At 67.8% G+C, this 56,400-nt stretch carries 59 protein-coding genes (1 of these 59 only partly in view); 34 read left to right on the top strand and 25 right to left on the bottom strand.

What is annotated here, in order from left to right; all coding sequences use genetic code 11:
• The 6 genes from ACT86A_RS25275 to ACT86A_RS25250 all read right to left on the bottom strand — a co-directional run.
• Positions 1 to 280: the 5' portion of a DUF4185 domain-containing protein gene (locus tag ACT86A_RS25275; protein WP_445094707.1), read on the bottom strand. Its footprint begins 716 nt before the window's first position; the window shows 280 of its 996 coding nt (coding positions 1-280); the start codon lies at positions 278 to 280; the stop codon falls past the left edge of the window.
• 417 nt (positions 281 to 697) lie between these two features.
• On the bottom strand, positions 698 to 1,300 hold the full coding sequence (locus ACT86A_RS25270) for an energy-coupling factor transporter transmembrane component T family protein (RefSeq protein ID WP_445094706.1): 603 nt from the start codon (positions 1,298 to 1,300) through the stop codon (positions 698 to 700).
• Positions 1,297 to 1,977: an energy-coupling factor ABC transporter ATP-binding protein gene (locus ACT86A_RS25265; protein ID WP_445094705.1), complete on the bottom strand. Its 681-nt coding sequence runs from the start codon at positions 1,975 to 1,977 to the stop codon at positions 1,297 to 1,299. Before ACT86A_RS25265 ends, ACT86A_RS25270 begins: the two co-directional genes overlap by 4 nt.
• A complete protein-coding gene (locus tag ACT86A_RS25260; RefSeq protein WP_445094704.1) occupies positions 1,974 to 3,101 on the bottom strand; it encodes a thiolase family protein in 1,128 nt (375 codons plus the stop codon). The genes ACT86A_RS25265 and ACT86A_RS25260 overlap by 4 nt, the downstream gene beginning before the upstream one ends.
• Complete coding sequence (locus tag ACT86A_RS25255; protein ID WP_445094703.1) at positions 3,098 to 4,219, bottom strand: class I adenylate-forming enzyme family protein; 1,122 nt, start codon at positions 4,217 to 4,219, stop codon at positions 3,098 to 3,100. Before ACT86A_RS25255 ends, ACT86A_RS25260 begins: the two co-directional genes overlap by 4 nt.
• Positions 4,212 to 4,796, bottom strand: coding sequence for a biotin transporter BioY (locus ACT86A_RS25250; protein ID WP_508104371.1), 585 nt, complete (start codon positions 4,794 to 4,796; stop codon positions 4,212 to 4,214). The genes ACT86A_RS25255 and ACT86A_RS25250 overlap by 8 nt, the downstream gene beginning before the upstream one ends.
• 214 nt (positions 4,797 to 5,010) lie before the next feature.
• Between ACT86A_RS25250 and ACT86A_RS25245 the strand changes: the two genes are divergently transcribed.
• From ACT86A_RS25245 to ACT86A_RS25235, 3 genes are all read left to right on the top strand, one after another.
• A complete protein-coding gene (locus ACT86A_RS25245; protein WP_445094701.1) occupies positions 5,011 to 5,463 on the top strand; it encodes a CBS domain-containing protein in 453 nt (150 codons plus the stop codon).
• A gap of 187 nt (positions 5,464 to 5,650) precedes the next feature.
• Positions 5,651 to 6,250: a hypothetical protein gene (locus ACT86A_RS25240; RefSeq protein WP_445094700.1), complete on the top strand. Its 600-nt coding sequence runs from the start codon at positions 5,651 to 5,653 to the stop codon at positions 6,248 to 6,250.
• Entirely contained in the window at positions 6,231 to 7,175 is a 945-nt protein-coding gene (locus ACT86A_RS25235; RefSeq protein ID WP_445094699.1) for a hypothetical protein, read from the top strand. Before ACT86A_RS25240 ends, ACT86A_RS25235 begins: the two co-directional genes overlap by 20 nt.
• Positions 7,176 to 7,386: 211 nt before the next feature.
• On the opposite strand, the gene ACT86A_RS25230 is transcribed toward ACT86A_RS25235, so the two are convergent.
• The 4 genes from ACT86A_RS25230 to ACT86A_RS25215 form a co-directional block, all read right to left on the bottom strand.
• On the bottom strand, positions 7,387 to 7,968 hold the full coding sequence (locus ACT86A_RS25230) for an Rv1733c family protein (RefSeq protein WP_445094698.1): 582 nt from the start codon (positions 7,966 to 7,968) through the stop codon (positions 7,387 to 7,389).
• A complete protein-coding gene (locus tag ACT86A_RS25225; protein ID WP_445094697.1) occupies positions 7,950 to 8,609 on the bottom strand; it encodes a TetR/AcrR family transcriptional regulator in 660 nt (219 codons plus the stop codon). Before ACT86A_RS25225 ends, ACT86A_RS25230 begins: the two co-directional genes overlap by 19 nt.
• Positions 8,610 to 8,775: 166 nt before the next feature.
• Positions 8,776 to 10,179 carry a lipase family protein gene (locus ACT86A_RS25220; RefSeq protein ID WP_445094696.1) on the bottom strand — a complete coding sequence of 468 codons (1,404 nt, stop codon included), beginning with the start codon at positions 10,177 to 10,179 and terminating at the stop codon, positions 8,776 to 8,778.
• A 229-nt stretch (positions 10,180 to 10,408) separates the two neighbouring features.
• Positions 10,409 to 11,584, bottom strand: coding sequence for a lipase family protein (locus ACT86A_RS25215; RefSeq protein WP_445094716.1), 1,176 nt, complete (start codon positions 11,582 to 11,584; stop codon positions 10,409 to 10,411).
• A gap of 706 nt (positions 11,585 to 12,290) precedes the next feature.
• Between ACT86A_RS25215 and ACT86A_RS25210 the strand changes: the two genes are divergently transcribed.
• The 4 genes from ACT86A_RS25210 to ACT86A_RS25195 all read left to right on the top strand — a co-directional run bounded on the left by ACT86A_RS25210 (position 12,291) and on the right by ACT86A_RS25195 (position 14,387).
• Positions 12,291 to 12,809: a DUF2599 domain-containing protein gene (locus tag ACT86A_RS25210; RefSeq protein WP_445094695.1), complete on the top strand. Its 519-nt coding sequence runs from the start codon at positions 12,291 to 12,293 to the stop codon at positions 12,807 to 12,809.
• 32 nt (positions 12,810 to 12,841) lie between these two features.
• The gene (locus ACT86A_RS25205; protein WP_445094694.1) at positions 12,842 to 13,522 is read left to right on the top strand and encodes an SDR family oxidoreductase; all 681 of its coding nucleotides are present in this window, start codon (positions 12,842 to 12,844) and stop codon (positions 13,520 to 13,522) included.
• Positions 13,523 to 13,586: 64 nt separating this feature from the next.
• Positions 13,587 to 13,868 (top strand): putative quinol monooxygenase, encoded by a 282-nt coding sequence (locus tag ACT86A_RS25200; RefSeq protein ID WP_445094693.1) that lies wholly within the window; start codon positions 13,587 to 13,589, stop codon positions 13,866 to 13,868.
• Between the two features lie 291 nt (positions 13,869 to 14,159).
• On the top strand, positions 14,160 to 14,387 hold the full coding sequence (locus ACT86A_RS25195; protein WP_445094692.1) for a hypothetical protein: 228 nt from the start codon (positions 14,160 to 14,162) through the stop codon (positions 14,385 to 14,387).
• A gap of 330 nt (positions 14,388 to 14,717) precedes the next feature.
• Here ACT86A_RS25195 and ACT86A_RS25190 read toward each other — a convergent pair whose 3' ends face one another.
• Both ACT86A_RS25190 and ACT86A_RS25185 read right to left on the bottom strand, forming a co-directional pair.
• Entirely contained in the window at positions 14,718 to 14,990 is a 273-nt protein-coding gene (locus ACT86A_RS25190) for a Scr1 family TA system antitoxin-like transcriptional regulator (RefSeq protein ID WP_445094691.1), read from the bottom strand.
• 321 nt (positions 14,991 to 15,311) lie between these two features.
• Complete coding sequence (locus ACT86A_RS25185) at positions 15,312 to 15,533, bottom strand: DUF397 domain-containing protein (RefSeq protein WP_445094690.1); 222 nt, start codon at positions 15,531 to 15,533, stop codon at positions 15,312 to 15,314.
• Positions 15,534 to 16,247: 714 nt separating this feature from the next.
• Between ACT86A_RS25185 and ACT86A_RS25180 the strand changes: the two genes are divergently transcribed.
• Positions 16,248 to 16,478 carry a hypothetical protein gene (locus ACT86A_RS25180; protein WP_445094689.1) on the top strand — a complete coding sequence of 77 codons (231 nt, stop codon included), beginning with the start codon at positions 16,248 to 16,250 and terminating at the stop codon, positions 16,476 to 16,478.
• A 377-nt stretch (positions 16,479 to 16,855) separates the two neighbouring features.
• Positions 16,856 to 17,290: a CBS domain-containing protein gene (locus ACT86A_RS25175; RefSeq protein ID WP_445094688.1), complete on the top strand. Its 435-nt coding sequence runs from the start codon at positions 16,856 to 16,858 to the stop codon at positions 17,288 to 17,290.
• A gap of 61 nt (positions 17,291 to 17,351) precedes the next feature.
• Here ACT86A_RS25175 and ACT86A_RS25170 read toward each other — a convergent pair whose 3' ends face one another.
• Positions 17,352 to 18,869 carry a condensation domain-containing protein gene (locus ACT86A_RS25170; protein WP_445094687.1) on the bottom strand — a complete coding sequence of 506 codons (1,518 nt, stop codon included), beginning with the start codon at positions 18,867 to 18,869 and terminating at the stop codon, positions 17,352 to 17,354.
• 171 nt (positions 18,870 to 19,040) lie between these two features.
• Here ACT86A_RS25170 and ACT86A_RS25165 point away from each other — a divergent pair, with 171 nt between their 5' ends.
• From ACT86A_RS25165 to ligD, 6 genes are all read left to right on the top strand, one after another.
• Positions 19,041 to 19,670: a TetR/AcrR family transcriptional regulator gene (locus tag ACT86A_RS25165; RefSeq protein WP_445094686.1), complete on the top strand. Its 630-nt coding sequence runs from the start codon at positions 19,041 to 19,043 to the stop codon at positions 19,668 to 19,670.
• Positions 19,671 to 19,777: 107 nt separating this feature from the next.
• A complete protein-coding gene (locus ACT86A_RS25160; protein ID WP_445094685.1) occupies positions 19,778 to 20,017 on the top strand; it encodes an NfeD C-terminal domain-containing protein in 240 nt (79 codons plus the stop codon).
• 10 nt (positions 20,018 to 20,027) lie between these two features.
• The gene (locus ACT86A_RS25155; RefSeq protein ID WP_445094684.1) at positions 20,028 to 21,140 is read left to right on the top strand and encodes an SPFH domain-containing protein; all 1,113 of its coding nucleotides are present in this window, start codon (positions 20,028 to 20,030) and stop codon (positions 21,138 to 21,140) included.
• 25 nt (positions 21,141 to 21,165) lie between these two features.
• Positions 21,166 to 21,561 (top strand): cold-shock protein, encoded by a 396-nt coding sequence (locus ACT86A_RS25150; protein ID WP_445094683.1) that lies wholly within the window; start codon positions 21,166 to 21,168, stop codon positions 21,559 to 21,561.
• A 128-nt stretch (positions 21,562 to 21,689) separates the two neighbouring features.
• Positions 21,690 to 22,841, top strand: coding sequence for an ATP-dependent DNA ligase (locus tag ACT86A_RS25145; protein ID WP_445094682.1), 1,152 nt, complete (start codon positions 21,690 to 21,692; stop codon positions 22,839 to 22,841).
• Complete coding sequence (gene ligD / locus ACT86A_RS25140) at positions 22,838 to 23,839, top strand: non-homologous end-joining DNA ligase (RefSeq protein WP_445094681.1); 1,002 nt, start codon at positions 22,838 to 22,840, stop codon at positions 23,837 to 23,839. Before ACT86A_RS25145 ends, ligD begins: the two co-directional genes overlap by 4 nt.
• A gap of 9 nt (positions 23,840 to 23,848) precedes the next feature.
• On the opposite strand, the gene ACT86A_RS25135 is transcribed toward ligD, so the two are convergent.
• Entirely contained in the window at positions 23,849 to 24,610 is a 762-nt protein-coding gene (locus ACT86A_RS25135; protein WP_445094680.1) for a hypothetical protein, read from the bottom strand.
• Positions 24,611 to 24,844: 234 nt separating this feature from the next.
• Here ACT86A_RS25135 and ACT86A_RS25130 point away from each other — a divergent pair, with 234 nt between their 5' ends.
• On the top strand, positions 24,845 to 25,180 hold the full coding sequence (locus tag ACT86A_RS25130; protein WP_445094679.1) for a hypothetical protein: 336 nt from the start codon (positions 24,845 to 24,847) through the stop codon (positions 25,178 to 25,180).
• Positions 25,181 to 25,196: 16 nt separating this feature from the next.
• Here the strand turns inward: ACT86A_RS25130 and ACT86A_RS25125 are convergent, their stop codons facing one another.
• Both ACT86A_RS25125 and ACT86A_RS25120 read right to left on the bottom strand, forming a co-directional pair.
• The gene (locus ACT86A_RS25125) at positions 25,197 to 25,859 is read right to left on the bottom strand and encodes a TetR/AcrR family transcriptional regulator (RefSeq protein ID WP_445094678.1); all 663 of its coding nucleotides are present in this window, start codon (positions 25,857 to 25,859) and stop codon (positions 25,197 to 25,199) included.
• Positions 25,843 to 26,010, bottom strand: a complete 168-nt coding sequence (locus ACT86A_RS25120; RefSeq protein ID WP_445094677.1) for an acyl-CoA dehydrogenase family protein — start codon at positions 26,008 to 26,010, stop codon at positions 25,843 to 25,845. The genes ACT86A_RS25125 and ACT86A_RS25120 overlap by 17 nt, the downstream gene beginning before the upstream one ends.
• Before the next feature lie 443 nt (positions 26,011 to 26,453).
• Between ACT86A_RS25120 and ACT86A_RS25115 the strand changes: the two genes are divergently transcribed.
• Positions 26,454 to 27,884: an SDR family NAD(P)-dependent oxidoreductase gene (locus tag ACT86A_RS25115; RefSeq protein ID WP_445094676.1), complete on the top strand. Its 1,431-nt coding sequence runs from the start codon at positions 26,454 to 26,456 to the stop codon at positions 27,882 to 27,884.
• A gap of 534 nt (positions 27,885 to 28,418) precedes the next feature.
• Positions 28,419 to 29,759 carry a CoA transferase gene (locus tag ACT86A_RS25110; protein ID WP_445094675.1) on the top strand — a complete coding sequence of 447 codons (1,341 nt, stop codon included), beginning with the start codon at positions 28,419 to 28,421 and terminating at the stop codon, positions 29,757 to 29,759.
• Between the two features lie 121 nt (positions 29,760 to 29,880).
• Here the strand turns inward: ACT86A_RS25110 and ACT86A_RS25105 are convergent, their stop codons facing one another.
• The gene (locus ACT86A_RS25105) at positions 29,881 to 30,453 is read right to left on the bottom strand and encodes a TetR/AcrR family transcriptional regulator (protein WP_445094674.1); all 573 of its coding nucleotides are present in this window, start codon (positions 30,451 to 30,453) and stop codon (positions 29,881 to 29,883) included.
• 135 nt (positions 30,454 to 30,588) lie between these two features.
• Between ACT86A_RS25105 and ACT86A_RS25100 the strand changes: the two genes are divergently transcribed.
• Positions 30,589 to 31,641 carry a nucleoside hydrolase gene (locus tag ACT86A_RS25100; protein WP_445094673.1) on the top strand — a complete coding sequence of 351 codons (1,053 nt, stop codon included), beginning with the start codon at positions 30,589 to 30,591 and terminating at the stop codon, positions 31,639 to 31,641.
• A gap of 195 nt (positions 31,642 to 31,836) precedes the next feature.
• On the opposite strand, the gene ACT86A_RS25095 is transcribed toward ACT86A_RS25100, so the two are convergent.
• Complete coding sequence (locus ACT86A_RS25095) at positions 31,837 to 32,625, bottom strand: IclR family transcriptional regulator (RefSeq protein ID WP_445094672.1); 789 nt, start codon at positions 32,623 to 32,625, stop codon at positions 31,837 to 31,839.
• Between the two features lie 173 nt (positions 32,626 to 32,798).
• On the opposite strand from ACT86A_RS25095, the gene ACT86A_RS25090 reads away from it, so the two are divergent.
• From ACT86A_RS25090 to ACT86A_RS25075, 4 genes are read left to right on the top strand one after another with little or no spacing between them, the layout of a single operon-like run.
• On the top strand, positions 32,799 to 34,088 hold the full coding sequence (locus ACT86A_RS25090) for a lyase family protein (RefSeq protein ID WP_445094671.1): 1,290 nt from the start codon (positions 32,799 to 32,801) through the stop codon (positions 34,086 to 34,088).
• A complete protein-coding gene (locus tag ACT86A_RS25085) occupies positions 34,081 to 35,442 on the top strand; it encodes an MFS transporter (RefSeq protein ID WP_445094670.1) in 1,362 nt (453 codons plus the stop codon). The genes ACT86A_RS25090 and ACT86A_RS25085 overlap by 8 nt, the downstream gene beginning before the upstream one ends.
• A complete protein-coding gene (locus tag ACT86A_RS25080) occupies positions 35,423 to 35,686 on the top strand; it encodes a hypothetical protein (RefSeq protein ID WP_445094669.1) in 264 nt (87 codons plus the stop codon). Before ACT86A_RS25085 ends, ACT86A_RS25080 begins: the two co-directional genes overlap by 20 nt.
• Entirely contained in the window at positions 35,683 to 36,675 is a 993-nt protein-coding gene (locus ACT86A_RS25075; RefSeq protein ID WP_445094668.1) for an asparaginase, read from the top strand. Before ACT86A_RS25080 ends, ACT86A_RS25075 begins: the two co-directional genes overlap by 4 nt.
• Positions 36,676 to 36,771: 96 nt before the next feature.
• Here ACT86A_RS25075 and meaB read toward each other — a convergent pair whose 3' ends face one another.
• The 3 genes from meaB to ACT86A_RS25060 are packed head-to-tail and all read right to left on the bottom strand — an operon-like array spanning position 36,772 to position 41,986.
• On the bottom strand, positions 36,772 to 37,821 hold the full coding sequence (meaB, locus tag ACT86A_RS25070) for a methylmalonyl Co-A mutase-associated GTPase MeaB (protein WP_445094667.1): 1,050 nt from the start codon (positions 37,819 to 37,821) through the stop codon (positions 36,772 to 36,774).
• Entirely contained in the window at positions 37,818 to 40,130 is a 2,313-nt protein-coding gene (gene scpA / locus ACT86A_RS25065) for a methylmalonyl-CoA mutase (protein WP_445094666.1), read from the bottom strand. The genes meaB and scpA overlap by 4 nt, the downstream gene beginning before the upstream one ends.
• Positions 40,130 to 41,986 carry a methylmalonyl-CoA mutase family protein gene (locus tag ACT86A_RS25060; protein WP_445094665.1) on the bottom strand — a complete coding sequence of 619 codons (1,857 nt, stop codon included), beginning with the start codon at positions 41,984 to 41,986 and terminating at the stop codon, positions 40,130 to 40,132. Before ACT86A_RS25060 ends, scpA begins: the two co-directional genes overlap by 1 nt.
• A gap of 255 nt (positions 41,987 to 42,241) precedes the next feature.
• Between ACT86A_RS25060 and ACT86A_RS25055 the strand changes: the two genes are divergently transcribed.
• Positions 42,242 to 42,919, top strand: a complete 678-nt coding sequence (locus tag ACT86A_RS25055) for a TVP38/TMEM64 family protein (protein WP_445094664.1) — start codon at positions 42,242 to 42,244, stop codon at positions 42,917 to 42,919.
• 7 nt (positions 42,920 to 42,926) lie between these two features.
• Here the strand turns inward: ACT86A_RS25055 and ACT86A_RS25050 are convergent, their stop codons facing one another.
• Both ACT86A_RS25050 and ACT86A_RS25045 read right to left on the bottom strand, forming a co-directional pair.
• Positions 42,927 to 43,829, bottom strand: coding sequence for a S1C family serine protease (locus ACT86A_RS25050; RefSeq protein WP_445094715.1), 903 nt, complete (start codon positions 43,827 to 43,829; stop codon positions 42,927 to 42,929).
• Between the two features lie 264 nt (positions 43,830 to 44,093).
• Positions 44,094 to 45,074: a magnesium transporter CorA family protein gene (locus tag ACT86A_RS25045; RefSeq protein ID WP_445094663.1), complete on the bottom strand. Its 981-nt coding sequence runs from the start codon at positions 45,072 to 45,074 to the stop codon at positions 44,094 to 44,096.
• Positions 45,075 to 45,866: 792 nt separating this feature from the next.
• On the opposite strand from ACT86A_RS25045, the gene ACT86A_RS25040 reads away from it, so the two are divergent.
• From ACT86A_RS25040 to ACT86A_RS25025, 4 genes are all read left to right on the top strand, one after another.
• The gene (locus ACT86A_RS25040) at positions 45,867 to 47,426 is read left to right on the top strand and encodes a bifunctional phosphatase PAP2/diacylglycerol kinase family protein (protein ID WP_445094662.1); all 1,560 of its coding nucleotides are present in this window, start codon (positions 45,867 to 45,869) and stop codon (positions 47,424 to 47,426) included.
• A gap of 306 nt (positions 47,427 to 47,732) precedes the next feature.
• A complete protein-coding gene (locus ACT86A_RS25035) occupies positions 47,733 to 47,879 on the top strand; it encodes a DUF1059 domain-containing protein (RefSeq protein WP_445094661.1) in 147 nt (48 codons plus the stop codon).
• 173 nt (positions 47,880 to 48,052) lie between these two features.
• On the top strand, positions 48,053 to 48,478 hold the full coding sequence (locus ACT86A_RS25030; protein WP_445094660.1) for a VOC family protein: 426 nt from the start codon (positions 48,053 to 48,055) through the stop codon (positions 48,476 to 48,478).
• Between the two features lie 2 nt (positions 48,479 to 48,480).
• Entirely contained in the window at positions 48,481 to 48,849 is a 369-nt protein-coding gene (locus ACT86A_RS25025) for a VOC family protein (RefSeq protein WP_445094714.1), read from the top strand.
• Positions 48,850 to 48,925: 76 nt separating this feature from the next.
• Here ACT86A_RS25025 and ACT86A_RS25020 read toward each other — a convergent pair whose 3' ends face one another.
• Positions 48,926 to 49,315 (bottom strand): PaaI family thioesterase, encoded by a 390-nt coding sequence (locus tag ACT86A_RS25020; RefSeq protein WP_445094713.1) that lies wholly within the window; start codon positions 49,313 to 49,315, stop codon positions 48,926 to 48,928.
• A 234-nt stretch (positions 49,316 to 49,549) separates the two neighbouring features.
• Entirely contained in the window at positions 49,550 to 50,257 is a 708-nt protein-coding gene (locus ACT86A_RS25015; RefSeq protein ID WP_445094659.1) for a hypothetical protein, read from the bottom strand.
• 131 nt (positions 50,258 to 50,388) lie between these two features.
• On the opposite strand from ACT86A_RS25015, the gene ACT86A_RS25010 reads away from it, so the two are divergent.
• The 6 genes from ACT86A_RS25010 to ACT86A_RS24985 form a co-directional block, all read left to right on the top strand.
• Positions 50,389 to 51,432 carry a FecCD family ABC transporter permease gene (locus ACT86A_RS25010; RefSeq protein WP_445094658.1) on the top strand — a complete coding sequence of 348 codons (1,044 nt, stop codon included), beginning with the start codon at positions 50,389 to 50,391 and terminating at the stop codon, positions 51,430 to 51,432.
• Positions 51,429 to 52,577 (top strand): FecCD family ABC transporter permease, encoded by a 1,149-nt coding sequence (locus ACT86A_RS25005; RefSeq protein ID WP_445094657.1) that lies wholly within the window; start codon positions 51,429 to 51,431, stop codon positions 52,575 to 52,577. The genes ACT86A_RS25010 and ACT86A_RS25005 overlap by 4 nt, the downstream gene beginning before the upstream one ends.
• 26 nt (positions 52,578 to 52,603) lie before the next feature.
• On the top strand, positions 52,604 to 53,488 hold the full coding sequence (locus ACT86A_RS25000; RefSeq protein ID WP_445094712.1) for an ABC transporter ATP-binding protein: 885 nt from the start codon (positions 52,604 to 52,606) through the stop codon (positions 53,486 to 53,488).
• Positions 53,489 to 53,539: 51 nt separating this feature from the next.
• Positions 53,540 to 53,932 (top strand): BlaI/MecI/CopY family transcriptional regulator, encoded by a 393-nt coding sequence (locus ACT86A_RS24995; RefSeq protein ID WP_445094656.1) that lies wholly within the window; start codon positions 53,540 to 53,542, stop codon positions 53,930 to 53,932.
• 43 nt (positions 53,933 to 53,975) lie between these two features.
• Positions 53,976 to 54,914 (top strand): M56 family metallopeptidase, encoded by a 939-nt coding sequence (locus tag ACT86A_RS24990; protein WP_445094655.1) that lies wholly within the window; start codon positions 53,976 to 53,978, stop codon positions 54,912 to 54,914.
• Positions 54,915 to 55,093: 179 nt separating this feature from the next.
• Positions 55,094 to 56,400: DEAD/DEAH box helicase (locus ACT86A_RS24985; protein ID WP_445094654.1), on the top strand; the 1,307-nt coding region annotated here is incomplete at its 3' end.

The following is a 56,400-nucleotide window of genomic DNA, read 5'->3' as shown; positions in this document are numbered from 1 at the left end:
GCAGAACCGTGGAGAACTGCGGGTTGTCGTGGACGTAATCCCACAACTGTCGTGCACCTCGCGCGGCCGACTGGAACTCGATCGGTCTGGACATATCGTGCGTGTCGCTGCGCAGGAGCATGGGCGAACGCCAGTTCGGCCCACCAACTCTCGGCTCGGCGCCGGAGAACGAGTCACCGGGGACGAAGCCGATGTCACCACTGGGCATTCGAAACGGGATGAACAAATCGGAGCCGCCGATGTCGGCCATCGGGAGCGGATTCAGATTCTTGATCTTCATAGCCGGATCCTGTCGATTCTCGGTGTCTCGCTGCCCAGATCGGCTCGTAGGGGCAGCAATCCAGCAAACCCACTCCATCCAGTATCAGGGCTGGTGACCGCGCTGTCGACGGTTCAGGCGGATGTCTTCGGCGAGCCGTGGCGACGCGCCCACCACGGGCATTGTCGGCCGATCGAGGCGATTCGCTGGCCGGCGAACTCACGAACCAGCCGCACGCGGCCCGACCACACGGACGTCACTGGTGGGTATCGGCAGCCCCACCGCGATGGGCAGCGAGCGCACCGCACGTTCTTGTCGACCGAGTTCGCCCCGCGGCGTTCGCGGCGAACGGTCCACCGCCAGAATCTGCACCGGCATACCGGGACTCGGCGGCGTGGCGCACAGCCACCGCCACGGGCGATCCGCGCGGCCAGTCGATCAGGCGTCGTCCACTCCCCGCGCCGCGAGAGCCTCGCCCATCGCGTCGGCGGTCCGCAGCGCCCGCACCAGCGTCGGCGTGACCAGCGCCGTCATCGACCAGTGCAGTCCGCGGGCCCGCCGCGCCTCGGCGACCTCCTGCACGATCCCGGCCAGCAGCGGAACACACCGAATGGCCAGAGCCAGGAGCAGACCGATACGCTCGGGATCGACGCCGAACCTCCGCAGCGGCCCGAGGCCGTGCGTGACGGCGTCGAGCAGGTCCGTCACGCGCGTGGTGAGCGTGACCAGCGCCGCGAGCGCCACCGAAAACACCAGTACACCGCACACCACCAGAGCCCGCGCCGGGGAGGTGATCAGCACCTGGAACACGGCGATGAGCACCACCATCCACACCAGCGGCCGCAGTTGTAGCACGACGACTCGCCAGGGAATCCGGGCCACCGCGAACAGGCCCGCCACGATCGCAGCGGCGATCAGGACCTGAAGCGGGCTACGCACGAACACCGTAGCCGCCGCCATCGAAACAAGCAGCAGCACCAGTTTCGCCCCGGCGGGCATCCGGTGCAGTGGCGAATCACCCGGATGGTAGACCCCGATCATCCGACCGACGCCCGATACGCCGGGACGGCGTCGCCGGGAGCGCCGTCGAACGCCACCGCGCCGTTGTCGATTACGAGGACGCGGTCGAAATCCGCCAGCAGCGACAACTGATGCGTCACCACGATCACCTGCTGGTCCACGGCATCGAGCGCTTCGGCGATCAGCCTGGCGTTGCGCAGATCCAGCAGCGTGGTCGGCTCGTCGGCCACGATCACCTCCGGCCGGCGGATGAGGACGGCGCCGAGGGCGAGCAACTGCTTCTGCCCGCCGGACAACAGGTGTGCGGGGTGCTCGGCGTGGTCGGCGAGCCCGAATCGCTCCAGGATCTGCTGAACACGTTCCGCCACTTCCTGTTTGCTCAGGCCCGTCCGCCGCAGCGAGAAAGCGAGATCCTCCGCGACCGTGGGCATCACGATCTGGGTGTCCGGGTCGGTGAACACGAACCCCACCTTCCGCCGCACCTGCGGGCCCTTGCGTGCGGCGTCCACACCGTCCACCGTGACGGTGCCCGCGGTCGGTGTCAGCAGGCCGTTGATCATGCGCGCTAGGGTGGACTTGCCGGAACCGTTGGCGCCGATGATGCCGACGCGGCGCTCGCTGATCCGCACGTTGATATCGCGCAGTACTTTTCGGGCGCCGAAGTGGTGCGAAACCGAGTCGAAGACGATCGAACTCACGACACCCGCTCCACCAGCACGGCAATGCCCTGCCCGCCGCCGATGGCGCAGGCCGCGAGCCCGAGGGCGGGTCCGTCCGCACGCAGCATCTGAGCGGCCAGCCGCACCAGCAAGATGGCACCGGACGCGCCCCACGGATGACCCATCGCGATGGCGCCGCCCTGTGGGCAGATCTTGGCTTCGTCCAGGCCCAATTCGTCGGCTATCGCCAGCACCACCGACGCGAACGCCTCCGTGATCTCGATGACGCCGAGGTCGAGCAGGTCTGCTCCGGTGCGCCGCAGCAGTTTCCGGATCGCGGCCACGGGACCGAGTCCGGGCGAGGCCGGATCCGATCCGGCGACTGCGCAGCCCCGGATACGCAAGGCAGGCAATCCCGCGGCCATCGCCTCGCTGGTGACGGCCAGCACCGCGGCTCCGTCGGAGATTCCGCACGAATTGCCCGCGGTCGCGGTGCCCTCGACGCCGAAACTGGGCCGCAGCCGCGCCAGCCGCGCCTCGGTCATGCCCGCACGGATGCGCTCATCCCGGTGCACGTCACCGATCGGCACGATCTCCGCGGAGAAGTCGGCGGCTGCGGCGAGAGTGTGCGAGCGCGCCGCGTAGGCGTCCTGCCGCGCACGGCTGATGCCGAGCGCTCGCGCGAGATCGTCGGCGGCGACCCCCATATCGGGATCGGGAAAACCTGCTGGCGCAAAAGGAGCGCGGGTGTAGCGCACGGGATCGGCGTCCGCGACGGGCGGCCAGAAACGCCACGGCGCCGTGCTCGCCGATTCGACGCCGCCGGCCAGTATGAGTTGGTCCACGCCGCTGCGCACCCGCAATGCCGCCTGCATCACGGCATCGAGCCCGGAGCCACACTGCCGGTCGACGGTGACGCCCGGAACGTGCACGCCCAGACCTGCTCGCAACGCGGCGATGCGCGCCGGGTCGCCGCCGGGTCCCAGACAATTGCCGAGGACGACATCGTCGACCTCGGCATCGATGCCCGCCGCGCGCACGGCCGCCAACACCTCACGCAACACCGGCGCGGCCAGATCGGTGGTGGTCAGCTCCGCGAATCCGTGCCCGGCAGTGCCGATCGGTGTGCGACGCGGCGCCACCAGGACGGGGGCAGGGTTCATGTCAGCAAGTCTTTCAGCTGTCCCCTGGCGACTTTTCCCGCGGCAGTCCGCGGCAGTGCGGGAAGTGGCACCCACCGACGCGGCATCGCCTCTTTCGTCAGCACCCGGCGAGCTCGCGAACGGATCTCGTCGAGACCGACACTACCGTCCAGTTGTACTGCGACCGTGACGGTTTCGCCGAAAACGGCGTGCGGCGATCCGAGCACGGCCGCGGCGGCGATTCCGTCGAGCGCTTCCAGGATGCGCTCGACATCCTCGGCGACCACTGTGGTGCCACCGACATTGATCGCGCACTCGCCCCTACCGCGCACCGTCAGCGTGCGGTCGTCTCCGAGTTCGGCGAGGTCACCGACCCTGAACCAGTCCGGCGCGCCGAGCACGGTGTACGGGGATCGAACGTAGAGCTCGCCGCCGCGGACCTCGGCCTCGACGTCATCGAGCAGCCGCATCGGCTCCGGAACGCGCCGAGCCGCCACCAGGGAGACTTCCGAAGACCCGTAGTACTCGACGACTTCGATGTGGCCGGCCGCCGCCAGCGCACCACGGTCCAGAGCGATGCCCGCGACGATCGCGGTACGCAGCAGCGGGCAGGTGCGCGCCACCTCGCGCAGCACCGCGGGAACCGCATGCACGACGGTGGCGCGCGACGGGTCGTCGGTGACGCACGCACCGCGCCAGAGCGCGTGCAGTGCGCCGAACAGGTGCATCGTCGCGTGCAACGGGCCGGTGATCAGCACGCGGTCGGTCGGCGTGACGCCGGTGATCGCGGTGAACGCCGGGAAGCTGTCGTACCAGGAGGCGGCCGTCCGGGCGAGCGGTCGCGGCTGTCCGGTCGACCCCGACGTCGCCACCAGCAGGAACGCCGAGGGTGGAGTGCTCGGGCGGTGCGGACGCGCGGCCGGATTCTCGACCAGTACCGGGATGCCACGCCGAGCCGCCGCGCACACACAGATCAACGCGTCCGGAACCGAGAGGGGCGACGCGTCATAAACTGTCGCGTCGCCCTGCTGCCGGATCCACTGCTCGATCGCCTGGTCGAGGTCACGGTAAGTCCATCTGCGGCCGTCGAAGTCGAGCGCGGGTCGATCGTCCGCGCCGCCGAGTTCGGGACTAGCCACGGATCAGACCGGGGTACGCACGGTGCACACCTTTGGCCACCACCGTCGCGACGACGACCTTCATCAGGTCGCCGGGAATGAACGCGACATTAGTGGAGATCGCGGCCGCGACCCCCAGATCGGTACGCAGCAGCAGTCCGGCGATCCCGCACACGTAGACGACCAGCATCCCGCCCACAGCATTGATCAGTAGACCCAGCACGATCGGGTATTTCGGCAGGATCCGCGCGGTGAGCAGACCGATGAGCAATGTCGCGGGAACCCAGCCGATCAGGTATCCCGCACTGGGCCCCGCCAGGGCCGTCAAACCGGTACGGCCACCGGACAGCAGCGGCAGTCCGATCATCGTCAGCGCGAGGAAAACCAGCACCGCGGCCGTGCCCTTGCGCGCCCCGAGGACCGCGCCGGCCAGGATCACACCGAGAGTCTGCACGGTGATCGGCACGCCGCTGAAACCCACCGTGATGGCCCCCGGCAAACCCAGCGCCGCGATCAACGCCGCGAAAACAGCGATTTGCGCCATATCGCGCGCTGAAACGCGAACGCTCGACTCCCGAGAGTCCTCGATACCCTCCACGACAACCCTCCGCGACAACTTGAACGACGTTCAAGATAGCAGGCCGCCAGGTAACGCCACGCGCGGGAAGCTGCCGACGTGGTCATTGCCGAGTCCCTGGGTGACGGGCCCCACCGAGAATCCCGCGACACGGTGACCTTGTCCCCTACCGGCGGCGCGGGAATCCGGGTGATGGTCGAGCGGCAACCGACGGTTCGTATCGAGGAGGCTCAGCATGATCACTGCGGAGACCGTCATGCGCCCGGATGTCGAGTGCATCAGCGTACGCGACACTATGGATTTCGCCGCCCAGCGGATGCGCCAGCTCGACATCGGAGCGCTCCCCGTCTGCGATGGCGAAGGTCATCCGGTCGGGATCGTGACCGATCGTGACATCGTCGTGAAGGTTATCGGCGTCGGATTGAATCCCCGAACGACCACGGCGGGAGAACTCGCCCAGGGCCAGGATGAGCTGCATACCGTCGACGTCGGCGTGGACATCGGTGACGTTCTGGCGCGCATGACCGAGTTCCGTATCCGCCGGATTCCGGTAACCGCTCATGGTCGACTCGCAGGCATCATCACCGAGGCGGATCTAGCGCGCCAGTTGCCTGAAGAACAGGTCGGCGAATTCGTCGAAGCCATTTGCGCCGCACATCTTCCGACTCCGGACCAGACCGCGTCCTGACCCAGTCCAGTACACAACCCGTCACTCCGGTCGAGACCGCGGCAAACCCGCGAAAAGAGGAGAGATACAGCGAATTCCCCGCTGCCGGATCGCGTCTCGAGAGATGATCAGTGGCGCAAGACGTGGTCACGTACAGTATCGGCCACGCTCGTCATGATCGGCGGCCCGAAATGCGGGGAGGGGAGACATGTTCGCTCGGCGAATAGTGTTCCTGGCGGCAGTGGCGGTAGCGACGTCGGCTTGCGCCACCTCGATACCCGACCGGGCAGCGGGCAGTGCGACGACGCAGCAGCCCCCTTCGTCCGGTGCCCCGCCGAGCCTGGGAGTACCCGGGCTGCCGGGGAAAACCGATGCCGGTAAGGCGGCGGGCGCGCCCTTCCGGATCCCGGCCTTCACCGAACTCCAAGGCGTCCCGATTGTGGCGGTCCGGGACATCGCGGTGCAAGCGATAGCCGAGCACTGCGGCCACTGCGTCGAGGTCGACATTGCGAAAGACAAGACGGACACCCTGCGCAGCACTTGCCAATACTCCAGTTACCGGGGCGCGGAAGCGGATTCGAAGCCGACCGAGAAGTCTCCCAACGGGTCGCTCATTCTGATACCCGGCTCGACACTGACATTGCTCACCGGGACGCTGGCCCCGCAGAAACTTCCCTGCGGCAATGAAGGCTTCCAACCGAAGGAGACCTCGGAGACCGGCTCGCCAACCGAAACCGGCTCGCCGTCCAGGACCGTCTCCCCCACAGCGACACCGACGAGCAAGCCCCGTGTCACAACCACCGGGTGAGCAAGCATCGCCCCCTGCGACGGGGTCGGCGTTCGACGGGTTCACCCATGTCGCGAAATCCATCGGACAGCTGGTGGCGCCGACGACGCTGTTGACCGCCGTGCTGTTCTACTTCGGCTGGGCGCACGTCTACTGGTACTTCAATTACTTCGGTGTCGACTCGACGACGCTGAATCCGAGCATCCGCGAGTATCTGATGCGCACTGTCGACACGCTGTTCGTGCCGCTGACCCTCGTCGGTCTCATCGGCATGACTCTGCTCTGGGGGTATATCGCGCTTCCGGATTCGGTCCGTGCCCGGCAGCCCCCGCGATGGGCCACCGCGGTGATCGCAGTGATCGCCGGGGCGGTCCTCGTCAATGGCCTGTCGCGGATATACGTGGTGACTCCGCTCAACAAAGGGCTGTGCGTGGCGCCGGTGTCGATCATCGCCGGTGTGCTGGTGTTGTGGCTGCTGGTCGTGCTGCGCCGCCAGCGTTTGCGGGAACGCCTGCCCGCAACCGCGACACTGCCGTCCGCGGCGGCCGGAGTGGCGGAATGGGTGATCCTGTTCACCATGGTCGGTATCAACTTGTTCTGGATCGCTACCGACTACTCCGTCGCGGTGGGCCAGACCCGGGCGCGGGAGTGGGCCGCGCAACTGTCAACCAGTTCCCACGTCATCATCTACAGCGAAAAACAGCTGCATCTGTCCCGATCGGACGTCCGCACAACGGTCTGTGGCACAGATTCCGATGCCGGTTCCGCCTACCGGTTCCGCTACGACGGGCTGGTGCCACTGAGTCGCATCGGTGACCACTACGTCCTGGTTCCCCGGACCTGGACACCCGGCCACGGCGCCGCCATCGTCCTGCCTGCCCAAAGCCCAGGTGCTATCCGATTCGAGTTCCGGCTGGCGGGCGACTCGGCCCCCGACACCTGCTGAGCCCTGCGCATCGATTATGTTGTGTCACAACGTAACCGGGCAGCAGTCGGAAAATCTCCGATGATCCGCGCCGAAGCGGGCGACCGGCTCGCCGATGCTCTTACAGTCGCAGCAGTGCCGGTCCCCTCGTTCGTCGCGCTGCGGCTCGGCGGGTGACGTGCCCGCTGCGCGGGCTCGCTACCCGCGCCCGGCGGGCAGGCCGCACCAGGGTTCAGCCGTGCCCCCAGGTGAGGTCGGCGGCCACCCACTCGGTTTCCCACTGGCGCAGGCGCCGACGGTCCAGCCGGCGGCGCACCAGCCAATAGCTACCCCCGTGCACGACCGCGACACCGACCAGGGCCGCCGAGGTGAGCAGTACTGCCTTACTGACAGCCCTGGTCGAGGACGGCGGCTCCACGATGCTTCCGCCGTCGTTCAACCAAATAGACACGGTGGAACCAGGTTGGACCACTGTGGTCGACTGATAGTCGCCTGTGTGTGTCCCGCCTGCGGCGTCCTTCCAGGACACCCGTGCGGGTATGACCGGCGCATAGAGCGGCGCTCTACCGGCCTCGATCACGGTGGCGTCGACCCGGTGCAGGCGCGCTGTTTCAGCTTGCACCGCGGCCGTTTCCATGCGGTATACTCCGCCGCCGACGATCACCGCCAGCACCGGGACGATGATCAAGAACACCAGGGCGAGCAAGGCGGCCACTCCGGTCTGCACACGGTCTGCCCTGCGGCGCAGCGGATTTCGGTCCAGCCCGACCCGTCGGCACGTCCTGCGGTAGATGCTCACCGACCCGGTAGACATGACGGTGACTCCTCGTAACGGAATTCGGCAGTGAGGGCGACGAGGGTGGCGAAGAACGCGTCGACGAGTTCGGGCAGGCCCAGCGGATCCGGGCCCGCCGCCCAGCTCTGCAATGCCGCGAGCAGCATGCTCGCACCGGCGCCGACGGCGGCGGCCGGACGTGGATCGGTCAGCGGATCCACGCCCAGCCTCGCCGCGATGATCCGGACCGATTCGCGCTGCCCGTCGATCCGGATGCGCTGGTATCCGGCGAACAGCTCGGGCTCGTCCGCGAAACGCTGGAACAGCGCCCAACGTCGAGCCAGCAGCGCGGCGCGGACGCCACCGTACTCGGTGGCGATCCAGTCGTGGACGGCGTTTCGGTAGGCGACCAGCGGCGACTCCGATGCGGGACGGCGGCACAGTGCCTCGTTGAACAGGTGCACGTCCTGATCGACGTCGCCGAGTATGGCTTCCTCGATAGAGGCGAAATGCCGGCTGAAGGTACGCCGGGTGACGCCGGCCCGGATGGCGATGTCCTCGACGGCGACGGCGTCGAGGCCCCGTTCGGTGAGCAGATCGAACGCCGCGCGGGAGAGCGCCTCGCGGCTGCGCCGAGTGCGCAGCCGGCGACCGTCCAGACCGACTCCCGCGTCGCCCATACGCACAGCTTACCTCGTATTGTCCCACTGGGACAATACTTGATCACTCGGTCACGCGGCCCGCTGGTTAGTCGATGGTCGGCGGCGTACCGAGGAACACTCGGTGCCGAGCATGTCGCCTACCGGCCTGGCGCTTCGCCGGATGCCGCTCGGGGCCGTTGCACGGTCAGCACTCGTCGGCAGCCGGAATCCCGCGCAGCCGAGCATCCAGCCAGAGCATGGCCTCCGGATAGCCGAGTGCCCCGGCGATGATGTGCTCGCCGAGCACACTGCGGTACACCGCGGGCACGCCAAGGCGGCATTGTTCCTGGTAGAGGTTGCGCGCGCCGTCCGCCGGTATCCAGAACTCCTGCTCGCCGTTGTAGATATACAGTGGCGCCGCCGACTTCACACCTTCCATTCTGGTCGCCCGGTAGATCTCCATGGCCAGCGTCGAGTGCAGCGGATCGGGGTAGTTGGCCGCGATATCGATCGGCAGCATCAGAACGCCCGCCAGCCCATAACTGCTGCCGCACATGTCCTTCACCGGCGATGTCGCCACCCACTGCGCGAGATTGTTCATCCGGGCGAGGATTTCCGGCCGCTCCCGGCCGATGCCCAACACCGCGCCCATGAACACCCCCGACGCGAGATTCCCGTTCATACTGCGCGCCAGGATCTCGTAGTCGGCGGGCACTCCGCCCAACGCCGCGCCGGCAACCACCTGCGCCAATTCCGGTGCGTAACTGGCGATCAGCTTCACCGCTCCATGAGTCGCGATGGCTCCGCCGGAATAGCCCACGATGCCGAACCTACTGGCGCCGAACTCATCCGGCAGCAATCCACGCACCGCCCTGATCGAGTCGAGCACCGCGTGTCCGGCCACGATCGGCTCGGCGTAGGCCATCGACGGCCCCTCATGGTCCGGGATCAGCACGGCGTATCCGCGCAGCGCCGCGATATGCGTTGTGGGCGGAACGAAGTCGGTCGTGCTGGTATCCGGATGAAGCCCGTGGGCGAGAGTGTATCCCGGGGTACAGATGCGGCCGAGCGCGTCGATCGGCAAATTGTTCACGACCACCGGTCGCGGGCCCGGGCCCGGCCAGTCCGCTGCCGGAACGATCAGCGTTGCGGTGGCGTATGACGCCCCACCGTGGGCATCGGTCGTGCGGTACTTCACGAGCAGGGCACGCGCGATCGGCAGCAGCATCAGCGGCGCGGCCGTCGCGCGCACGTCACGGACATCGATGACCTGCCCCTCGAGCAGGTCATCCAGGCCCGCAGGACGCAGGTCGAACATCGGATCACCGACGGCTGACGGCAGAGTGGCCAGGCGCAGCGCCGCCAGCGACGGCGGGAGTGGGGCCACCTGCCGCGCAGGCCCGGTCGGCTCCGGCGCCGGCGCGATCGGGGGCGGCGGAATCACCTGATCGATGAGCTGTTGCAATCCGGGCAGCAACCCACTGGGCGCCGGGAATTCACCGGACACGTCGGGCAGCGGGGGTGCGGGTATCGGCTCCGCGGCGGCCGGACCGGCCAGAACCGTGCCGCCGACGAGCAATGCGACGGCAATTGCAGGCAAATATCTCATGGCGTACGCCCTTGGGTGCGACGGCTGATGCTTCTGGCACCCGGGGCGTTTCGGCCTTCGACCCAAATCTCCCCTGCCGGACCGGGAGCCAGGACGTCAGGCTACGTCAGTACGCGCAACTCGCGGCTGGAAATACTCGAGTGGCGTTGTCGCGTATCGAGATCGCAACCACCGGCCGAGACCCGCACGCAGCGAACAGGTCCGGCGCGGTGGTCGCGTTGTGGTCGATTCAGCAGTTGCTCGGTGCGGGCTCTCCCCGGAATCGGGCGTCCAGCCAGTCCAGTGCCGCCGGAATGCCGAGGACCGCTGCCGTCAGGTGATCGGGCACCGGGATCTGTTCGGACTGCACCCTGGCACCGGCGGCACACCACCGCTTATCGGTGTTGACCACCGCGTCGATGGGGATGAGTCCGTCGATCGGCGAATGCCATTCGAACACAGGCGTCTCGGGCACACCGTCGTAGAGCTCGAGGCTGTTCTCCGCTACGACCGCGCGCGCGGTGTTGTCGTTCATCATGGAGGTCGTCTTGGCGAAGTCCAGCGCACCGCGACCCGCACCCGCGGCCAGGATGTCGTTGGTGCAGCTGTTGCCGATCTGGGCGCGGGCAGCCAGACCTCGTTCGTTCAGCTGGTCGCTGAGCGGGAAGCGCTGCGGGTATTCGCGTTCCAGCCCGAAGCCCGCGGCCAGCGCGAGACCGAACGCCGGGTGTGCGTTCAACCCCAGCCCCTCGAGCATCTTCACCAGGTTCATCGGCACACCCCCCATGGCCGCACCGGCGATGTCCAGCTCCGGCGCGTACTTCGGCTGCAGCGCGGCCGCCCACGCGGTGGCCATGCCACCGCCCGAATATCCGACCATGGCCACGGGGCTGCGCCGCACGGCCAGCTCATCGACCTGCTTCGCGGCGCGAATACCGTCGAGGGTGATCTGCCCGCCGAGCTTGGCTGCGCCGTAGGCGAAGTTGGGGCCGAGATGGTCGGGCAGCGCCACGCTCCAACCGCGGGAGAGCAGCACGTTCCAGCCCGGCGCTTCCCGCACGATCAGATTCGGGTCACCGGTATAGAGCACCCGCGAGACCGAGCACTCCGAACCCAGCCCGTTGATGATGTGCTGGAACGACAGCAACGGCCCATCGGGGCGGTGTGCCTTGGGTGTGAGCACCGTGGTGGTCGCCGCGATCGGCTTCTCCTCCGAATTGGTCGACCGGAACCGCACCAGGGTCACGGTGGTGTCCGGGAAGATCGTCAGCGGCGGCATCACCCGGGTCGCGATCACATCGCCCGGTTTGCGATCGGCGATGTCCGCAGGTGTCTGGTAGAAGGGATCGGGATCCGGCTGCGGGTACAAAGGCGTGCTGGTCGCGGCACCGGCCGTGCTCACGACAAGCACCAGGCCCGCGGCCATGGCGCCGATCGCATATGCCAGGCGTCGCAGCCCCACTCCCCTACCCGGCGTACGGGGGTCCTGACTCATCGAACGTGTTCCTCCTGAATCGTCCAACGCTGTAATCATCCTCGACAACATCGCCCACGCACGGTCCCTGCCAAACGTGAACATGTTGACAATCCATAAGTTCGGGATGGCCGGACGATGGCCGAGGCAGGCGCCGGCCCGTGACCGTACCCCACATGCCGAGTGCCCGATCTGCGACATTTCCAGACGATAAGCTGGAACATGTTCTCAGCATTGGCGGCCCGCTGCCGTCATCCGTACGGCGCGGCCGCGCCGTACGGATGGAGACGGTGGCATGGACGGCAGTCCACCTCGGCCGCCGTACACGCCGGGCTCACCGTCTCCGTTGACGGCGAGGTTCGACCCGACCCGCGCAGGCTACCCCGCCGCTCGCTGTGGCGCTGAGTACGCGAGCCAAGCGCTGTTCCGCCAGACCCGTCACGGTGCCCGGGTTCGCCGGGGCCACAAGGGCTCGTGCGGCTGCGTCAGCTTTCGCTTGCCGCACAGATTACGGACGGATCTTGCCCGGCGGCGCCCGTGATGCCACCACCCCAGCCTTCGCTGCGCCGGCGCGGACTGGACGGGCATCGTCCCGCTCCGCCCATTAGGCTCGGGAGATCAATACGAGGATGTCGAGGCGAACGCAGGAGGTGGGACCGTGGCGCAGCGGTACCCGCATCACCTCGTCCGCCGGCGCCGGGCCGTCGCGCTGCTGTCGGTCGGCCTGCTGCCGCTCGCGGCGGCTTGTGGTCCCCGTGAGTCCTCGTCCATGACCGGCACGACAACGACCGTCACCACCACGTCCCTCCCAGCCGTATCCCCGGTCGCACCCCCGCTGGGCGCCGTGCCGCCCGCCGATCCCTACGCGGGACAGCCGCTGGTTGCGAACGTCGCCTGGACCGAAACGATCGACGGCGCCCGGCTGCTCGTCTTCCCCACCCAGGCCGGGCGGCAGACCACCTTTCCCGGCTCGGACGATCGAGCATGGCAGGAAGTCGTGGCCCTGTCGGCGGACGCCGACACTCCGGGCATGCGTGACCAGTTCCGCTGCCACTGGGCGTGGGCACGGCTGGTCCAACCGGACAAACCGAGCTGGAATTTGGAACCCTGGCGTCCGGCGGTCGGGTACCAAGCCACTGTCGAAGCCCGCTGCAATCCCGGCGGACCCGAGCGCTAGCGCGGCGACGCCTCGACCGAAAGGAGCAGTCCATGAGCGTCGTCATCGCAGGCGGACATGGGAAGATCGCGTTGCTGCTCGCCCCGCTGCTCACCAGGGGCGGCCATGAGGTCGCCGCACTCATCCGCAATCCTGCTCATGCCGCCGAGGTGCGCGCAGCCGGGGCCGACCCAGTGGTGTGCGACCTGGAGAAGGTCGGTGGCGAAGACCTGGCGGACGTCGTAAAAGGTGGCGACGCAGTGATTTTTGCCGCCGGCGCCGGTCCCGGCAGCGGTGCGCAACGCAAGTACACCGTGGATCTGGGCGGGTCCCTCCGGCTGGCCGAGACCGCCGAGCGTGCCGGAGTGCGCCGCTTTCTGCAGATCTCCGCGATGGGCGCCGGTCGGCCTCCCGCCCCCGGCACCGACGAGGTGTGGGCGGCATATGTCGATGCCAAGACCCAGGCGGAAAACGATCTGCGGGAGCGGGATCTGGACTGGACGATCCTACGGCCCGGTGTGCTGACCGATTCCTTCGGCACCGGACTCGTGACACTCGCGCCACCGCCGGTCGGGCGCGGCGACATCCCCCGCGCCGATGTGGCGGCCGTTCTGTCCGGATTACTGTCTGCCGCGCACACCTTCGGGAGCACTCTCGAACTCGTTTCGGGCGGGACCCCGATTAGCCGGGCGATTGCGCAACTGGCCGACCGAGCCGGACGAACCCAGCTGTAGCCCTTGCCGATCGACCTACAACGGTCACGATGGGAGAAGAACCGTGTTCAGTCGTATCGTCTCGATGAGGATCCGTCCAGGCTCGCGCGCCGAGTTCCTCGCCGCCATATCCCGCAGCGCCGACGCCTCCGTGCGGACCGAGCCCGGCTGTCTGCGCTTCGACATCTGCGCAGATCGGGTGGACCCGCACCGCTTCTTTCTCTACCAGCTCTACACCGATGACGAGGCTGCGGAGGCACACCGTTTCACCGAACATTTCCTCGCCTGGCGGGAGGCCGCCGATCAATTCGTCGAGCCCGGTACGCAGATCGATTACAGCACGGACGTCCTGTTCGGCCGCGCGTGAATTTCGGTCGCGAGCACCGAGTCCGCAAACTCGCGTCGGCGGAATAGGCCGCGCGCACGTACAGTCGATCATGCAGATGTGCTTGCATTTGAAAGCCGCAGCGGCATAAACTCAGTGCCGCAACGCTTTACAGGGGACCGTCAGGGGAGGTCGTGTTGGTGAGCCGAAGGCTGCAGTCGCCGCGGGTTTGCCACGCCGAACATCAGGGGCATTTGAATGGAACAATCACTCACCAGCAGGCTCCGATCAGCTGATGCCGCATCGGCCGACCAGCCTGCGAACGATAGGCATATGAGCACATCGTCGGCCCGAAGCGCCCGCGCGAAAACCGCGTTCTCCCGAGAATCCGCCCTGGCATACGTCATCGATGCCGTCGAATCCACTGGTGCTGCGACGCGGAACGACTTCGATATAGAACGAATCGTCACCACCGCGCACGCTATGGCTGACGATTGGGACCTCGAGGCATTACAGCCCGCGACATTCTGGCGAATCGCCTCCAGTTTCATCAGGCAGTAATAACCGGGTCCGTCGGCCGACGCTTAGCGGATATCCAATCATTCTGCGCCAGGAGAACTCCCGTGGAACTTTCGCCCGCCGCCCCGCGCCGGGCGATTCCACCCGCCTGTCCAAGGGTGGATGTCTTGGTTTGTTCGGCCGTTCGACCAACGCAACGTGGCCTCGGTGGCCGGGACCGCACTTGTCGATGATCTTGATGGACTATTCCGGGCAATTGGCCTGGACGCTGAGCCGGTCGATGACCGACAGATAGAGCGCCAGGTCTTGCCGTCGCGCCAGATACCGCGCGCGGTCAGGTGTTCGAGATAGACTACGTCGGGAATTTCCGATTCAAAGATTCCGCAGGATGCTGAAGGGACTTCCCGGAGCGTGCTCGCCCGCGACATACCGCAGCAGTTGAATCGTTCCGCTCGGCAGGTTGGCCAGTTCGATCAGATTTCGGATCAGATGCGGCATCCGTTCCCGGTGTACCCGCACCCCACCGTTCGGGCGGTGCGACGCCGCCTCGTCGATCACCGCCCAAACCCACTGGCGGGTCCGGGTGGAACAGAATCTCCTGCCCGCGTTGCCGCACCGCAACCCGCCGATCCGGATCGGCGTCATCGTGACCCAGCACCACGGCCGCCCTGGCGTATTCAAGGGGTTGCAGCAGGCCAGGAACAAGAGGCGCCTTGTGGTGCGAATCTTGCTCGCGGCCTGCACCGAAACGATATAAGGGCCGAACCACGGTGGCAGCAGATCGTTGTAGCGATGCCACCAACCGGGCTCGTTGGCCTATTCAGCCAATTCGATAAAGAATTGTCGGGTTCAGCGATCACCGGGTTCAGCGATCATCGAGTTCGTCGCCGAGACTCCGGGATTGCTCGCAGTGTGTCACAACTACCGGGCGCGAAGACACACCGCGCCGAACGCTGATATCACCGCTCAGCTGGTCAAATAGTCGAACTCTCCGGCTTTGGCGCCACGGACGAACGCATCGATCTCCGGACGGGTGTAGAAAAGAACACCGCCTTCCGGGTCCCGCGAGTTACGTACCGCCACCTGGCCGTTGGATGCTTCGGCCAGCTCGACGCAGTTGCCGCTGGGATTGCTGAAGGAACTCTTGCGCCAAGTTCCGAGAACGTTGTTGGTGGATGTATCGGACATTGTGGCCCACTCCTCGCTTACTACAGTTCGGCGAATCGGTTCGTGCATATGCACATTCAAACGTTCTTGCATCTGCACCAACACCGGACGATAGCACGAAGTTCGCCCTTGTGGGCTTACTGGATACGGAACCTCTCGCCGGGAATGTGAAACATGATCGTGGAGGCATGCAGCGACATCCATGATCGGCCAGCCGACCTCGTTTGCTGGCAGAACGCGAATCTCGCACTGTCACACCGCATATCGGATGCGTGCGCCGTTCGCGCCACCGCGCATCGTTCCAATCACACGGCAATGCCAGCAGACAGGTTTGCGAGTAGTCCAACCCACGTCCGGCGACCACAGCCGGCTTATCCGGGGCACTCCACGCGGATCTGAAACTCCTGGATACGACAGGGAAGGACGGCTACGAGATCGCCCGCATCGCCGGTGACGCCAGTCGGTGAGATCGCCCCCATCTCCGCCTCCGGCGCAATTGCCCGGATTCGACAAGGCCCCTGGATATCAAAAGGCAAGCGGGACATCGATACTCACCTGCTTGCGGCCGATGGCCGGCGCCCCGATTTGCCTCACCGATCGTGCAGATGTACTTGCATTTGTAAGCAACGGAGACGTAGACTCATACTCGAAATTTGGGAGGTGCGCAAGGGGCTCGAGCTGGCGTCATGATCCCGTCAGCCTTCCACCGCATGCCGGACACAAGAGGCCAGTCGAATGAGCCAGCCATTCCGAACTCCCCACCCGGTTGCTGTCATCACCGGAGCCGAACTCTCGCGCCAATACCCGACACCGGATTTGCCCGGGTCCGACTGCGTGGTGGAGCCGCGCGGTCTCACCTACCGCCAAGCCCGCGACATCCTCACTGCCCATGAGGTACACGGTCCGCAATGCAGGCAGTGGCTGGCTGCTGCCGCCTATCTATCCGCCGGGCTGGACGACGAATAACCTCTGAATACGACTGGTATACAATGCTATTCGTCGAACTGGGCGGTTCCTCTCCGCTAGCTGCGTCGGCACCGGGCGAATCGCTCCACATCGCACGTCGAGCCGCCGATACCGCATCGCACAATTCGTCGGGCCGGTAGCCGCAGTGAGACGCTCGACTCGGGCATGATTTCATGCACGCCTGCCTTGGTATTTGGAGCACACCCGTCATGACCTACGGCGCGTTCGATCTGTCCTGTGCGACGACCTCGATCGCAGCCCGGCCCGAAGGCTCTGACGTCCGCGCCGTGACCAAATCGTGGCTTGTAACGGATCTGTGCTGGTCACCGCGCCGCGAACTTGCGATCCTGATAGTGCCGCGACATCAGGAGTGAAATATGCAGATTTCGGAGATCCTGCGCAGGAAGGGCAGCGACGTAGCAACGGTTGCCCCTGACATGACGGTGCGCATGCTGCTCGCCGTGCTGGCCGAGCGGAATATCGGCGCGGTGGTCGTCTCACCGGACGGCAACGCGATCGCGGGCATCGTCTCCGAGCGCGACGTCGTCCGCAGCCTGCACGCCCACGGCGCCGACCTGCTGGACACGCCCGTCTCGCAGATCATGACCTCCGACGTCCACACCTGCGCGCTCGATGACCGGGTCGACGGCCTGCGCCGCATCATGACCGAGCACCGCATCCGGCACCTACCCGTCGTGCACGAGGGCAGGCTGGTCGGCATCGTCAGTATCGGCGACGTGGTGAAGAGCGCGATCTCCGAACTGGCCACCGAACGTGAGCACCTCGTCGACTATCTCCAAGGGCGGTACTAGCTGCGCGGTCCCGCTCGCGGATCAGAAGTAGATCAGAAGTACGTGCCGTGCCCGAAGAAGATCATCGGCATGATCGCTGTGGGGCGCGGTGGTTACCCAGCAACGGCGCGAGCGGGCCGCGGTAACCGGTGGCGAACAGTTCGACGGTGACCGTGAACAATTCGACGAATGCCACCGCGGTACTGCGCTCGAACAACGCGGTCGGATAGATGAACACGCCGTCGATGCCCGCGGGCGCGCCCATCCGGTCGTAGCGGTCCACCAGGCCGAACTCGAGATCGTGCTTGGCGCGGATCACCCCGGTGTCGAGTTCGGCGACAGTCAGTTCCCCGCCGCCGGCGGCGGCATCGGCGAGCTGAGCGGCCGCACCCCGCTGGAGGATGAGCGTCGCCTGGAACAGCGGACAGGCCGCGTCTTGCAGCAAGCAGCGCTTGAGCCGCTGGTTCGGCGTGTCCGGGTGGGCGAAGGCGGCCAGCGCGACCCGGCGCACCTGCTCGAGCAGTTCGTCCATATCGGCGGCGCGATCCAGACGTACCCGCAGCAGCACGTCGTCGGCGAAGTTGCCGACCAGTTCGTCCAGCAGGCGATGATCGCGACCGGCCACCGCGGTGGCCACCGTGACGTCGCCGCTGCCGGAGAACGCCCCGACCGCAACCGCGAATGCCGCCTGCAGCACCATGAACAAGCTGGTCTGCGTCGCGCAAGCGCGCTCGAGCAACGCGCGATGCGCACCGGGTTCGATCACGACCGGCACGGTTGCCCCGACGCAGGCAGCTCCCGTCCGCGGGGCCGGACGCGGGCGATCGCACGGGAACTCGAGCATCGGCGGCCGGCCGGCCAGCGCATTGGCCCAGTAGCGCAACTGCTGGGTGGCGCGACTCCATTCGTCGGAGTAATCGCCGAGCTGGGCGTGCTTCCACAGGGTGTAGTCGACGTAGTCGATCGGCAGCGGCGTCCAGGCCGGTGCGGCGCCGGCCTGTCTGGCGAGATACGCGGTGACCAGGTCACGCAGTAGTGGGGCCACCGACCGGCCATCGATCGAGATGTGGTGCACGACGAGAACCAGCACGATCTCGCACGGACCGAGTACGCACAACCGTGCCCGCAGCGGAATTCCGGCGGCCAGATCGAATTCGCGGGCGGCGAATTCCGCGACGCGTTCCGGCAATTCGGCTTCCGTGACCTCGATGACTTCGGCCCGTGCCAACTCCTCGCTCGCCGGGACGACCACCTGGGCTGGACCGACGGTGGTGTCCGGATAGCGGGTGCGCAGCGGTTCGTGCCGGGCGACGACGTCACCTATCGCCGCCACCAGCGCCTCGGGTCGCAACGCCGGACCGGACAGGCGCACCGCGCGAGCCACATTCCAGTCACTCGAGTTTCCGGCCCGCGCGGCATGCCACATCCGTTCCTGGGCGGGCGCGAGCGGCACGTGCGCCGGACGCGGACCGCGAGCGAGCAGCACAGGGCTGCGCGGCGGCGGAACAAGCCGAACCGCTGGGTGTGCAGCGGGTACCGTGGCGCGACGGAGACCATCGCCGATCGGGTCGGACAGCATCCCCGCAGTGGAGTTGTACACGTGCCGTCATCCTCCACCGCAGAACCACTGATAGATCGAGGGAAGCTAACCGACTCGAGTAAACTCACAGTTACCGGCCCGTGATCGCCCGGGGTACGTTACCGCAAACCCTCGGCGTATGGGCGGTGAGCGCTGCGTCCGGGCCCACCACCAGCGCACTATCGTTGGGCCGTGCAGACAGCTACGGAATCGGACGGCGACGCGGGCCCACGAATCTGGGGTGGAACGACGCTCAGCGAGCGCAGACAGGCGCGTCGGGCAGCGTTGCTGGAGGCCGCGCTCGATCTGATCGGCGATTCGGGCGCGAGCGGGGTAACCATGCGCGCGGTGTGCCGTAAGGCGGGCCTCACCGACCGCTACTTCTATGAGAGTTTCGCCGGCCGCGACGAACTGCTCGACGTGCTCTACCGCCAGGTTGCCGACGAGTTCCTGGAGCCGATTACGGCCTTCGCGGCCGCCGAAGACCCGTCCCGTGCGCGCGTGCCGGCGGAGATCCTGGTGGACAAGGTGCTCGCCGACCCGCGCAAGTCCCGATTGCTTCTGGTCGAGCCCTACTCGGGCACCGGCTTCGGCCGGACCACCCTCGCGCTGCTGCCGGAGTTCACCCGGATCATGCAGGACCATCTGCTCGGCCACATCGACGACCCGACCAAGCGCAGGCTGGCGGCGGTGACGATGGCCAGCGGCAATGCCGGCATGTTCGCGGCGTGGCTGGACGGGTCGTTATGCGCCGGCCGGGAACAGATCATCGAGCACTGCGTCGCGACGCTCACCGCATACCGCTCGCTGTACCGCTGCTGACGGCAGGCGTTCGGGGTCACTACCCCACGCTGATAGCCACACGATATCGAAAGGTGCTGCGCGAGAATTAGGGTGACGGTTCGGGCGGCAGCAGAGGAGATCATCGGATGACCGACCCTGTGGTGGGTTTGACGGGTACGCTCACATCGCCGATCCGGGGCGCCGGGACGCTGGGTGAGGTTCTGGTCGCGATTCGAGGGGGAACCGAGCTGTACCTCGCACAGGCCACCGAGCCCATCTCGGCTGGTTCGACTGTGCTCGTCATCTCGAGCCATCCGGGGCGCATCGTCGATGTCGTCCCGTGGATTGCGCTGCCCGGATCCGGCGGACGGAACCTGAAACAGTAAGGGAGACAACGTGCTGGGCTACCATGTACCGGACCCGGACGAGGCGATGCTGGTCAGCGGCGGCAGGAGCCGGGACAACACGCCGTTCACAGTAATCATCGGACGCGGCGCCTGGGTGATTCCGCTGTTTCGCAAAGTGCGGTATCTGTCGCTGGCGATGTTCGAATCCGAGATCAAAGAGCGCTGCGTCACCAAGCAGGCGATCCAGCTTGATGTCCGTGCGGTGATCGCGTTCAAGGTCGCCAACGACACCCAGTCGATCGTCAACGCGGCGCAGCGGTTCCTCTCCGAGCAGGAGCGGGAGATGTCGGTGCTGACCGGACGGATCTTCTCCGGGCACCTGCGCTCGATCGTGGGGTCGATGACGGTCGAGGAGATCATCCGGGAGCGCCAGAAGCTGGCCGACGAAGTGCTCGTCGCCTCGAAAGTGGAGATGAGCAATATCGGCCTGTGGGTCGATTCCTTCCAGATCCAGTCCATCGATGACGGCAACCTCGGCTATATCGCGGCGCTGGCCGCGCCGCACAATGCCGCGGTGCAGCGGGACGCGCAGATCGCGCAGTCGCAGGCCGCGCAGGCGGCGGCGCAGGCCGACCAGGAATCCCAGCGCAAGCAGGCGGAGTACCAGCGCGAGACGGCGATCCTGCGCGCGCAGTACCAGCGCGATATCGACCGGGCCAACGCCGAAGCGGCGCAGGCCGGCCCGCTCGCCGAGGCGATGGCGCTGCAAGAAGTGCTCACCGCCCAGGCCGAACAGGCACGCAAGGAGGCGGAGCTGCGCGAACAGCAGTTGCAGGCCGAGGTCGTGAAACCCGCTCGCGCCGAAGCGGACCGAGTGCGCATCCTGGCCGAGGCGGAGGCCGACCGCACCCGGATCCAGGCCGCCGCGGCCGCGTCGAACAACCGGATCGCGCTGGACCAGTTGTTGATCGAACAACTTCCGGAAATCGTCAAGCAGGCATCGAACGGATTGGCGAACGCGAATCTGACCGTGCTCAACGGCCCCGATGGCGTCGGCGAACTGGTGAACGGAATGGTCGGTCAGGGACTGACCGTTTTCAATTCGTTGCAAAAGGCGCTTTCTTCCAACGATGGCGACACGCGGGCTACAGTGGCCGAGTAGCGACGGCGACGAGGAGCAGGTGTTGGTGTCCATCGGGAAATTGGTGTCGTTCGACGGGTCTCGGGGATTCGGATTCATTCGGCCGGAAGACGGCGGACCGGACGTGTTCGTCCATGTCAACGACATCGGTCTGGACGAGGACGAGTTGCGTCAGGGGCGGGTGTTCGAATTCGAAGTGACCGAAGGCGACCGCGGGCCGAAGGCGGTCAATCTCAACGCGGTCGGCGGATCGTCCCCCCCAACTCCCCGGCACAAGGGAAAAGACCGACCGGGCTCGGGGCAGCTCACCGTCACCGAGCACAAACGTCTGATCACCGAGTTGCTGCTGGATGCCAGCCCCGCGCTCACCGCGGGCGAGATCCTCACCATCCGCGACCGGCTGACCGCGTTCGCCGACGAGCACGGGTGGCTGGAGAACTGAGCGGCGACCTCCACGTAGGTGTCGGCACCGGCACCTACGATCGAGCCGAGGCCCCGGCCACATACCGATGAGTTCGTCCCGGGCGCGACGTCGGTATGGGTGCGGATCGAACCCGAGGAGGAGCGCGCGTGGACCTACCGGTGTTGCCACCCGTCCGGCCGATGCTGGCCAAATCCGTGTCGGCGGTGCCGCGCGAGCCGGGCCTGAGCTACGAACCCAAATGGGACGGCTTCCGCTGCATCGTGTTCCGTGACGGTGCCGAGGTCGAACTCGGCTCCCGTAACGATCGCCCCCTGACCAGGTACTTTCCCGAAGTGGCCGAGCTGCTGCGACAGGCCCTGCCGGATCGGTGCGTGGTGGACGGCGAGATCGTCGTGGTCACCGACCACGGTCTGGACTTCGATACGCTGCAGAACCGTCTGCACCCCGCCGCATCCCGGGTCGCCAAACTCGCGCAGGAGACGCCCGCCAGTTTCGTCGCATTCGACCTGCTCGCGCTCGGTGACGACGACCTCACCGGTGCGCCGTTCGCCGAACGCAGGCGGCTGCTGGAGACGATTCTCGACACCGCACTCGCCCGCGTGCATCTGACCCCGATCACGCACGACCCCGATGTCGCCGAGGATTGGTTCACCCGGTTCGAGGGCGCCGGGTTCGATGGCGTCATGGTCAAGTCCGACGACCTGGCCTACCTGCAGGACAAACGGGTGATGCTCAAGGTCAAGCACGAGCGGACCGCCGATTGTGTGGTGGCGGGCTTCCGCTGGCACAAGGACGGTGCGGGGGTCGGCTCGCTGCTGCTCGGGCTCTTCGACGACGAGGGCAACCTGCACCACGTCGGCGTGGCCAGCAGCTTCACCGCGGCACGGCGCAGCGAACTCGTCGAGGAGTTGGCTGCGCTGCGGGAGAACGCATTGCAGAACCATCCGTGGCGGGCCTGGGCCGACGCGGCGGCGCAGGCCGCGGCCGAAGGCAAGATGCCCGGCGGGGTGAGTCGCTGGACCGGCGGCAAGGATCTGTCCTGGGAAGCGCTGCGACCGGAACTGGTCGCCGAGGTCCGCTACGAGCACATCCAATCGGGCCGGCTGCGCCATGGCGGCAGGCTGGTGCGTTTCCGCACCGACCGCACCCCCGAATCGTGCACCTACGCGCAGCTGGACGAAGTCGCGCCGGCGGAATTGAGCGCCCTGTTCGGCGAAAGCGCACTGAGCACGCGAACACCGGGCAAAGCCGAGCGTTCGCTGATGACGGAGCCGAGCGCGGGCGAGGCGCGGTCATGAGTGAGTCGGTCGATATCGAGGTCGACGGTGGAACCGTCACGATCAGCAATCCGGGCAAGGTGTATTTCACCAAGCGCGGCGAAACAAAACTCGACCTGGTGCGGTACTACCAGGCGGTCGCCGAACCGTTGCTGAACGTGGTCGGCGGACGGCCGTTGCTGCTGGAGCGTTATCCGGACGGGGCCTCGGGCAAATCCTGGTTCCAGAAGCGGGTACCGAAATCCGCGCCGGAGTGGCTGCGCACCGTGGAAGTGTCCACGCCCAACGGCACCACCAGCGACGCGCTCGTCGCCCACGATCTCGCCCATATTCTCTGGGCGGTCAATCAGGGCTGTCTCGGATTCCATGTGTGGCCCAACCACGCCGACAATCTGGAGATCGCCGACGAGTTGCGTATCGACCTCGATCCCTCTCCCGGCAGCGCATTCGCCGATCTCAAACGTGCCGCGGCGCGGACGAGGGACCTGTTCGCCGAACTCGGCATCGAATCTCGGATCAAAACCTCCGGTTCGCGCGGATTGCACATCTACGTGGTGCTGGAACCGAAGTGGGACGGCTATCAGGTGCGGGCCGCGGCGGTCGCGCTGGCGCGCGAATTGGAGCGCCGATACCCCGAAGATATCACCGCGCAGTGGTGGAAAGAGGAACGCGGTGCTCGAGTATTCATCGATTTCAATCAAAACGCGCCGCACAAAACGGTTTTCGGCGCCTGGTGTGTACGCCCCAAGGTGGGGGCCCAGGTATCGACGCCGATCAGCTGGTCCGATCTGGATTCGGTAGTGCCCGACGATCTGACCATCGCCACCGTGCCCGCCCGCTACGCCGAATTCGGTGATCCATGGGCCGACCGGGCGCCGCAGTCGATCGCACCATTACTGGCGATGTCCGAGCGGGATATGGCAGCGGGACTCATGGACGCTCCCTGGCCCCCGCAGTATCCGAAGATGCCCAACGAACCGCCCCGGGTGCAGCCGAGCCGCGCGAGGAAGCCCGAATAGCGGCGTCCGCTATTCGGTCCACAGCACCCAGGTGCCGCCGCGGCCGCTGACCTCACACACCAGGGCGCGGCCATCAGCGGTGCGCCCGGTCTTCACCCCGGACGCGTCGCATTTCGCGCCGGCCTGCTGCACTGCGGTCGCCACGGCGTGCGGGCCGGACCACTGGTTACCGCCGGCGGTGGTCAGGCAGATCAGCGTGCTGCCGTCGGTGGCGGTGCCGATCTGACCGAGCTGGCCGTCGGTGCACGCAGCGCTCTTCCGGACCGGTCCCTGACCCGCGGTCGGCGGTGTGGTAGCCGAAGCGGCGGTCGTCGGGGCGGTCGGCAGGGCGGCCGCGGAAGGCTCGATGGTCGCGGGCGCCGCGGCCATGGTGGTCGGTGCAACGGCAGCTGTGCGGTCGATCACATTCGGCAGCACATTGGTCGACAGCAGGACGAATCCGGCCACCGCCGTCATCTCAGCGGCGCCGAGTAGCAGCGCGAACAGCGCCATGACGCGACCGCGGGGATGACTGAAGGCGATGAACCCGAACACCAGGGCGACCGGGAACAGTCCGAGCAACGCGGCGATCAGCGCGATGATCGCGTACGGATTGATGATCGGCGGAACCTCCACCCGGAGCCTTCCGGTGCGGCGGCGGGCCTGCGGCTGTTCGGGCCTGCGTTCGTCCTCGTCCTGCGGCCAGCGCCGGTCGGACTCCGGCTCCGGCCAGCTCTTCTCCGGCTGCGCTACAGGCCAGCGATCGGTCTCACGCCGTTCCGCTCGTGTCATCCAGGTCCCTCTCCACACCGACACACACCACGCAGGAACCTCGGACTACCCGGACCCGCCCCGATATACCGACACAGAATAGGGCGGGAAATGCGAAATGTTGAGCCGAAGTGTCCCATCTCCGTGATCGAGCCGTAATAACAAACCCACCATAACGCTCGCGGATCTGTTGGTCCGGGTGCATGCTGGTCGACAAGGAGCCAGTGCGGCGACGGCTCTTCGCCAGGAGGATCCATGTCGGATAAGAGGATGTCCGCGGGTCAGGACAAGCAGAACTGGCATGCCAGGGCCGGGGATCTGCTCGGCGACGACTTCAACCTGCCGGGCATCGTGCTGTGCGCGCTCGCGGTCGCGGCGATGGCTTGCACGTTGACCGCCGCCGGCTACGGCTTCGGCGGGTGGGCCGGCGTCGGCGCGGCGGTCACCGCGGCCCTGTGGATCGCGGGCGTCGGCGCCCTGCTGCTCGAACACCACCGGGAGCAGGTGATCGAGCTGAAGTACGGTCGTCACGGGCATGCTCCCGGGGGTCTGCGGCCCGTTCGCTATAGCCGCGAGCCGCGTCGGCGGTGACTTCCGGACCGCGGGCTCACCGTCTGCGATCCACGTTCGGCAGCGTCCGGGTGACCAGCGTCAGCAACATGTCGCACAGCAGTTCGTGCACCTGCTCACGGGTGAGCGTGCCCCGGGTGATCCATTCCCGGCCGGCGACCTTGACCATGCCGCCGTAGGCGCGGACAAACGTGCGCAGTTCGGCATCGTGTGCCCACTCGGCGAGCCCCACTATCAGCAGCAGACGTTCGGCCACCGCGTCATCGGCGGCGTCCAGGATCTGCTGCACCTCGGGATCGGCGCCGACAACCTCATGGCTGGTCACCTTCACCCAGATGCGGCCGTGCTCGGCGATGATATCCAGCAGCCAGCGCACGCCGGCGTCCACGCGTTGTTGCGCAGTACCGGTGGGCACGATCATGGTGCCGAGCTCGGGCAGCGTCACCATCCGCCGCACGACCGCCAGATAGAGGTCACGCTTGTTGCCGAAATAATGGTTGATCAGCCCGCGGGCCACACCGGCCCGCTGCGCCAGCTCGGCGGTGGAGACGGCCGCATAGGGCCGCTCGCCGAACAGGTCGACGGCACAGGCGAGAATCTGCGCGCGCCGCTCGTCGGCTTCCAGTCTGCGGCGGCGCGGCAGCGCCGAAAAGCCGCGCTCGTCTGCCGTGGCACTGCTGGTTTCAGAGCGCGCGGGCAATGAGATCCTTCATCACCTCGTTGCTGCCTGCGCCGATGCGCAATACGCGGGCGCTGGTGTAGAGCTGCGAAATCGGATACTCCGTCAGGTAGCTGTAGCCGCCGAACGGTTGCAGGCAGCGGCCAACCACGATACCGAGTTGGTCGGTCAACCAGTACTTTCGACATGGTGGCGATGGGCACATCGACCCCGTCACGCAGGTGCGTGCTGACGCAGTGGTCGCGGAAGGTGCGTGCGACCTCGGCGATGGTCGCGCACTCGGCGAGTTCGAACCTGGTGTTCTGCATCGCGGACAACGGTTTGCCGGACGCCACCGGACCATTGCCGGCCGCCGAAGCGATCGGCGACTTCCCCGACGACCCACGCGGCGATCAGTCCACGACACGGCAGCTGATCGCACCGAACGCGGGTTGCGCAGTAGCGGAGCCTACGACACCGGCACAACCCAGCGCCGGCAGAATCTGGCGCCGCCCAATACGCTGCCGCCCCGGGCGTCGGGGCGGGATGCGGGCAACCGGAGGGCTTCCCGGCAGGCGGGTTTGCGACAATGGGCCGGTCGCTTGCCCAGCTCAGTGAAGGATGTCTCCCGCCGCGATGGCCGAAAGCATGATCGATCCCGAGGACCTCGCGACCTGTCTGCGGGTTCTGCAGCAGGCCGCAACGCTGGACAAGGATCATCCCGACTCGATGACGGTGCAGCGCGCGGTCGGGCACATGTTCAAGAAGCTCAAGCAGCGACGCAGGTCCGCGGCGCGCGAGGCGGTCTCGACCGCTGACCGGGCGGTGGTCGCGGCCACCGCGACCGGCTCGCCGAACCGGATCGACGACGAGACCGCGGGCATCCCGATCAGCTCGACCACGAACGGTGCGAGCGCGGGTACGCTACTGCGTCCGCGTCCCTGCTATATCTGCAAGCAGCGCTACACCCGGGTCGACGCGTTCTATCACCAGTTGTGCCCTGATTGCGCGGCGAACAGCCGCGGCAAGCGCGACGCGCGCACCGACCTGACCGGGCGCCGGGCCCTGCTCACCGGCGGCCGCGCCAAGATCGGCATGTATATCGCCCTGCGCCTGCTGCGCGACGGCGCGCACACCACGATCACCACCCGTTTCCCCAACGACGCCATCCGGCGTTTCACCGCGATGGACGACAGCGCGGACTGGCTGCATCGCCTGCGCATCGTCGGCATCGATCTGCGCGACCCGGCCCAGGTGGTCGCCCTCGCCGACGATGTCGCCGCGCAGGGGCCGTTGGACATCCTGATCAACAACGCCGCGCAGACGGTACGCCGCTCGCCGGGTGCCTACAGTGCCCTGGTCGACGCCGAGTCGGGACCGCTGCCCGCGGGCATGCTGCCGGACGTGGTGAGTTTCGGCACGACCATGCAGGCCCACCCCACCGCGCTGACCGCCTCACTGACCCCGGCATTGTCCGCCGCCGAGGTCGCCGAACTGGCGCTGGTCGCGGGGTCGGCCACGCCGGAACGCATTTCGCGCGGCGTAGCGATCGACGCGGGCGGCCTGGTGCCGGACCTCGCGCACACCAACAGTTGGGTGCAGACCGTCGCCGAAGTCGATCCGACGGAGCTGCTCGAGGTCCAACTGTGCAACTCGGTCGCCCCTTTCGTCCTGGTTTCCCGCCTGCGACCGGCGATGGCCGCCGCGCGGGCGCGGCGCAAGTACGTCGTCAACGTCTCGGCCATGGAGGGGCAGTTCGCCCGCGCCTACAAAGGTCCGGGGCACCCGCACACCAATATGGCCAAGGCCGCGCTGAACATGTTGACCCGCACCAGCGCTCGCGAAATGTTCGAGCAGGACGGCATCCTGATGACCGCCGTCGACACCGGCTGGATCACCGACGAGCGCCCGCACTACACGAAAATCCGCCTGGCCGAGGAGGGTTTCCACGCGCCGCTGGACCTGGTCGACGGCGCGGCGCGGGTCTACGACCCGATCGTGCAGGGTGAGAACGGCATCGACCTGTTCGGCTGTTTCCTCAAGGACTACCAGCCCGCTGCCTGGTAGCCGGTGGGGACAGCGGTCGTGGGGTCCCGGCTCCTGGCGAGAACTGCCCGCCGGGGAAGGTCGCCCGATCGAAGCCACCCCAGGTATGCGCTCGCCATTCCCGGACTGCTCGGGCCGCGTCATCGGGTCCTCGGTGCCGGCCAGCGCCGCGATGTCGACACAGCGGATCGCCCGGCTGGTACCGATGGGTCTACCGCCTGGTAGTCAGCACGTACCGCGGGCAGGACCACTTCGGCGAGACTCGTTCAGCGCGCGCACGCCCCCGCGCTCGATGACTCGAACTTGCGCAGAACGGAGTTCCGATCACGGCGGTGGTGAACTACGGAGGCCGACAACGCGGAAATCCGAGCGGCCAGGGCTGTACGGCAACGTGATGTGGCACACGGGTACACCGGCGAAGATTCCCGTTCGATCCCGATCACCGCAGGTGACACGAAGACCAGCGGCACAATCACCGGGGCGCGAACGTTCCGAGCCCTGCGCGGGCCGATCACGGCACACGAGTTCTCCAGCGCAGCAAGTACTCTGAATCGAGTGAACACGCACGCACGGCTCGTCCACGACTACGAGGCCGGTATCGGTGTCACCGCCTCGCCCATCTCCCCCGCGCCCGATCCGGGGAACAATCTCGCCGCGACGCTACCGGTGTGGGCACTGGCCGCCGGTTCGGTCGCGACGCTGACCGCCGCGGCGAACCGCATGCGCGAGACGCGTGGTCTCGAACCGGTGGCGCACCGCATCGACCCCGTGCGCATCACCGCCGCCTTCTCCAGCGAGAGGCTGCTGCGCGTCGGCGGCCGAGAACCGACGCTTTTCACCGACCTGTCCGGCTTCTTCCCCACCTTCGACGGCTGGGTTCGCACGCACGCCAATTATCCGCACCATCGCGCTCGCCTGCTCGCCGCGCTCGACCTGCCCGCGTCCGCGCCCGTCGATCTGGCCGTCGCCCGGATGGCGATGAGCCGCGCCGGCGATCTGGAGGACCGAGCGGCGGCACACGGCGCGGTCGTGGTCCGCGTCCGCACCGAGGAAGAGTGGGCCGCGAGCCCGCAAGGACAGGCCGCGGGCACGGGGCCCCTGGTGGCGATCGCACCGCGCGCCGACCGCGGGGAGCCCGGGTTGCCGTCGGGAGCAGCTCCGCTGCAGCCGCTGCGAGGCGTGCGGGTGCTCGATCTGACCCGGGTGATCGCGGGACCGGTCGCGACTCGGGCACTGGCATTGCTCGGCGCCGAGGTCCTGCGGGTGGATCCGCCGCAGCTGCCCGAGATCCCGTGGCAGTACGCGGACACCTGCCAGGGCAAGCGCTCCACGGTGGTGGATCTGCGCACGAGCCGGATCGACGACCTGCTGGCGTCCGCGGACGTGCTGATCACCGGCTACCGGCCGGGCGCGTTGGAGCGCGCCGGCGTGCATGCCGCAAGCCGTCCCGGCCTCGTCCACGGACGAGTCTCGGCGTGGGGTGAGACCGGCCCGTGGGGCACACACCGCGGTTTCGACAGCATCGTGCAGGCCGCGTCGGGCATCTCGATCATCGAAGGCGCGCCCGCCCTGCCCGGGGCGTTGCCCGCGCAGGCGCTGGATCACGCGTCGGGCTATCTGCTCGCCGCCGGCGTGATCGATGCACTGATAGCCCGCGGCGAGGACGGCGTCGGCCGGGACGTGCGGGTCGCGCTGGCGCGCACCGCGTCCTGGTTGCTCACCGCGCCGGAGCGCACGCCGAGTCACCCCAAGGCCGCCGTGCCGAACCCCGCACACGTTGTCCGGCACGGACAGGTCGTCACCGCGACACCCGCCCTCGCCGAATACCCGGATTACGCCTGGCCCGCGCCTACCTATGGCGCGGATCGTCCCGTCTGGCCGCTGCCGACGCGGTGAGCGTCCGCCCGGGCGCCGCGAAATCCCGTTGCGGCGCCCGGGTTATTCAGCCCTTCGTGTCATTGCCGGATCGGTCAGCCGAATTCGCCGAGACAGCTTCCTCGTGCGGAATCGCCACCGCCTACTGATCGGCCACGAACAGCCACTGATCGGCCCCGGCCAGGCTGGCCACCGCTTCAGCCAGCCGGTCCCCGTCCGGAAGCTTTGCCTCCGGAGCGATTGTCTGCAGCACACCGAGTCCCTGCACGAGCACGAAATACAGCTCCGCGACGGCGTTGGCCTGGTCCTCGCCGAGCTGCGGGTGTGCCGCTCGCAAGGCCTCCGCCATGTCCCGATAAGCGCCGGGAAGGCTTTCGGCGAAGAATTTCTGCGATTCCGGCGAACGGGCGACGCGCACGAGGTTTTCCACGCTCGCCAGCATGCTGTCCCGATTGTCGGTGAATACCGCGGGCATCGAATTCCACAGTGCGGCGAACGCGGCCAGCGGCGTGCTGCCCGCACCCTGGCGAATCAGCGCCTCGATGCTATCGCCGATCGCGGTGCCCAGACCGTCGGTCAGCGCCTCGGTGATCAACTGTTCTTTGGAGCCGAAGTGGTAGCCGATCGCCGCCAGGCTCACCCCGGCCGCGGACGCGATATCCCGGGCCGTGGCCTTCGCGACGCCCCGTTCGGCAATGACTTTTCGCGCTCCCACCAGTAGATCCTCGCGATTTCCCATCCGTACAGACTACAACGTCTAAGACAAATGTACTAGACATTTGTTCTAATTTCGCCGCCACCCCGATATCGGCACCGCGGCGCCGAACAGCACACCGGCTAGTCTCATGCTGTGCGGCAGAAGATCATCATGGACGTCGACACCGGCATCGACGATTCCCTCGCCCTGCTGTATCTACTCGGGTCCCCCGAGGCCGAGATCGTGGGCATCGCCGCCACCGCGGGAAACGTGCCCGCCGCGCAGGTGGCGGCCAACAACCTCGCCTGGCTGGATGTCTGCCACGCACCCGAGGTCGAGGTCGCGCTCGGCGCCGCGGACCCGCTCGCGATCCCGCTGCGCACCACCGAGGACACGCACGGGCCGCAAGGCGTAGGTTATGCGGAGCTGCCCGCCTCCGCCCGCCGCCTCTCGCCGCGTTCGGCCGCGCAAATGTGGACCGAGCTGGTGCGCGCGCATCCCGGCGAGATCGTCGGGCTCTGCACCGGACCGCTGACCAATCTCGCCCTCGCGCTGCGCATCGAACCCGAATTGCCGGTGTTGCTGCACCGCTTGGTGATCATGGGCGGCGCGTTCAACCATCCCGGTAACACGACGCCGACCAACGAGTGGAACGTGCACGTCGATCCGGAAGCCGCCAAGGAGGTCTTCGACGCCTTCGCCGCGACCCCGGCGCAACGCAGGCCGATCGTCTGCCCGCTCGACGTCACCGAGACCATCGAGATGCGACCCGAGCATCTGGTCCGTCTCGCCGAGCGCGCGAAAAGCGAGCCGGTGGAACTGGTCTCGGCCGCCGAGCCGCCTGCCGCCCGATCGGTCGCCAGCAATCCGATCGTCCGGCACGTCACTGATGCGGTGCGGTTCTACTTCGACTTCCACCACGGCTACGACCTGGGCTACCTCGCCCACATGCACGATCCGTTCGCAGCCGCGGTAGCGCTGGATGCGTCGCTGGCACGCACCCGGCCCGCGACGGTGGACGTGGAATTGGCGGGCACGATCACCCGCGCGACCACAGTCGCCGACTGGGCGGGCATGTGGGGACGTGAGCCCAACGCCGACATCGTGATCGGCACCGACCCGGAGGTGTTCTTCGAGCGGCTGATCACCCGGGTCGGCGATCTCGCACGGGCAGTCCATCCGCCCGTCACGCAAAAGGTTCGATGACCGGCGCCGATGACATCGGTTACCGGTCCGCTTTCCGCGCCGAGCTCGGACTGCCCGAAATCATCACTATCCACACGCATTTCGTGCCCGCCCCGGTGCTGCGTACCGGGGGCGCTTCCGCAGCCCTCGTCGCGACACGAAAGAGCATTTCGGCCACAGCCGGGGCATCGACGAGCAGCGCTCGGCTCCAGGGCGTTATCCTCGCCGAAGTGACTGGGCAGGGGTGTCCGGTGAGGTCAAAGTTCGTTGGATCCTGGTGCTGCCCGATTTCAGCAATTTCGCGATGTCCTCGACGTGTGTGATGAGCCGAGAGGTGGGGCCGGAGACATTGATGACGGAGATGATCGTGTTGTTGCGATCGCGAACGGGGGTGCTCACCGACGTCAATCCGATCTCGACCTCCTCACTGGCAACGGAATAGCCCTGCGCTCGTTCGATGTTCAGTCGCTGAAGCAGCTCGTCCAGATCCGCGGGGGCGGCGAGCGTCGAGATGGGGGTCAGCAGGTCCTCGGCGGTGAGCGTTTCGACGAGTTCGTCGTCGCTGTCGAAGAGCAATGCTCGCCCGGAGGCGGTGCAGTGCATCGGAGAGCTGCGACCGACCCATCCTCCGGCCCGCAGCGACTGGTGCGACTCTTCCCGGAGCACAGTCAGGGAACGGTTTCCCTGCTGCACCGACAGCAACGCCACCTCGCCGACCCGCGAGACGAGGGCTTGCAGGACGGGCCGTGCTGCCCGCAGCAGCGGGGTGTCACCGGCACCGGTGGCGAGGACCAGCAGCGACCACCCGAGCCGATACCGCTTGCTGTCGGGGAGTTGCTCGACCAGTCCACCGCGCTCGAGCGCTTTGAGCATGCGCGAGACCTGGCTGCGCTCGCGCCCGACCGCGCGTGCCAGATCGCTCACCGAGCGTTCCCCGCGAGAGTCGCCACCGCGCCCGAACGCGCGCAGCAGCGCGGCCACCCGTTCGGCACTCGTATCCGCCACCCGCACCACCTTCGTTGCTGTTCGAACAACACTCTTCTACCAAATCTACAAGAATCCCCATTAAATAGAAAAAAGTGTTGCTACTGAAGCACAGATGGTTGGAGGGATGCCTAGTCGGTCCATACAGTGATCACTATTGCCCTAGTGGTACGCATCACATGAAAGGTCCCCCTATGGTCGCCGCACAGACCACCGCCGAGCCGCCAACCTCGCTCTACGGTCAACAGACAACCCTCTCGCTCGGGAACTTCCCGGGACCCGGTCGCACCTTCGGTGATGTGCCCACGTTCGTGCGGAACTACGCGCTGGTTAAACTGGCGGCCGCCCGCGCCAATTGCCAGGTCGGTGTCCTCGATGAAACCAAGACAGACGCGATTGTCGCCGCGTGCGAGGAGATCGCGGCCGGCGCGCACGCCGGCCAGTTCCCCTCCGCGCTGGTGCTCGGCGGCGGCGGCACCACCACGAACATGAACGTCAACGAGGTCGTCGCCGCCCGGGCGGCACAGCTGCTCGGTGCGCCGATACATCCGAACGACCACGTCAACGCCTCGCAGTCGACCAACGACACGTACCCGACCGCGATGGCGCTGACGGTGCTGGATCTGGCCCGCGAGCCCCTCGCGGCGCTCGAGGAACTGGCAACCGCGCTCGAGGCGAAAGGCGCCGAATTCGATCAGACCCCGCACCTCGGCCGCACCTGCCTGCGCGATGCGGTCACCCTCACCGCGGGCCAGTCCCACCGTGCCCAGGCCGCGGCGGTCCGGCGCACCGCAGCCGCCCTCGAAGACGCGGTCGCGCAGATGCACACCGTGCCGCTCGGGGCCACCGCGGTCGGGACCGGGCTCGGCGCACCCGAGGGCTATCGCGCGATCGCAGTGCGCGAACTCGCAGCGGTGACCGGCCGCGACCTGGAACCGGCGCCCGACCTGTTCGACGCGCTGGCGAACCTCGACCCCTATGCGGCCATCGCCGATGCCGGCGCCCGCGCCGGCCTGACCATGGCCAAGATCGCCGCCGACATCCGGCTGCTGTCCTCCGGTCCGGCGGGCGGCTTCGGCGACCTGACCATCCCGGCCGTGCAGGCGGGGTCGTCGATCATGCCGGCCAAGATCAACCCGGCGATCCCGGAGTACGTGATGCAGCTGAGCTACCGGATCCGCGGCGCCGCGCACACCGTCGAATGCGCCGTCGCCGCAGGCGAGCTCGAACTGAACATCATGGAACCGGTGATCGTGGACGCGATCATCACCATCCTCGCCGACCTCACCGCCGCCGCCACCTCGTTCGCACGCCGGTGCGTCGCCGGCCTCACCTGGGACGGCCCGCGCCGCGAGGAGAACCTGCGCGGCACCCTGGACACCTGGGTCACCCTCGCTGCCACCAGTGGCTACGAAGCCACCACCGTCCAGTACCACGACCAGGCACAGACCGCCCCCCTCTCGAGGCATGCCCGCCATGACTGATCTCGCCACCCGCCCCGCACCCGTCGCCTACGAAGACGCCCCGCTGACGAAGTTCCAGATCAAGATCACCATCGCCGGCACCGGCGGCCAGTTCAGCGACGGCTTCATTCTCGGCATCATCGGCATCGTCATCACCGCCTCCACCGGCGCCCTCGGTCTGACACCGCTGTGGGTCGGCCTGCTCGGCGCCGCCACCCTCGCCGGCCTGTTCCTCGGCGCGGTGGTCACCGGCCCGATCGCCGACCGGATCGGCCGCCGCGGCATCTTCGCGTGGGACATGCTCGTCTTCGCGGTCCTGTCCGCGATCCAGTTCTTCATCGAATCGCCCTGGCAGCTGCTGGTCCTGCGGCTGCTGATCGGGGTGGTCCTCGGCGCCGACTACGTCGTGAGCAAGGCCCTCGTCACCGAACACGCCCCGCGCAGTTTCCGCGGCCGGCTGATGAGCCTGCTCGCGGTGGCCTGGTCCACCGGCTACGTCGCCGCCTACCTCGTCGGCTATCTCCTCACCCAGGTCGGCGGGGAATCCTGGCGATACATGCTCGCCGCCAGCGCCGTTCCGGCCCTGCTGATCTTCTGGTTCCGGCTCGGTGTGCCGGAGTCCCCGCTGTGGCTGACCCAGCACGGCCGCACCGAGGAGGCCGCCGCGGTGGTCCGCACCCATCTCGGCGCCGCTGTGCTTGCGCCCCCGGTGGAGACCGTGCCGATCGAGCGGCGCGGGCTGCGGGTGCTGTTCACCCCGAAGTTCCGCAAGCGCACCGCGGTCGGCGCCCTGTTCTACGTGTGTCAGGTCATCCCGTTCTTCGCCCTGGGCACCTTCTCGCCGCAGGTGATGGAGTCGTTGGGAGTGACCAGCAAACTCGGCGCCGGGGCCGCCTACAACGCCTTCCTGCTGATCGGCGCCGTCCTCGGACTGGTGTTCATCGACCGGGTCTCTCGGCGCACGTTTCTGATCGGCACGTTCTTCCTCGGCGCCGCGCTGCTCGCGGCTCTGGTCACCTTCGCAGGCACCAGTCCCGTCGTCGCCGTCGTCATCTTCGCCCTGTTCGCGTTGGTCCTGGCCGCCGCGGTCAACCTCGAATACGTCTACCCCCCGGAGCTGTTCCCCACCGATCTACGCGCATCGGGGGTCGGCATCGCCGTCGCTGTCAGCCGCATCGGATCGGCCGCCAGCACGTTCCTCCTCCCGCTCGTCGTAGCCCACTACAGCGCCGATGCGGCACTGGTCGGGTGCGTCGTCGTCCTCGCCATCGGTGGCCTGATCTGCTGGGCCTGGGCCCCGGAAACCAGTACCGAAGCCCTCGGCGAGGTCGCCGAAGAGGTGCAGAAGGAAGCCGATGGCCACACCCACAGCTGAGCCGGGCGTCCGGCAGCCCGCCAGGATCGACCCGGCCGCTGCCCGGTCCTGGCCGCCGGTGCCCGCCGGAATCGCCGCCGCGATCGACGGCCCCACAGCGGGAACAGACCTCGACCGGCTCCGCACCGCCATGGCCGAAACCGCGACGATGGGCCACACCGGCAGGCTGTGCCTCGCCGGCCACACGTCTACGCCGCACTGGTCCGACCGCCGCCGCACAGTCGAGCAGAGGACAGGTCGATGACGAACGCCGGCCACCGCGTTGCGTTGTGCACCCTCGGCGGAACGATCGCGTCCTTCCCACACGCCGGGGGTCCCGGCGTGGTTCCCGGCGAGCACTCCCCGAGCCTGCGCCCGGCGATCGAGCAGCTACTACCCGGCATCGAGATCACCGAGCACAGTCTCGCTCAGGTTTCCTCCGCAGCACTCGATTTCGACCTGCTGCGGTCGGTGATCATCCACGCCGAAGCCGAGGTCGCCGCCGGGGCGACCGGTGTGGTGGTCACCACCGGTACCGACACGCTCGAGGAAGCCGCGTTCGCCTTCGAGCTGATGTGGTCAGCGGACGCCCCGCTGATCGTCACCGGGGCCATGCGTCACCCCGGAGCGCCGGGAGCCGACGGACCCACCAATCTGGTCAGCGCTCTGAAGGTGGCCACCGATCCCGCCACCATCAGCATCGGTGTCGCCGTCGTCATGAACGACCGCATCCACGCCCCTTCCCAGGTCCAAAAGCGGCACACGACCCACGTCGACGCCTTCGTCAGCGTCCCCGGCCCGCTCGGGGAAATCAGCGAGGGCTCCGTGTATCTGCACGCGCATCCGCCACGCAGACGTAGCCATGGGATTCCCTCCGCGCCGTTCCCGCCGGTTGCGCTGCTGCGCGCCACCATCGGCGACGACGGGCGACTGCTCACTCACCTCGTCGACCTCGGCTACCGCGGGGTCGTGATCGAAGCCGCCGGCGGTGGTTCCACACCACCATCCTGGGCACAGCCCCTCGAACAGATCGCCCGAGAAATCCCCGTGCTCTACGCCGGACGCCCCGGCACCGGCCCCGCGCTGCGCGCGACCTACGGCGGAATCGGCAGCGAGATCGACCTGCAACGCCGCGGCCTCATCCCCGCCGGACTGCTCGACGGACTCAAAGCACGGGTGCTGCTGACCATCCTGCTCGCCGCCGGTGCCGACACCGACGACATCCGCCGAACCGTCGCCGAACCCACCAGCTGATTCGCACACCGACACGCCGTCAGCGGGTCACGCGGTGCGGACTTCGAGAGGCGGATGAGCCGCATGCTCACACCTCAGGCCGCCAGCACCGCGCGATCAGCGGCCGTCGAAGGCCCTGAGTAGTGCCTCGGCCGCGAGAGCCGCGGTCAGGGTGCCGTCGCGGACCTGCTTTTCCACCTGCGCGCGAATGGCTTTCACATCCGGGTTATCGGCGAGCCTGCGCAGCAGTTGGTCGTGCACCATGGTCCAGGTCCAATCGACTTGCTGGCGGCGGCGCTTCTCCTCGAACTCCCCGGCTTCGGTGAGCACGCGGCGATGCTCGAGCACCGTGTCCCAGAACCGGTCCAGCCCGAGCCCCCGCAACCCGCTCATGGTCAACACCGGCGGATGCCACAGCGCGTCGTGCGGGTGGATCAGCCGCAGCGCACCCGCGAGTTCCCTGGCGGCGGCTTCGGCCTCGATCTCATGCTTGCCATCGGCTTTGTTCACCGCGACCAGATCGGCGAGCTCGAGCACACCCTTCTTGATGCCCTGCAGCTGGTCACCGGTCCGGGCCAGGGTGAGGAAGCAGAACACATCGACCATGTTCGCGACCGCGACCTCGGACTGTCCTACTCCGACGGTCTCCACCAGGATCACGTCGTATCCCGCCGCTTCGAGCAGCACGATGGTTTCGCGCGTCGCTTTGGCGACGCCGCCGAGCGTGCCCGCGGTGGGCGACGGACGGATATAGGCGTCACGTTCCACCGACAGCCGAGCCATCCGGGTCTTGTCGCCGAGGATGGAACCGCCGGTCCTGGTCGACGAGGGGTCCACGGCGAGCACCGCGACCCGGTGCCCCTGACCGATCAGGTGCATACCGAGCGCGTCGATGAAGGTGGATTTGCCGACGCCGGGAACACCGGTGATGCCGACTCGGTTCGAGACCGGCACGCTCCCGGGCTCCCCCACCTCGGGCGTCACCTTCAGCAGCAGTTGCTGGGCCAGCTCGCGGTGATCGGCCCTGGTGGACTCCACCACGGTGATCGCACGCGCCAAGGCGGCCCGCTCATTGGCACGGACCGCCGCGGCGAGCGCGTCGACATCAATCGTCCTGCGCGCGGCCACCTTCGCGGTGGGTCGCGCCGCGGAACCCGGTTCGCTCATTCGGTGGCGGCGGAATCCGTGGCGCCGCTACCGAGTGCGTGACCGAGTTCGGCGCCGAGCTTCTTCAGCAGGTCGATCGCCGCGTCGGCGATCACCGTGCCGGGCGGGAAGATCGCCGCCGCTCCGGCCTGATAAAGCTCGTCGAAGTCACCCGGCGGGATGACGCCGCCCACGATGACCATGATGTCGGAGCGTCCGACATCGGCCAGTGCCTGCCGCAGCGCGGGCACCAGCGTGAGATGGCCCGCCGCCAGCGAGGACACACCGACGACGTGCACGTCGTTGTCGGCCGCCTGCTGCGCCACCTCTTCCGGAGTCTGGAACAGTGGGCCCACGTCGACGTCGAAGCCGAGGTCGGCGAAGGCCGTGGCGATCACCTTCTGCCCCCGGTCGTGACCGTCCTGGCCCATCTTCGCGACGAGGATGCGCGGGCGGCGGCCCTCGGCCTCGGCGAATTCCGCCACCAGCTCGCTCGCCGTGGTGATGTTGGTGACCTTTCCGGCCTCGTCCCGGTACACACCGGAGAGCGTACGGATCTCGGCCTGGTGGCGTCCGTACACCTGCTCCAGCGCATCGGAGATCTCGCCGACGGTGGCCTTGGCCCTGGCCGCGTCGATGGCCAGCGCGAGCAGGTTGTTCGCCATGCCACCTTCGGCTGGTGCCCTTGGGTCGCTCCGCGGGCTCCGCTCCCACGCAGCGGCGCGGGTCAATTCGGCCAGCGCCCGGCGCACCGCGTCGGGATCCCGCTCGGCGCGCAGCCGGCGCAGCTTCTCGATCTGCTCGGCGCGCACCCGGGAGTTGTCGACCTTGAGGACCTCGACTTCGTGGTCCGCTTCGACCTGGTACTTGTTGACGCCGATCACCGGCTGCTGACCGGTGTCGATGCGCGCTTGGGTGCGCGCGGCGGCCTCCTCGATGCGCAGCTTCGGGATGCCCTCGCCGATCGCCTGCGCCATGCCGCCGTGTGCCTGCACCTCGGCGATGTGCGCGCGGGCCCGGTTGGCCAGCTGGTGGGTCAGCCACTCGACGTAGTACGAACCGCCCCATGGGTCGATCGGGCGAGTGGTGCCCGACTCCTGCTGGATGAGCAGCTGTGTGTTGCGGGCGATACGGGCGGAGAAGTCCGTCGGCAGCGCCAGTGCTTCGTCGAGTGCGTTGGTGTGCAGCGACTGGGTGTGCCCCTGGGTGGCGGCCATCGCCTCGATGCAGGTGCGCGCGACATTGTTGTAGGCGTCCTGGGCGGTGAGCGACCAGCCGGAGGTCTGCGAATGAGTCCGCAGCGACAGCGATTTCGCACTCTTCGGGTGGAACTTCGCGACCAGCTCGCTCCACAGCAGACGCCCGGCGCGCAGCTTGGCGACCTCCATGAAGAAGTTCATGCCGATCGCCCAGAAGAACGACAGCCGTGGCGCGAACTTGTCGACCTCCATGCCCGCGTCGATACCGGCGCGGATGTACTCCACGCCGTCGGCCAGGGTGTAGGCCAGCTCCAGGTCGGCGGTCGCACCCGCCTCCTGGATGTGGTAGCCCGAAATGGAGATCGAGTTGAACTTCGGCATCTTCGCGCTGGTGTAGGCGAAGATGTCGGAGATGATCCGCATCGAAGGCTCAGGCGGATAGATGTAGGTGTTGCGGACCATGAACTCCTTCAGAATGTCGTTCTGAATGGTTCCGGCCAGCTGCTCGGGCGCAACACCCTGTTCTTCCGCGGCGACGACGTACAGCGCGAGGATCGGCAGTACCGCGCCGTTCATCGTCATCGAGACGCTGACCTGGTCCAGCGGGATGTGATCGAACAGCTGGCGCATGTCCAGGATCGAGTCGATGGCCACGCCCGCCATGCCGACATCACCCTGCACCCGGGGGTGGTCGGAGTCGTAGCCCCGGTGCGTCGCCAGGTCGAATGCCACCGACAGACCCTTCTGGCCCGCCTGCAGGTTGCGCCGGTAGAAGGCGTTGGAGTCGGCGGCGGTGGAGAAACCGGCGTACTGGCGGATGGTCCATGGCTGGTTGACGTACATCGTGGGGTACGGGCCGCGCACGAACGGCGCGACACCGGGCACGCTGTCGAGCGGATACCCTTCGGCCGCGACGGCATCCCGGTCGGCCTTGGTGAACACCGGCGGCACGTCGATGCCTTCGGGTGTCGACCAGACCAGCTGCTCGGGGGCGTACCGGTTGGCCGCCGCGGCCGCCTGCACGTAGGCCGTCACCTGCGCCGCGTCCACCGCGGCGGGCTCCGGCGCGCGCTCGGTCAACGGCACATCCGCGAAACTTCCGATCACGTGCTTGATCTCACGAGTAGTCATCAGGCACCCACTTTCTCCAGCAGGCCGGACAGCGCGGCGACAGCGTCGATGCGCGCGGCGAGGAATCCATCCGGTCGCCGCGCGTCGTCCAGGTCGGCGACAACCTTGGCGGCACCGGCCAGCAACACCGAGCCCACACCCGCGGCGCGCAATTGCTCCACCGCCGCGCCGGCCTCGGCGGTGTACCGGGCATCCGACCCGCACAGCACCGCGATCGGCGCGCCGGATCCGGTTGCCGCGGCGGCGATTGCGCCCACCTCGAGCGGACCGGGGTCGATCGACTCGATACCACCGGAGGCCAGCAGGTTCGCGACGAAGGTGACCCGGACGTTGTGCTCGGCGACCGAACCGAGCGGCACGAGCAGCGCTTTCGGCCGGGCGCCGTGCTCGGCGAGGTAGGCGTCGGACCGGTCGCGTAACTGCTCGAACGCGGCGCCGTAGCGGGCGACGCGGCCCGGCTGCCGCGCCGCCTCCGACAGCGGCTGCTCGGCCAGGTTCGGGAATTCGTTCACACCCGTGACGGCGGTCCTGCGGTGCGCGACGTCGATGTCCCGAGTTTCCTTGGTCGCGGCGATTCGATCGGCCAGCATGCCGGATTCCAGGGCGGCCGAGTAGCCACCGGCCGCCTCGATCTCTTGCAGGAACTCCCACGCTTTCACCGCCAGCGCGCTCGTGAGGTCCTCGACGTACCAGGAGCCCGCACCGGGGTCGAGCACATGACCCAGATGCGATTCCTCGAGCAGCAGCAGCTGAGTGTTGCGCGCCATGCGCTCGGCGAACGATTTCGAGACCCCGAGTTCGCCCGCCGGCAGCGCGGAGTCGAACGGCAGCACGGTCACGGTGTCGGCGCCGCCGATACCGGCGCCGAACGCGGCGAGCGTGCCGCGCAGCATGTTCACCCAGGGATCACGTTGGCTCATCATGGCGGCCGAGGTAACCGCGTGCTGGGGTGCGCCGCCGAAATCCGGTGCCCCACACACATACGCGACCCGCGCCCACAGTTGCCGGGCGGCGCGGAACTTCGCGATGGTGGCGAACTGATCGTCGGTGGCGGCGAAGCGGAATTCCAGCTGACCGAGCGCGTCGGCGATATCCAGCCCCTCGGTCAGCGCCCGGAGATAGGCCAGTCCGGCCGCGACGGCCGCGCCCAGTTCCTGGGCGTCGCCGGCTCCCGCGTCGTGGAAGACGGTGCCGTCCACCGTGATCGCGCGCACCGTCTCCGGGCGACCGGCGGCCTGCCCGGCGAGTGCGACGGCCGCCCCGAGGCCGATATCGCCGATGCCGGCGAAGCCGCTGGTCAGCGGCGCGGCGCCGAGCGCGACCCGGATGTCGCCGTGCTGGGGTGCCGCATAGCCGTCGAGCACGGCGAAGACCTGCTCCGCCGCGCCGGCGACATCGCCTCCCGCCTTCAGTGTGAGCGGAGCCAGTTCGAACAGCAGTCCCGCCAACGCCGTCGGCAGCTCGGCCACCGGCACGCCGTGTTCGCCGACACCGAGCCAGATCGCGCTGATCCCGTTCTCCAGCCCGGCGAGGATCTCCCGGTTCGCCGCTGTCGCCTCCCGCTCACCCACCTGGGCGCTGACAAACCACCCGCGGTGCACGTCCGGGGTGGCGTCGCGCCCACGGACGAAGGGGAAGGTTCCCGGCAACGGTTGCTCGGGCAATTCATCGCGCCGCGTGTAGAGCGGGGCGATCGTCAGCCCGTCATAGGTGGTCTCGTCGAGCAGCCGCTCGGGCTCCTCGGGAAGTTCGGCGACATCGACCCGGCGAGCCTTCGCCAGCACTGCGGCGACACCTTTGCGCCATGCGGCGAACTCGGGCACCGGATCCGCCCTAGGATCTGAAGCAATCGGCATAGCTTGCTGTTCCTTTTCCTTAACAGGCGCACCGGCGGAGCACCTCCGAAGCACTCTCATTCACCCTGCTCAGCGACTACTTCGGTTAACGAGCATTCGTCCCGTTTCCCCGATGCTAGCGGGCGGATTCCCGGCCGGTTGATCCTGCCCGCCACTACCAACCGGTAACCTGTCGCGGTGACCGAGCGCGGCGAGGGATCAATCGCACACAGCACCAACGGGAACGGCGCAGCTGAGCTCCCGCGAGGCTCGGTCGTGACCAGGCTGAGCCGTGACCCACGTATCGTCGCGCTGATCGTCGCCGCTGTCGCGTTGTTCGGCGCCGCACTACTGGTACCGCTACCGAGTCCACACCGGATCCAGGAGTGGGCGACGTCGGTCGGTCCGGCCTTCCCCATACTGTTCTTCCTGGTCCATGCGTTGGTGACGGTCGCGCCGATCCCCCGCACCGTGTTCACCATCAGCGCGGGATTGCTGTTCGGTCCGCTGCTAGGGGTCGTACTCGCGGTGAGTGCGACGACCGTCAGTGCCGCGCTGGCGATACTGCTGGTGCGCATGCTGGACCGCGATCGAGTCGCCGCCCGGCTCACTCATCCCGCCGTGCGCTCCATCGATGCCCGGCTGGCGCGCCGGGGCTGGCTGGCTGTCGGCTCGCTGCGGCTCATCGCGGCGGTACCGTTCTCGGTGATCAACTACTGCTGCGGGCTGTCCTCGGTCCGGTTCTGGCCGTATCTGATCGCGACGGTGCTGGGCGTACTGCCCGGCACGATCAGCACCGTCATCGTCGGTGACGCGCTCACGGGGTCGGCACATCCGGCGACGCTGGCGCTTTCGGGTGTCTGTCTCGCGCTCGGCCTCGCCGGTCTGCTCGTCGACGCACGGTGGCGGACCGCGCCGGTCGCGCCCGCCGAGCCCGTGCCGGTCGCCGACTAGGCGGCGCTCAATCCGCGGCCAGTTCCACCGGGACCGCGATCACGTCCACCATCGCCCCGTTACGCAGCACCGTCACCGGCAGCTGCACGCCGATCGCCGCCGCGAACAGCTGCCGCTGGATCCCCTGCGCGTCACGCACTTGCGAGCGCCCCACGCTGAGCACGAGATCCCCGCGGCGCAGTCCGGCCTGGTCGGCGGGGCCACCGCGAACCACCTCGACAATGCGCACCCCGGCGGCCTGGCCGGCGCTTTCGGCGAGCGGCTGGGGCAATGGCGCGGGCACACCGACCAGCCCGAGGTAGGCGCGCCGGACCCGTCCCGCACGGCGCAGTGTGTCGATGATCCGGCGGGTCGTCGCGTTGATCGGGATGGCGAGGCCGAGTCCGATTCCGGCGACCGCGGTGTTGATCCCGACCACCCGGCCCGCCGAATCCGACAATGCGCCACCGGAGTTGCCGGGGTTGAGCGCGGCGTCGGTCTGGATGACGTCCTCGATCACCCGGCCGGCGCGGCGCGAGGCGACCGGAACGGCGCGGCCGAGCGCGCTCACCACCCCGGCGGTGACCGAACCGGCCAGGCCGAGCGGACTGCCCACCGCCACCACCAGCTGACCGACCACCAGGTGATCGGCGTCCCCGAGCGTCACCGCGTCCGGCGCGCCGCCACGGGCGCGCAACACCGCCAGATCCGACAGCGGGTCGATGCCGATCACCTCGAACCGGGATTCCACTCCGTCGGCGAAAACGGCCTCACCCGCGTGATCCGATCCGACGACGTGCGCGTTGGTCAGCAGAAACCCATCGTCGGTGAACACCACCGCCGAGCCATGCCCCCGCCTGGTCCACACGCTGGCCACGTGCGGCGTCACCGATGCCGCCACTGCGATCACCGTGCGGGAATAGGCATCCATAGCGGCGTTGTCCACGCCGACCACCACCCTGTTTGCCGGAATTACACCACTCTGTCCAGCATGCCCCCGGCACACGCAGGGCGCACCGCGTTCGCCGCAGGCGCAACCGAACTGCGGTGGACCGGGCGTGTCGCCTGCGCAGCCGCGGATGCACCGGGATTTCGTCCGTCGATTCCGGAGCTCTCCGATCGACTGATCACTACCAGGACGGCCGCAGTCCCGCGCCGAGTACGCGCAAGGTACCGACTCCGGACACCGTACGACTCAGTGCAGCCAGCCTTTCTTCTTGACGTAGTACAACGGGAGTACCACGGCCAGCACGATCATCAAAGACGCGGCCGGGAACCCGTACCGCCAGTGCGTTTCGGGCATCCAGGCGTACAGGGCGGCGATCAGAGTGGGCGGCAGGAAGACCGCGGTGATGGTGATGAGCGCCTTGACACTCTGGTTCTGCTGCATCTGCGACCGCGTCAGCACGGATTGCTGGAGATAGCGGACCTTGTCGTGCTGGACAGCCGCGTGCTGTCGCACCCCGTCGATGTCCTCGATGAGAGTGCTGATCAACCCGTCCAGCTCGCGACCTTCCGGCGGAGTGTGCGCAGTCAGGTGGCGCGCGGCGCGGGCCAGTTGCAGTTGGGTCACCTGGATGCGCGAGACGATCTGCTCGGCCGCATTCATCCGCGACATCGTGCCGCACAGCTCGGCGGCGCCGATCTCACCGCCACGTTTGTCGCAGCCGTCGATGATCGTCTCGATCTCCTCGCGCACCGCCGCCAATGCCACACCCGTGGCGTGGATCACCTGCTCCGACGTCTCGTTCAACGCCCAGAGCAGCGCGTACATCACTCCCTGCGCGGAGCCGGTGAGTGCTGGGGTGCGGCGCATCTTCGCGACCGCCTTGTCGAACGGGACGAAATGTTCGGCTGGTTGCAGCGTCACGAGGAACTCACTACCGAGCGCGAAGACGATGGTCTCGCGTTCGACGGCCTCGCCACGCTGGTGGTCGGCGACCACTGGGAAATAGAGAAATTCGTCCGTCTCCCAGACCTGGTCGCCCGCGAGGGCGAAGTCGACGCCGAGCCGCTCCCGCAGCACGGCCGCGGTGTCGATGTCCTGCCTCGCTAGGGGAATCCAATGCTGCTGGAGCACTTCGGTGTCGAAGTGGTCAGCGGTCACGGCGTCGAGAAAGGTCGTCATCGGCTGCGTCCCGAGAAAGTCGAACCGGACCAGCAGCCGACCAGCCATTGCGGATCCGCGTAGCAGACCGCCCGCAGCGCCGGATTCGGTGCGCGATACAAAGTTTCAGTTCTTTCGACCAATGTGGCCATAGCGAGGGCTCCAATACTTACTATCGTTCGGGGAAGTACGCCCTTCCCCCGCCGAGGATGGGCACACCAGACCGGCCGCATCGAGCACTGCCGATCGCGCCGCATGTACCACCGGGGCAGGGGTAGCTACCCCACGTCCGCGAGTGACGACTGTGGAATTCCGTGCTGCGCCAGGCGATCAGGCCGGAACTGCCCAGCCATCGATCGCATCCAGTAGATCAACGACGCTTCGGCGCAACCAGTTCCGCGACGACGGTCCGGCGGCAGCCGTCGATTCTGTCATCCGGCATCTGCCGCTCACCTCGTTTCGTCGGTCGATACACGCACGAATTGCGCCATCCATCATTAGAAAACCCGCGGCCCGGGTACGTCAATCAGATGACCAAGTATTCGACAGCGCGCCACCTGCCGGAAATCTGAGTGTCACGGCCGACGAGACTTGTGGTGCGGCAATGTTTTTCGACCATCCGTGCGTGTGTCGACGGTTCCGCGTCGGACGCGCGCCGAGTGCGGCGGCACGTGTGTTGCCGAACGGCTCGCGGCGGGCGAACCCGCACCCGGCGAGCCGGCGAACGCGGGCTCGTCTCATGGCGACGAGACCTCCGTCGAGCCGGGGCGCAACGCAAGCCCACCCACCGTCGGGCCGGTACCGATACCCTGCGCCGATTCGTTTGCGAAAGCATATTCGGCGACCGGTAATCTCGAGCAGGTGAGTAGCTGGGTGCGCCGGAAGTTCTACGGAATCGGGCGATTCGATCGAGCGATCGGGGGTGCGGTCGCCCAGTTGCCGGCCTCGGTGGTCGACCGCGGTCTACTGCGTCTGACCAGCAGCGCTGATTACAGTGGGCTCTGGCTGATCGTCGCGGTCGTGCTGTCCACCCGTCAGGGCGCAACGCGGCGGGCCGCACTGCGCGGTGTCATCTCCGTCGCCGGCGCAAGTCTCACCGTCAACGCTGGGCTCAAGACACTCATCGCGCGACGTCGACCGGCCGCCGAGCTCATGCCCGTCCACCGGCGATTGGCGGCTACCCCGACGTCCTCGTCCTTCCCCTCGGGGCACGCCGCCTGCGCCGCGGCGTTCGCCACGGCCGTGGCGATGGAAAGTCCACGCACCGCCCTGGTGGTCGCCCCGTTGGCCGCCGCTGTCGCCTACTCGCGGGTGCACACCGGCGTGCACTGGAGTTCCGACGTACTCGTCGGGGCCGCGGTTGGTTCCGGTGTCGCACTGGCCACCCGGCGATGGTGGCCGGTGCGCGAGTCCGACGAGGCACAAGCCCGCCCGGTCCGCGGGGTACCTACCCTCGCAGGAGGCAAAGGGCTGGTGGTCGTGGTGAATCCCAGCTCCGGCGATCCGAACTATGATCCCACGGCCGATGTCATCGCCGCACTGCCCGCCGCCACCGTGCTGCGCGCCGAACGCGATCTCGACTGCACCGAACAACTCGAGCGAGCCCTCGCCGAGCACACCGAGCCGGTCCTTGCCGTGGGCGTCGCCGGGGGCGACGGCACGGTGGCCGCCGTGGCCGCCATCGCACTGCGCCACGCCTTGCCGCTGGTCGTCATCCCCACTGGCACACTGAACCACTTCGCCCGCGACCTCGGCGTCTACGATCTGCGCGAGGTGATCGACGCCACCGGGGCCGGCGAGGCGGTCGCGGTCGATATCGCCAGCGTCGAATACGGCGACGAAACCGGCTCACGCACTCGATATGTGCTCAACACCGCCAGCCTCGGCGCCTATCCGGACCTGGTGCGGCTGCGGGAGAAGTGGCAGCCGCGGTGGGGCAAGTGGCCCGCGTTCGCCGCGGCGCTCGTGCTCACCCTGCACCGCGCCGAACCGATCGAGATCCACCTCGATGGGCACTGGCGGCGGGTGTGGTTCCTTTTCATCGGCAACGGTCCCTACCACCCGCACGGTGCCGTTCCCGCGTTCCGTAACCGGCTCGACTCAGGACTGCTCGACCTACGCTGGCTGCGTGCCGATCTGCGCTGGTCGCGCACCCGCGCGGTGCTCGCGCTCCTACTGGCCGCCATCGGGCGGAGCAAGGTCTACGGCGAGCGCCGGCTGCCCGAACTGTCTGTGCAGCTACCCACGCCGGAGACGCTGGCCACCGACGGCGAGGTGGTCGGCAAAGCTACTCGCCTGCGCTTCGCCATCGCGGGGCAACTCCCGGTCTATCGCCGAGACGAAGCCAATCCCCTCTGGGCCGACCGGACCCGCCCCCACCACCGCCGATTCCTGCCCCGGGACGCATTCCGCACCCGCTGATCAGTCGCGTTCCACCTCGGCGACTCCGTGCGATCCCCGCCGGCGCGCTACCACCGGGCGATCGTCTTCAGACCCGCCCGGCTGCAGTGGCGCCGGTGGCCGAATGCCGGCCGGCAAGCTAAGCCGGGTTTCCGTCGTCGACGTGGTGGTCCTCGAACAGCCCTGTCCGACAGGGCATTTGCGATGCCTCGAGCAAAAGCCGAGCGTTGGTAGACTCGGATAGCCACGCTGTCGAGGAGCACCGGCTCCAGCACCAATGGATCACGATCGGCGGCGTTGGATGTACCAGCGACTGAATGAGGCGACATGAAGACCAGGCTCAGCTGCCCCTGCGGCGACCACATCACCGGCGTCGACGAGGACGAGCTCGTCGAGAAGACGCAGGCCCACCTGGCGGACAAACACCCCGGCCATGAATACACCCGCGACGAAATTCTCTTCATCGCCTATTGACGCTGGACTCGATGTCGGTGGCGTAATTCCGGCATGCATATCGTTGCTTCGCGTAAGCAATTCGGAATACAGCTGACAACCGGAGATCGGTATAAGCCGGCAGGCCAGAGTCGCACTGCGCGTCGATGGGGTAGCGCCGATGAGTTTGCCATTCGCATGGCGTCTGTACCGGTATGACTACACCCAGAATCGTCAGCCTGTTGTTGTCCAGTACCAACCCGGCCCGTCTGCGCGACTGGTATGCCCACGCATTCGCACCGAAGGTCGGCCGAACGCCGGGTGACCCCGGTCACGATGTCCTGGACTTCGGTGGCTTCTACATCCTGATCGACAGCCGTGCCGACGTCAGGGACACGAATCCCGAACCGGGTCGGGTGATCCTGAACATCGACGTGGACGACGCCGAGACGGTCGCCGGACGGATCGACGACCTCGAAGGGCGCTGGCTCGCCGAACTCGACGACCGCGACGGCAGCCTGTTCGCCACCGCGATCGACCCCGATGGGAATTACGTCCAACTCATTCAGCTGAGCCCGCAACACCGGGCTGAGATGACCGAGAGAGCGATGACCGATAGGACGATGACCGAGAGGGCCTGATGATGCTTACCGACAGCAACGCGTTCAGTGGCTTCTCGGTGGACGACATCGAGGCGGCCAAAACGTTCTACGCCGATACGTTGGGCCTGCGAGTCTCCGAAGAGAATGGGATGCTCCAGTTGCACCTCGGCGGCGGGAACACGGTCCTGGTCTACCCGAAGCCGGACCACACCCCCGCGACATTCACGATATTGAACTTTCCGGTCCCCGACATCGACGCGGCCGTTGACGACCTCCTGCGCCGCGATGTGCGGTTCGAGCGGTACGAATTCGCCGACCAGGACCAGAAGGGAATCCACCGCGGCGGCGGTCCGCTGATCGCCTGGTTCACCGACCCCGCAGGCAACGTCTTATCCGTTCTTCAGCAGTAGCGCTCGGACACCTGGCCCGCCGAACTGCGCGGCGGCGGGCCAGCGCGCCTGTTCCATTCCCGCCGGATGAGCGGGTTCAGCCGCGGTGCGGCAGATTTTGCAAGCGCACCTGGCCGCGCGCGACGGTGCGGTCCTGTTCATCGGTGATGACGACCTGCCACAACTGCTGGAGCCTGCCGCGATGCAGCGGGGTCGCCTCGCCGGTCAGCGTGCCTTCGTGTACCGCGCGGAGGAAGTCGGTGTTGTTGTTGACGCCGACCACGGTGCCCTGGTCGCCGAACCAGGCCCCGGCCCCGGTGCTGGCGAGCGTTTCGATGACGGTGCAGTACACGCCGCCGTTCTGGATGCCCGCGGGCTGGTAGAGGTGCGGTTTGACGACCCACTCGCCGCGCACGCGGTCCGGGGACAGCTCGGTGAAGCGCAGGCCGATCAAGTCGGCGAAGGTGCCCTCGCTGTATTCGTTCATCTGCTCGGGCGTGACGTCCGACAGCCAGCCGACCTGCCGATTCTCCTGCTTTGTCATGCATCCACTGTCGCATAGTGGCCGACGATCGACGCAGCGGCCTTATCCGCCTGTCAGATGGGAACAGAGCGACAGGCCCCACCAGTAGGCGGGGCCCGTCGCGGCAAAGGATCGGGGGTCACCGCAGCCCTCGGGACTCTCCGACGATCCGTACACCGAGCTCAAGTATAGGTAGGCTTACCTAACTATGCAACCTGTTGATCGGCGCACCGGGAGGCCGCGTTCGGCCATGGCCGCCAGCAGCCGTCGACCCCGCTGCGCCCCGACGACCGAATCCGTCCGCGCGAGATCCGGTACATATGCCGAGGTGCCCGCGATAGATTCGACGACAAGCGACCAGAACCGGCGGCGACTCAATCCGGAGCAGCGCACCATGCCCTCCTGGACGACCGTCAGCGCGGACGCACAGCGGTGCGCGAGCCAGACATACATCGCCTCCGCGCAGGGCAGGACGACCACCCCCGCCTCGCCCGCGAACGGATCGCCATCGATCACACGAATCGTCGTGTCCGACAAGCCCGCCCAATCGATGCCACCGTCGTTGTCGGTGTGCATCCAAAGGTTCTCCAGTCCCGGATCCCACGCACGCTCCTGGGTGACCAGCAATGCGACCACCCGGCCGACAATCGCGTGAATCAGCGCTGTCGCAACCACTTCCGCTGCGATATCCGCGCTGATCATCTCCGCCGCATGACGCCGGTACATGAGTTCGACGCGGCCCTCGCGCACGCCGTCCGACAGTCGCCACCAGCGCCGCTTGCCCTGCTCAGCCATCGCGGCCACGGCGTAGACCTGCGGATGCTCCGGTTGCAGCGTGCGGAGCCGGGCACCGGCGCGTCCGAACGCCACCGTCGATCGTTGGGGCATGGTGATGAGCTCGGTCATCGAACCTCCTCGGGGATCGGCCCCGTCGCGATGCGCGACAGGCTTCCGGTCGCGCACTTCGACAGCGAAGATAGGTTAGGCTTACCAGACTTCGCAATCGTACCCGCTGATTTCAGGAGCAGTTCGCCGTCGTGACCTTCCTTGCCACCGTGAGACGGCGTCGTATCTCCGGGCTTCTCACCGCCGCCGCGCTGCTGCTCGCCGTCGTGGCCGGTATCGCGGTCGGCGCACGCTCGCTCGCGCCGGGAACCGTGTATGACGCCGTGCATCACGCGGTTACCTGCTCGGGCGGCCCCTTCACCTGCGCGGCCGGCTTCACCGAAGAACAGATCGTGCGCGGGCTGCGCCTGCCTCGAACCGCGCTCGCGCTGGTCTGCGGTGCGGCGCTGGGCATCGCGGGAGCACTTATCCAGGGCTACACCCGCAACCCCTTGGCCGACGCGGGGTTGCTCGGCCTGAACTCGGGCGCGGCCTTTCTCGCGGCCCTGAGTGTTTATCTGTTCGGGTTCAGCGCGCCGGAGCAGTACATCTGGTTCGCGTTCGCCGGAGCACTGCTGGCCGGGGTCGTCGTGTTCGGAGCCTCGGCCGTGGGCGGCGGGAAGGCGAGCCCGCTCAGTCTGGTGCTCGCGGGCGCGGCGGTGACCGCATTCCTGCAGGCGATGACGAACGCCCTCGTGCTGTTCGACGCCGCCGCCCTTGACACCTACCGATTCTGGGTGGTCGGCACGGTCGCGGGCCGCGACGCCACGGTGTTCTGGCAGGTACTTCCGTTCCTGACGGCCGGCGCCTTCCTCGCGGTCATCGCGGCGCCGGGACTGAATCTGATCGGTCTCGGCGACGAGGTCGCGCGCGGGCTGGGCGTGCACATCGGCCGCAGCCGGGCGCTGGGACTGGCGGCCGTCGTGCTGCTGGCGGGATCGGCGACGGCGGCGGTGGGGCCGATCGCGTTCCTCGGCCTCGCCGTCCCGTATCTGGCGCGCATGGTCACCGGGCCGGACTATCGCCGGCTTGTCCCTTGTTCCGGCCTCGTCGGCGCGCTGCTGCTACTGGTTGCCGACATCATCGGCCGCCTGGTCGTCCGCCCCGGCGAGCTGGAGGTCGGAGTGATGCTCGCCGTGCTGGGAGCGCCGTTGTTCCTCGTGTTCGTTCGCCGCCGGAAGCTGGTGATCCCGTGACCACTTCGGGGCGTCGAGACGGTGGCGCCGGTATCGCGAAAGCTGGTGATCCGGTGACGATTTCGCTGTCGACCACGAGCACGCGGCCGGCTCTGCGGGTCGGGCCGATCTCGGTGGCGCTGCGACCGACCATGGTTCTGATCGTCGCGCTGCTCGCCGCGATCGTACTCGGGCTACTGTGCCTCGACCTCGCGGTCGGCGAGTCACGCCTGCCACTCGGGCGGGTGCTGGACGTGCTGGCCGGCGGCGGTACGAAGGCCCAACGGTTCATTGTGCTCGAGTCGCGGCTGCCGCGCGTGCTCACCGCACTGGTGGTCGGGTTCGCGCTCGGCCTGTCCGGGGCGATCACCCAGTCCATCCTGCACAACCCATTGGCTGCCCCGGACATGCTGGGTGTCACCTCCGGCGCGAGCCTTGGCGCGGTCGCCGCACTGGTCGCCGGCGGCGGGGCGAGCACCGGACTGGCCATCTCGGTGGGCACGCCGTTGGCCGCGCTGGCCGGTGGCCTGCTCACCGCAGTGGCCATATATGTGCTCGCCTGGGGGCGCAGTCCCACCGGAACGCACGGGGTCACGGGGCTGCGACTGGTGCTGATCGGCGTCGGTGTGAACGCACTGCTGTTGGCGGGCATAAGCTCGCTGCTCACCCGCGCAAGCCTCGCGGACGCCCAGCGCGCGCAACTGTGGCTGAACGGATCGTTGAATTCGGCCGACTCCGCGCATTCGGCGTCCACGGCGATCGGCGCGGCCGTCGCCGCCGTCATCGCGCTCGGCTCCGCTCGCACACTGGCCGCACTGCGCTTCGGCGCCGAGACCACGCGCGCGCTCGGCGTACGGATCCAGGCGCAGCAGGCAGTGCTGATCGGCGCTGCGGTGGTCGCCGCGTCGGTGGCCACCGCGGCGGCCGGGCCGGTCGGCTTCGTCGCGCTCACCGCACCGCAGATCGCCCGCCGCCTGCTGAGCACGCCCGGCGAACCGCTCGTGGGCGCAGCCCTGATCGGCTCGATCCTGGTGATCGGCGCGGATGCCGCATCGCGCACGGTGTTCCCGGTCGAGTTGCCGGTCGGTGTCGTGACCGCGGTTCTCGGTGGTCCATTCCTGCTGTATCTGCTCGTTCGCATGAACCGGAAGGCGACGCTGTCGTGACGATCGTGGACCCCACCCCCGACACCATGCGGAAGCCGACGCCGCAACGCCGGCTCAGCGCCGATGGCGTCACCCTCGGCTACGGCGAACGGGTGATCGTCGAGGAGTTGAGTCTGGACATCCTGCCCGGCGTGATCACCACGGTGATCGGGCCCAACGGCTGCGGAAAGTCCACGCTGCTGCGCTCCCTCGGCCGCCTGCTGCGTCCCCGAGAAGGCCGAGTCCTGTTGGATGGCAAGGCTATTTCGACAATGCGAACCAAGGACGTAGCCCGCGTGATCGGCGTGCTTGCACAATCGCCGATCGCCCCGGAAGGACTCACCGTCGCCGATCTCGTCGCACGGGGTCGCCATCCGCACCAATCCTGGTTCCGGCAGTGGTCGGCCGCGGACGAATTCGAGCTGACCACCGCACTCGAGCACACCGGGATCACCGATCTGGCGGATCGCGCGCTGGACGAACTGTCCGGTGGACAGCGACAGCGCGCCTGGATCTCCATGGCCCTGGCCCAGGGCACCGACATCCTGCTGCTCGACGAACCGACCACCTACCTTGATCTGGCCCACTCGATCGAAGTGCTGGACCTGGTCGACCGGCTGCACGCCGACCTCGGACGCACCGTGGTCATGGTGCTGCACGACCTCAACCTCGCGATCCGCTACAGCGACCAACTGGTGGTCATGCACGCCGGCCGGGTAGTCGCCAGCGGCGCCCCAGCCGAGGTGATGTCCGTCGAACTGCTGCGTGAGGTCTTCGAACTGGACGCCGCGGTGCTGGAGGACCCGGTGTCGGGCCGCCCGATGATCGTGCCGATCGGCGCCAGGCATGTGCGGGGCAAGCCAGGCGGTCCCGACGCCGCGACGGCGCCCGGATTCGCGGCTATGAGAAATACCACACAAGCTACTCGATAGTTACGACACCCTGTAGTACGCATCGCGTCGTGGAGTACCTAAGATTGTGGAATGGCAGGTCTTGGTGAACTCGAGAAAGCGGTCATGGACCAGTTGTGGTCGGCCGACGAACCACAGACGGTCCGGCAGGTGCACGAGGCGCTCGCCGCACGCCGTGAGCTCGCGTACACCACGGTCATGACCGTGCTGCAGCGCCTGGCGAAAAAGAACCTCGTCGTCCAGCGGCGCGACGACCGCGCGCACCGCTACGCGCCGGTGCACACCCGCGACGAGCTCGTGGCCAGTCTGATGGTCGACGCACTGCAACAGGCCGACGAAGCGGGCAGTCGCGCCGCGGCCCTGGTCCACTTCGTGGAACAGGTCGGTAAGGACGAGGCTGCCGCCTTGCGCGAAGCACTCGCTAAGCTCGAAACAACCGAGGAGGACTCGGCGCCGCCGGTGTAGGCTCCTCGGGCGCCCTGGCCCCACAACGCAGTGAGCTGAGTCGATGAACGCAACCGCGCCGGTCTTCGCCGGACTCGCTTTGCTTCTCGCGGGGCCTGCCCCGGCCTTGCTCAGCCGGGCGACCTGGACCTATCGGACGCCCCGCGCCGCGCTCGTGCTCTGGCAGGCCATCGCGCTCGCCGCTGTGCTCAGCGCGTTCGGCTCCGGTCTGGCCATCGCTGCCCAATTGCTCGTGCCCGGCCCGGACGGTCGTCCGACCACCGCACCGACTCGCGAGATCGACGCGCTCGGCCTGCCGCTGTGGTCGGCGTACGTGTTCGTATTCGCGCTCACGTTGCTGATCGGCGCACGACTCATCTACGCGATCATCCGGGTCGGCGTGCACACCCGCAGGCGGCGGGCGCGCCACCGGATGCTCGTCGATCTGCTCGACCAGAGCGGTCCGCGCCGGCGCGCGGCCGACATCCGGGTACTGGCCGCCACCGAGCCGATCGCCTATTGCCTGCCGGGTCTGCGCCAGCGCGTCGTACTCAGCGAAGGCACGCTGAGTAAACTGCCCGACGCCGAGATCACCGCGATCGTCAGCCATGAGCGTTCACACCTGCGGGCCAGGCACGACCTGGTGTTGGAAGCGTTCACCGCAGTGCACGAGGCCTTCCCCCGGGTGGTGCGCAGCAAGGCGGCGCTCGGCTCGGTGAAACTGCTCATCGAACTGCTCGCCGACGATTCCGCCGTGAAGGTCACCGGCCCCAAGCCGCTGGCCCGGGCCCTCGTCGCGTGCGCGAAGTCCACCGCGCCCCAGGGCGCCCTCGCCGCGGGCGGACCCACCACGCTCATCCGCATCCAGCGGCTCAGCGACCGGATCGGCGACATGCGCGTCGCCACCGCCGCTTACCTTGCCTCGGCCGCCATCCTGGTGGTGCCGACGCAGGCCGTGGCCGTCCCTTGGCTCGTGGAACTGAGCCGGCTGTTCCACAGCTGACCCGCGGCCACGTATCCTGGACGTTCGGCCCGGCCTCCCGGTCGGCCGCACCCCTCTCGGCCGCTGGCGCGTCATCGCCGCGCCGCAGCGCGGTGAACAGCACCGTGCACCGCTCTCGATCCCACCGAACAGCGTGTTCCGCGTTGAACACGCTGTGCGACGAAAGGCACTTCTACCCCGTGACCCCCTCGACCACCGTCGCCGCGGCGGCCACCGTGACCTTCGCGGACCTGGGCCTGCCCGCCGTGCTCGTGCAGGCACTGCGACGCGACGGCATCGAGACGCCGTTTCCGATCCAGGCCGCCACGGTGCCGGACGTCTTGGCCGCCAAAGACGTGCTCGGGCGCGGCCCCACCGGTTCCGGCAAGACCCTGGCCTTCGGCCTTCCCATGCTCACCCGCCTGGCGGGCGCCCCGGCAAAGCCGGGCAGGCCACGCGGACTCGTACTGGTGCCGACCCGCGAACTGGCCGCGCAGATCGAGCGGGCGCTCGACGCCGTGGCCCTCGCACTCGGCCTGCGTCTGGCCTCGGTGGTCGGCGGCACACCGATCAAACGGCAGGCCGACCGGCTCGCTCGCGGCGTCGATCTGCTCATCGCCACACCGGGACGGCTCGCCGACCTGATCGCGCAAGGCGCCGCCGACCTGTCCGACGTGGCGATCACCGCGCTGGACGAGGCCGACCACATGGCCGACATGGGCTTTCTGCCCCAGGTGACCAAGCTGCTGGACCGCACCCCGCGCGACGGTCAGCGCCTGCTGTTCTCCGCCACCCTGGACGGCGATGTCGACAAGCTGGTCAAGCGCTACTTGCACGCACCGGTCACGCACTCCACCGCGCCGCCGTCGGCGGCGGTCGCCACAATGTCGCACCATCTGCTGTACGTACGGGACAAAGTGGCCAAGCGGGCGGTCGCCACCGAGATCGCCGCCCGCGACGGGCTCACCATCATGTTCGTCCGCACCAAGCACGGCGCCGACCGGCTCGCCAAACAGTTGCGCGGCGCAGGTATCGCCGCGGGCGCGCTGCACGGCGGCAAGGCGCAGAACAACCGGACCCGGACCCTCGCCGCCTTCGCCGACGGCTCGGTACCGGTGCTGGTCACCACCGACGTCGCCGCGCGCGGCATCCACATCGACGGGATCTCGCTTGTCGTGCACGTCGATCCGCCCCCCGAACCGAAGGCCTACCTGCACCGGGCCGGGCGCACCGCACGAGCCGGAGAGGACGGTGTGGTCGTCACGCTCGTGATGGACGACGAGCGCCGCGAGGTCGAGGCGATGGCACGCAAGGCCGGTGTCGAGGTCGATGGGGTCGAGGTGCGTCCCGGTGACCACACGCTGATCGCGATCACCGGCGCGCGCCGTCCGTCCGGCGTTCCGGTCGTCTCGCCGAGCGTGCCCACCGCGACGCCTGTCACGGGCACGCCGGCGCGGCAGAAGCCGAGACGGCGCGCCGAGCCGAACGCGGCGGGTGGCCGTGACAC

Source organism: Nocardia glycosmidis (assembly GCF_052545115.1).
This window is presented reverse-complemented; position numbering and strand designations above follow the sequence as displayed.

Coding starts and splice junctions, on each gene's coding strand:
- ACT86A_RS25270 (WP_445094706.1), bottom strand. CDS start 1,300: ATGATCGGGGTCTACCATCCGGGTGATTCGCCACTGCACCGGATGCCC.
- ACT86A_RS25260 (WP_445094704.1), bottom strand. CDS start 3,101: ATGAACCCTGCCCCCGTCCTGGTGGCGCCGCGTCGCACACCGATCGGC.
- ACT86A_RS25245 (WP_445094701.1), top strand. CDS start 5,011: ATGATCACTGCGGAGACCGTCATGCGCCCGGATGTCGAGTGCATCAGC.
- ACT86A_RS25240 (WP_445094700.1), top strand. CDS start 5,651: ATGTTCGCTCGGCGAATAGTGTTCCTGGCGGCAGTGGCGGTAGCGACG.
- ACT86A_RS25230 (WP_445094698.1), bottom strand. CDS start 7,968: ATGTCTACCGGGTCGGTGAGCATCTACCGCAGGACGTGCCGACGGGTC.
- ACT86A_RS25225 (WP_445094697.1), bottom strand. CDS start 8,609: ATGGGCGACGCGGGAGTCGGTCTGGACGGTCGCCGGCTGCGCACTCGG.
- ACT86A_RS25220 (WP_445094696.1), bottom strand. CDS start 10,179: ATGAGATATTTGCCTGCAATTGCCGTCGCATTGCTCGTCGGCGGCACG.
- ACT86A_RS25215 (WP_445094716.1), bottom strand. CDS start 11,584: ATGGCCGCGGGCCTGGTGCTTGTCGTGAGCACGGCCGGTGCCGCGACC.
- ACT86A_RS25205 (WP_445094694.1), top strand. CDS start 12,842: ATGAGCGTCGTCATCGCAGGCGGACATGGGAAGATCGCGTTGCTGCTC.
- ACT86A_RS25200 (WP_445094693.1), top strand. CDS start 13,587: ATGAGGATCCGTCCAGGCTCGCGCGCCGAGTTCCTCGCCGCCATATCC.
- ACT86A_RS25195 (WP_445094692.1), top strand. CDS start 14,160: ATGAGCACATCGTCGGCCCGAAGCGCCCGCGCGAAAACCGCGTTCTCC.
- ACT86A_RS25190 (WP_445094691.1), bottom strand. CDS start 14,990: ATGACGCCGATCCGGATCGGCGGGTTGCGGTGCGGCAACGCGGGCAGG.
- ACT86A_RS25185 (WP_445094690.1), bottom strand. CDS start 15,533: ATGTCCGATACATCCACCAACAACGTTCTCGGAACTTGGCGCAAGAGT.
- ACT86A_RS25180 (WP_445094689.1), top strand. CDS start 16,248: ATGAGCCAGCCATTCCGAACTCCCCACCCGGTTGCTGTCATCACCGGA.
- ACT86A_RS25175 (WP_445094688.1), top strand. CDS start 16,856: ATGCAGATTTCGGAGATCCTGCGCAGGAAGGGCAGCGACGTAGCAACG.
- ACT86A_RS25160 (WP_445094685.1), top strand. CDS start 19,778: ATGACCGACCCTGTGGTGGGTTTGACGGGTACGCTCACATCGCCGATC.
- ligD (WP_445094681.1), top strand. CDS start 22,838: ATGAGTGAGTCGGTCGATATCGAGGTCGACGGTGGAACCGTCACGATC.
- ACT86A_RS25135 (WP_445094680.1), bottom strand. CDS start 24,610: ATGACACGAGCGGAACGGCGTGAGACCGATCGCTGGCCTGTAGCGCAG.
- ACT86A_RS25130 (WP_445094679.1), top strand. CDS start 24,845: ATGTCGGATAAGAGGATGTCCGCGGGTCAGGACAAGCAGAACTGGCAT.
- ACT86A_RS25115 (WP_445094676.1), top strand. CDS start 26,454: ATGGCCGAAAGCATGATCGATCCCGAGGACCTCGCGACCTGTCTGCGG.
- ACT86A_RS25090 (WP_445094671.1), top strand. CDS start 32,799: ATGGTCGCCGCACAGACCACCGCCGAGCCGCCAACCTCGCTCTACGGT.
- ACT86A_RS25085 (WP_445094670.1), top strand. CDS start 34,081: ATGACTGATCTCGCCACCCGCCCCGCACCCGTCGCCTACGAAGACGCC.
- ACT86A_RS25080 (WP_445094669.1), top strand. CDS start 35,423: ATGGCCACACCCACAGCTGAGCCGGGCGTCCGGCAGCCCGCCAGGATC.
- ACT86A_RS25075 (WP_445094668.1), top strand. CDS start 35,683: ATGACGAACGCCGGCCACCGCGTTGCGTTGTGCACCCTCGGCGGAACG.
- meaB (WP_445094667.1), bottom strand. CDS start 37,821: ATGAGCGAACCGGGTTCCGCGGCGCGACCCACCGCGAAGGTGGCCGCG.
- scpA (WP_445094666.1), bottom strand. CDS start 40,130: ATGACTACTCGTGAGATCAAGCACGTGATCGGAAGTTTCGCGGATGTG.
- ACT86A_RS25060 (WP_445094665.1), bottom strand. CDS start 41,986: ATGCCGATTGCTTCAGATCCTAGGGCGGATCCGGTGCCCGAGTTCGCC.
- ACT86A_RS25050 (WP_445094715.1), bottom strand. CDS start 43,829: ATGGATGCCTATTCCCGCACGGTGATCGCAGTGGCGGCATCGGTGACG.
- ACT86A_RS25045 (WP_445094663.1), bottom strand. CDS start 45,074: ATGGCTGGTCGGCTGCTGGTCCGGTTCGACTTTCTCGGGACGCAGCCG.
- ACT86A_RS25035 (WP_445094661.1), top strand. CDS start 47,733: ATGAAGACCAGGCTCAGCTGCCCCTGCGGCGACCACATCACCGGCGTC.
- ACT86A_RS25030 (WP_445094660.1), top strand. CDS start 48,053: ATGACTACACCCAGAATCGTCAGCCTGTTGTTGTCCAGTACCAACCCG.
- ACT86A_RS25025 (WP_445094714.1), top strand. CDS start 48,481: ATGCTTACCGACAGCAACGCGTTCAGTGGCTTCTCGGTGGACGACATC.
- ACT86A_RS25020 (WP_445094713.1), bottom strand. CDS start 49,315: ATGAACGAATACAGCGAGGGCACCTTCGCCGACTTGATCGGCCTGCGC.
- ACT86A_RS25015 (WP_445094659.1), bottom strand. CDS start 50,257: ATGACCGAGCTCATCACCATGCCCCAACGATCGACGGTGGCGTTCGGA.
- ACT86A_RS25000 (WP_445094712.1), top strand. CDS start 52,604: ATGCGGAAGCCGACGCCGCAACGCCGGCTCAGCGCCGATGGCGTCACC.
- ACT86A_RS24995 (WP_445094656.1), top strand. CDS start 53,540: ATGGCAGGTCTTGGTGAACTCGAGAAAGCGGTCATGGACCAGTTGTGG.
- ACT86A_RS24990 (WP_445094655.1), top strand. CDS start 53,976: ATGAACGCAACCGCGCCGGTCTTCGCCGGACTCGCTTTGCTTCTCGCG.